The sequence below is a fragment of the Nitrosomonas mobilis genome, assembly GCF_900103035.1.
Taxonomy (GTDB): Bacteria; Pseudomonadota; Gammaproteobacteria; order Burkholderiales; family Nitrosomonadaceae; genus Nitrosomonas; species Nitrosomonas mobilis.
Genome location: NZ_FMWO01000037.1, coordinates 1 through 40,735, shown reverse-complemented (window position 1 = coordinate 40,735; position 40,735 = coordinate 1). Strand labels below are relative to the sequence as shown.

Here is a 40,735-nt window from a genome sequence, read left to right as displayed (position 1 = left end):
CTGCTGCACCGCTTGTATTTCGTCTGCAAAAAGCCAAAGCTGATTCCAAGTAAGGCCGATGCCGGGAGGCAACGGCTCAACATCAATGGTGTCACCGATTGCAACGACCTCAGCGCCATTGTCCGCTATGACGACACCATTAATGCCCAATCGACCATCAAGCTGTTTCAACAGATTGAACTACAAAACCCAGGAGCCCCGCGGATTCCTATCCTCTGTGACAACGCCCGTTATGATTGGAACGCTGGGGCGAGCACAACTCTCACCAATCGCTGGACTCCAGACTGCTCCCGGACGAGAAAATCAGTTTTAACGTTTACTTTTAATGCGGACATAGCCTAATATAAGGCATAAGGCATAAGGCATTCTAATTTGCTATTGACAGGAAAATGTGGGTTAAACTGAAAATGGCTTGTTATCAAATCTACCACCCGTGTCGCAGGGATTTTGCAGGATGGCAGAGAAGTGAATTTTTATCGCCCAAAGATCTACCAAGCGCTATTTTGATTTTTTTAAAAAAAGTGGAGAGTGAGTAGTTACGATTTAATTTGCCGCATAAATGAAAAAGGAGTAAAGAATCATGGATGAATTTTTTTTTCAGATTATTTTTCGGCTTGTAAATCGCTTTCCCTGGATTGGTAGGATTGCCTCACGCATAACGTGGTTACGGCGCTTCATCAGTGACAATTTTATCAATTGGCAAGCCTATGCCACGAACCCTCGTCCTAGGCCGTTCTCCATGGCCGCACCTTATACAACGTGGCAATCATTAACGGACAGAGCATTCACCGGACGACACCTGCCGGAAGCGGAAGGGGATCAGCATCTTCCGAGTCTGGAGAGTGTTGTAAATCTGTGGCGCAGAAAAGAAAACAAAGAAATTCCGTCAGTCGATACCAGCATCCTGTTTTCTTTCTTTGCCCAATGGTTTACTGATAGTTTTCTGCGGACAGATTTTCGCGATCGCCGAAAAAATACGTCAAATCACGAAATTGATCTTTGCCAGATCTATGGTTTGCGTGAAGAAATCACCCGTTTGCTGCGGCTGAAAAAGGATGGGAAGCTGAAGTACCAGGTTATCGATGGGGAAATTTTTCCTCCTTACCTTTTTAACGTGGAAGAAACAACTACAGGCAATTGGGTATTTGCTGACAAGGAATTTGAGAACCTGCATCCTCGCTTTATTCTGGAATATGTTTTTAACAATATCCCGGAAGAACGGTTAAAACGTTTGTTTGCCACCGGATTGGAGCACGGCAATTCGTCGATAGGCTATACCATCATGAATACCATCATGCTGCGCGAACACAATCGAATTTGTGATTTGCTAAAAGAAGCCTATCCAATGTGGGATGATGAACGCCTGTTTCAGACGGCTAGAAACATCATGATTGTGCTGCTGATTAAAATTGTGTTGCGCGATTACGTCTCGCACTTTACCCAATTTAATTTTACCCTTGATCCTACACCGGGTATGGCGGAAAGGCAGCGCTGGTACCGCACCAACTGGATCTCCCTGGAATTTAATCTCCTCTATCGATGGCATTCATTGGTGCCAGAGAACTACATGGTCGATAATAAACCATATAAGCTCGATGAGTTTCGTAACAATATCCCTTTGGTCACTCAATATGGTATTGGACCCTTGATATCTGCTGCTTCAATGCAAAGAGCCGGTCGTATTGGTTTGTACAACACCCCTCAGTTCTTTTTTGATCCATTGCCTATTGGTGCGGATAACCGCAGTATCATGGAGCGCAGCGTGGAGATGGGACGTCAGGCCAAACTGCGCTCATTCAATGACTATCGCGAGGCATTCAGCATGCCACGTTTGAGGAGTTTTGAAGAATTAACTGAGGATCTCGAACTACAGCGAGAACTGAAGGAACTTTATAACGACCGGATCGATGATCTGGAGTGGCAGGTCGGTATATTTGCGGAAGATCATGACGAAGGGTTTAGTCTTGGGCGCCTGATGGTGCGGATGGTGGGTTACGATGCATTTACCCATGCCCTGACCAACCCACTTATGTCGACTCAGGTACACACCGAAATGACATTTTCGAAAGTTGGGCAATCGATAATCGAGGAAACAAGCGTGCTTGCGGACATTGTTAAACGCAACGTCAAGGACAGCGATACGGTCGTTGCAAGTTTCAGAACGTCTACTGCGTCTGACTAAAATGGGAAAGTGATAGCGAGAGAATCCTCTAAACCAGACGAATTTTATCTTTAGTAAAGGAGCGTCGCATGATGAATAAGCTGCCGCAACAAGAGGGAAATGGACGCGCAGCAGAGAATCGGAAAAATTATCTGCTGAAAGGGCAAGCACAATATCAATATGCCTATGAGTATGCCAATACGATTGCTGTCGTGCGCAAATTGCCGTGTCGGGAGGTGCCAGGGCTCGGGTACTGGCTGCGCGGCGGCATCAATCTGTTACGGTTGACTCCAAGCTTGCCGAGTCTGACGGTTACCTTTTTGCGCTACTTGCTCGGCAAACCATTGGAAAGTTATCAAGATTATGTTTTTTATCCATTTAGCCCACCCAACACCGATCTAGTTAATAACTTCCAGCAAGATTTTACATTTGGCTTGCAGCGTGTCATGGGAGTGAATCCTGTCGTATTGCGTGCCGTGACCCATCAGCATCCGCTACCAGAAAAGCTGCCAGAATCTGAAATCCAGCGTAGTTTTGCAGAGCATGTTAATGAAATTGATTATGCGACTGCGATTACGCAAAAGCGTGTATACGTCCTGGATTATGCGGATCTGGAGATATTGCAGCGCAATCCCGGACAAATCGACGGTGGCCGTAAACAGTATGTCACGACTCCGATCGTGGTGTTGTTTCTGCAAGCAGATGGCATGTTGCGGCCAATTGCCATCCAGCTTTACCAAGATGCCGGGCCTGGCAATCCTGTTTATACCCCGAAGGATGGTAATCTGTGGCTGGCAGCCAAAACATTTGCGCAGGTTGCGGATGGTAACCACCACATACTGGTTACCCATGCTACCCGCATTCATTATGTGATGGAGGCCATCATAATGGCCTCACGCCGGCAGCTTTATAAATCTCATCCGCTGTGTGTGTTATTAAACCCGCATCTTCAACATACACTCAACGTCAATCATCAGCATACTTTCCTGAGAGATCAAAAAGGGCGTCCTGGCCGGTACGGTGAATTGTTTGCCGGAGACTATGATGCGACGACTCAGTGCATGGCTAATGGTATGACGAGTTTTGATTTTAGGGCATCGGCTTTTCCTAACGATATTGCCAGCCGGGAAGTCGATAACCCTGATCTTTTTTATCCGTATCGCGACGATGGCATGTTGTTATGGAATGCAATTCAAAGCTTTGTTACGGAATATATTGATGTCTATTACCAATCTGATGATGATGTGGCTGAAGACTACGAGATTCAGGCCTGGGCACATGATATCAGCGCGCAGGATTGCGGCAGAATTCCTGGATTCCTCACCAGGTTTGCGTCCAGGCAAGAACTGGCAGAGACCATTGGGCATATCATTTTTCTATGCACGGCATTCCATTCGTGCATTCATTTCAACCAGTACAAATATCCGGGTTTTGTTCCCAATATGCCGCATTCAGCCTATGCCTCCCCTCCGACGGGGAAAGATACGGAAATGGATGCAGCCGGGTTGTTGAAGTTTCAACCCGCATTCCGGGCAGCGTATTCGCAAACCTGGACTTATTTCCTGACAAATTTTACTGTCAACCGTATCGGCCAATATCCATTGCAGCAGTTTGACCCGGCAGCACGTGATGTCATAAAACGCTTCAGAGAGCGGCTCAGAGAAATAGAAGAACAAATTGATCAGAGAAACAGCAGTCGGTCCATTTCCTATGATCGGATGAACCCACGGCTAATCCCTAATGGGGTAACGGTTTAATCAACGAGGCAGTGTTTGTAAGGCATGGTTATGATACTCAAATCAAATTTTAAATATCTGTGTGTTGTTCTGCTATTTGGGGTAATGAGTGGGTGTGCGGCCACCAACACAAAGAATATGACAGGTGTAGAAAGTGTTTGCGTGGCAAATCAAGAGCAGAAGGCTGAAGCACGTGAACTGCCACCAGAGGCCTATAAAAATGTTGATGATCTTTTAACAGTGGATTGTTTGCTGCCTGGCCAGCTCATTCAACTCGGCATGTATCAACAGTGGATGTCTCCGCCAAGACCGGCAAGGATTACTGCTTGGGAGTGTAAGGTGCAAGGCGGACAGTATGCACTGGCCAGTGATAAAGATGGACGGGAAACCGCTTTGAAAGTTTGGGAGGGATGTGCAGACCAGGGAGACAAGGTTGCCCAGAATTATATGGGGGAAATTTATGGCAGAAGCTGGGGAGAAATCAGGCCGGATTATGAGCGTGCTGCCGAGTGGTATCGCAAATCCGCTGAACAGGGTTACAGCCGGGCATTAAATAACCTTGGATTTCTTTATGAAAATGGGTTGGGCATTCCTCAAAACAAGCAATCTGCTCTGGATTTATACCGCCAGGCCATGGGAGAGATTAAGCCCATCAAGTTGGATCTAGACACAAAAAATAAGATTAATGAGGTGGAATCCAAACTTAACCAGGCGCTTCAAACAACAAAAAACCTGGAGAAGCAATTAAGCGAAAGTAGAGAGATTATTCAGAAAAAACAAAATGAAATAAACCATCTCAAGCAGCAAGGCGGCAGTACAGCAACAGGTCAACAGGCACAAGTAAAAAAATTGCAAGATGAGTTGACTCATAGTCGTCTTCGGGAAAATGCTGTTCAACAACAATTATCTGACGCACAACAGAAACTCACTACATTCCAAAATCAGTTAACCAGGACCGAAACACAGGCAGCATTTGGAAAGGCGCTGGATGTGGGTAAGTATTATGCCCTGATTATCGGCATTAATGATTACCGATCTCCTCTTGATGATTTAAAAACGCCTGTCAAAGATGCCAGACGGGTTGAAGAGGTATTGAAGAGAAAATACGGGTTTGAAACGATTCTGCTGACCGATGATGGGCTCGTTCAACCAACCAGAAACGAGATCTTCAGTGCTTTGTTCAAACTCAAGACAAAGATAGGAAGTAATGACAATCTTCTTATTTATTTTGCAGGCCATGGCGAGTTTTATGCCAGAAGCGGTTATTGGTTAGCTCAGGATGCGGATGCGGAGATCCGTGCAAATTGGTTATCCACCGACGATATCACTACAGAAATAGGGTTTCAAAAAAGCGGGAGAGGGGGGTTAAAAGCCCGGCATGTGCTGGTTGTGGCAGACTCCTGTTATGGTGCTGCGATGGCTATGTCATGGCTTGAGCCATCGCAGGAACAAATTATTGTATCGTTGCCACAAGGGCCGGTTACTCGGTCTGCCCATTCCGTATATACCGTATCAAGTCAAATTGAACCTGCCTTGTCACCGCGTCAACCCGGTGGGGAATCTGCTGAAAGCAGGGTTGGTATCATCAAGCAGCTGTACGAGTTACCTTCGCGTATACAGCTGACTTCTGGCGGACTTCAGCCGGTAATAGACCAGGAGTTCAGAAACGGGCTCTCGGTTTTTGCAGATGCATTCACAGAGGCGCTGGAAGTAAACGAAGGAATTATGAGCGCCGAAGATATTTATCGTGAAATCAAACAACCCGTCTTTGACCGAGTGCGCCAGGTGAGTGCAATGGAAATAAAGCAGAGTCCTGTTTATCGGCGGATCCCCAATGCGGGAGACAATAATGGTGAATTCTTTTTCGTTCCCCGTAAAAACTAAGTCAGGCTGTCCATAAAAATGGAAGTTAAGGGTGAAGATCTGTGGGCAGCAATCAACAGGGGAACTCAGAATCTTGCTTCCCATTGGGCCTCCTATACTGTTTTATTTAGTTTCTTTTTGTATGTGATTGGTTATCTGGCACTGCGGTTTCATCTGACTGCGCTGGGTGTGGGCACCGATTTATCAGTAATTGATGAACGCTATTTGTTTACCGGCAATAAATTTCTCATCTATTTGGTCTCATTAGTACCAAGTTTGCTACTGCTGATCCTGGTGTCATTTTTATCAGTAGTAGCGCCGATTTATCTGCTTTATCGACTACTGCCTAGAGGCTTCCGGGTAAAGTTGGGTAATTTTTATCAGCGCCAATGGCAAAACTTCCAGTCATGGTGGCTTGCATCCAACCGACTGGCGTGGTTAGGCATTCTTTTTACTCTTTTAATAATTCAACTGGTAATGCGGCAAAGTATTCTCCTCAGTAATCTGCTGCTGGCTGGAGATCTTCCTGCCGAACCTTTATGGCTTCGCTATTTATTGCTTGCCAAGACTGATGGGCCCATGACACTGTATTTTATTAGCTTGCTGGGTGGAGTGCTGGCTTCTGCCAGTATATTTTTTTATACCTTGAGAAATAGCTCAAATCAAATGATTCGTTCTGGGATAACCAGATTGTTGCTCGGCTTTCTGCTAGGTGTGCAATTGCTGTTGCTGCCGGTAAATTATGGAATTCTTGTGCTTGATAAATCAATGCCTCGGGTAAATGGACTGGATACTCTGGGCGTACTTAAACCAGATGATCAGGCCTGGCTGGTCTGGGAAGGAAATGAAGGCAAAACCTTTTTACTCAGGAAACAGCAAGGAGGTAATTACAAAAGGAGCTTAATGACGCTACCTAAAAATGATACTCAGAGAATGGAGATTACCGGATACGATCACATCTTCAAATTTTTATTCAGCAGCACTTCACCAAAAGAGGAGGGATAAAGAAATGATCATGAATATGTCATTGCCCCAAAAAATAATTGTATTATGCATAGTAGTATTATTACCTTCGCATAGTGTGATGGCAGGTAGTTTCTCCGACATACTACGAGTGATGGGTATTTCTGTTGCTCCAAGTGGGGTTAGAGGTACGGCAACTATTTTGCAAGGAAATCTTTGGCTGAGCAAAATTGATGGAACGGGAGCTTACAGACCAAAGCCAATTACCCGTGACGGGACTTATCACTCCCCTTTATGGATTCCTGGCAGCAGCCAGATTCTTGCAATAAAAGGAAATAAACTAGTGCAACTGGATACAGAAGGAAACGAGGAAAAAGTACTTTATCCCCTAGCTGGCTCCATAACCCTTCATGGTTTCGACAAGCGTGATGCCAAATCAGTCCTGATTCTTCAGAATTCAGTGCCAGCCGTACTGTCACTGGCCAATGGAAAAACAACGTTTTTACCCTATGATAAGGAAAATGAAGAAGATCGCACTGCAGCGGCTCGGCTGAGCAGAGATTTCCGGAGTTACGGCCATGTTAAAGTATTTGTCGAAAGTCAGCCGATGTTCGATGCACTCGATAATGAAGAAGGGAACAATAAAATTCACATTATCGGGGAGCAAATACCGGAGACAGTGATTCCTTGTCCTGAGTATTGCATACAGCCTGCCCTCTCAGAGAACGGACGACAATTAGTTTTTGTCGGCCCATAAAAATGCCTTGAGGACATCAGATCACAATAGCTTATTCACTCAAAGGGGAGATTATCATGACCAAGGTTCGTCGATTAAAAAGAGGCTTATATACGGTTACTGCGCTAACGCTTGGTTTCGGGCCGTTTGTGACGGCCAGCGGAGAAACACCCGGACAAGCTCTTGCACTGGATAATTTGAGGGGTGTTTGTGGTCAAAACACAAGTGAAGATCCCTCATTAGCAATAGCTTGTTCTTTAGTAGGTGGGGTAAACGATATTACCGCGCAGAATCTGTCTCCACAAGCAGCGATTCAAGCCGAGTCAATCGCAATTACTTCTCCCTATCAGTTTATTCGCAGCACGAATGAAAGCATGCAGCGGCTGACAGGTCGCTCTGCTGAGAAACGTCAGCAACAATCTTCTTTTTTACTACAAAGCTCGGCGTCAGTAGCAGGCACGCCATCATTTGGCACTTCTGGTTTTATAGGGCCTGTAGGGGTTTCGCTTAGCGGTGGCGGGAGCTTTGGTGAACGTGATAACGCTCAAGGCCAGACTGGTTTTCAATTAAATACCCGGCAAACCAATTTGGTGATTGATTATTCGTTTAATCAAAAATTGATTGGCGGCTTCTCCTTTAATTATCTGGGGACAGATCGTAATTTGAGATTGGCGAGTGGGGACTTGAATTCCGATAGCTATCGGTTTGCACCCTTTGTGCTTTTCAGACCAACTACCAATAGCTACTTAACTCTGATGGGAGGGTATGCTTTGGTTAATTATCGTTCCACACGCAGCGTTTCGAGTCAAAATGGCATCACGTTTGATAACGCCACGGCCAACTATGATGCTAATCAGTTTTTTGCTAGCGTGGGTGGTGGGTATACCTTTACTTTAATGGATGGATGGAATCTGCGAGGATATGGTCGCGGGGACTTTAGTGATATTAGTATCCAGAGCTTTCAGGAAAAAGGTGGCGTTGCTCATAATGGGAACGACAGTTTATCTCTTGCTATGTCTGTGAATAAACAAACCATACGCTCGGTTACCAGTACATTAGGCGTTGAACTTAGTCATGCAATTAGCACCAGGACTTTTATTCCCGTCATTATCCCGAGACTGCGTGCAGAATGGGTACATGAATTTGAAAACAATGCCAGAACTATCACAGCCGGTTTCACTGGCCAGAACTATAGCCCCACTTCTGCATCAATGGCAGTTGCAAGCTCAGTGCGCAATTGGGCAAACCTGGGGGTTGGAGTGCAAATGCTGTTTGCCCGCTCGATTATCGGGTACATTAATTACGACAGATTAATTATCAAGCACGCGGAGAACAATATCATTTCTGGTGGGATTCGTATGAATTTCTAACAGTTTATATGAGGTTTCCTGGATTTCAGATGAGTCGCTTCTCGATAGCCATAGCACTGACAGGATTACTGCTTGTGAACGGATGTGATGCCCTGGAATCTGAAATTTCCTGTCTGACGGTACTCATACAGGGTGATATTCAGCGCGTTGCAAAGACAAGAGAGCAGCGGTTTCTCGGCAAGATCCCTGAGAGACGGGCGCATTGTCTGGGCGGAGATCATGCGATTGGTGTGCTCAGCCAGAGCCCCTGGCTGGATTGGCCAAATTTCTGGGCTGCAGGGGATAGCTCATCACTGTCTCCTTCGACGCTATTAGCCAGCACCTTTTTCGGGCCCAATGAACGTGGCATCAACAGTGCGCTCTATGAACTGGAGTTACAGCGCATCGAGCTCATCAAATTCAACCTTTTCGACAATAGTGGCACCTACCAGACTTATATCACAGGCCGTGATGGCAGAGCAGGTCCTGTGTTGCAAACCTGGCCGGAGATGCAGTTGCCGCCAGCCCATCCCAACTACAAGGATGTTAAAGGTGATCAAGAGCAAGTCTGCAGAGGTGCGCTGATTCGCTTTCGTACCGTCACTGGCATCTGCAACGATATTTACAATCCATTGATGGGTTCGACCCATCAGCTCTTTGCACGCAATGTTCAGTTTGATGTCACCTTTCCTGATCTGGATCTCAATGAGATGACCAGGAATCGCCATGGAGATCGGTTAGGCTTGTTGAAGCCTGATCCACAGGTCATCAGCCGAAAATTGTTTACGCGCACGCAGTCACAGCCTGATAAATGTCAAAGCGGCTACGGGTTGCCCGGCGGCTTGGAGGAAGCCGAATGTGATTACAAAAAGGCACCGTCCTTGAATGTGCTGGCAACTTTCTGGATTCAATTCATGACCCATGACTGGTTCTCTCATGTGGAAGAGACGTCTGATCAGCCAGCGTGGATGACAGTTGGTTGTACGGCCCAGCGGATTGATAATATCGAGCAGCCATTGACGAAGGAGGAGATCCAGCAACTGGGCTGCCGGCCAGATGACAGAATCAATGTTGCACCAGTTGCTGATGACGCACCACCCGCATCATTTATGCATGACGGTCGATCCTATCTCACCCGGGCGCCAAAGACCACACGCAATTACGTGACGGCCTGGTGGGATGCCTCGCAGCTTTATGGTTATGACGAACGCTCCAGTCAACGGGTGAAACGAGATCCCGAGGATGCCGCCAAATTGTTGCTGATCCCTGTAAGAGAAAGTGTGGACAAGAGCGATAAGCTTGGATATTTGCCGATCTTTGAAACAGATGATCCGATCAATCCGGAATGGTCGGGTCAGGAAGCAACCGCTTTCCCTGATAACTGGTCCATTGGATTGAGTTTTTTTCACAACGTCTTTGCTAGAGAACACAATGCCTTTGTTGAAGAATTCCGCAAGCAGGCAGCCAGGGCCCCCGATACTGACAGCGGCTTGAGAAATCCAGCCGAACCTGAGATCATTATTCGCCATCAAGATGTCACGCCGGACGAGTTATTCAATGTGACGCGGCTGGTTATTTCTGCCGAGATCGCCAAGATTCACACCGTCGAATGGACGACGCAACTGCTGTACAACGAGCCGTTGTATCGAGGAATGAACGCCAACTGGCATGGCCTTTTTCATAAACATGATGCGGTGTCTGAGGCACTGAGAGAAATTATTCGCCAGCTCGACGACACGGATAATACCAATAATAGTTTCCATGCAGCTTTCGCAGGTGGAGCAGGCATCTTTGGGTTAGGTAATCATCGCTATGAAGGAACGCCGTTCTATTCCCTGGTTGATCGCAACAGGAAGGATATCTGGACGCTCACCAACAACGACGACATCAACGGCGGGGTCAACCATTTTGGCTCTCCTTTCAGTTTTCCCGAAGAATTTGTCTCGGTATACCGATTGCATCCTTTGTTACCGGATCTGATCGAATACCGCGAATGGCATAGCAATCCGAATGTCACTCGGCAGAAAATACCCATTATCGACACCTTTCGCGGCAAAGCGACTGAGGCAATGCGACAAAAGGGCCTGGCAAACTGGGCGCTCAGCATGGGTCGTCAGCGAGCAGGTGAGTTGACGACCCAGAATCACCCCCGGTTTTTGCAAACCTTGAAGATGCCCCATCTGCAATCATCTACCCGGCAAATCGATATTGCTGCGCTTGATCTCATCCGCGACCGGGAGCGGGGTATTCCACGCTATAACGAATTTCGCCGGCAGTACGGACTGAAACAATTGACCAGCTTTGATGATTTCATTGATCCACGCTTGTCCGAGGATTCGTCCGTTCGTCGCGAACAGGAGCAGCTTGTGCATACGTTACGCGAGGTATACGGTCAGCATCGGTGCGATGAATCCAAACTAATCACAAACGCTCAACTGAATGAAAACAAATCACCCATTAACGATTGTCTGGGACATCCAGACGGCAGTCTTGTTGACAATATCGAAGATGTCGATGCGGTCGTCGGCTGGCTGGCAGAATTCAAACGGCCGCACGGCTTTTCCATTTCCGAAACCCAATTCGTTGTGTTCATTCTCAATGCTTCGCGCAGACTCTTCAGCGACCGGTTTTTTACCTCGAGCTTTCGCCCGGAATTTTATAGTACCCTGGGGGTGGCGTGGGTGATGCACAACGGACCCGGCCCGGAGGTAATGGAGGAAGAGATGCCCAATGGCCATCAGCAGGCGGTTTCTCCATTAAAGCGCGTCCTGTTGAGAACGTTGCCGGAACTGGCGGATGAGCTGCAGAGCGTGGTCAATATATTCGATCCCTGGGCGCGAGATCGCGGAGAATATTACAGTACTCAATGGCAACCTCGGCATGGTGCCGAGGAAGATAAAGCATTTGCTCAGTAAGCCGTCCTTCCAGGTGATACATAAAAAATTAAGAAGCGTTCACTCTTGCATCTTCAATAATGATTTCACTGGCTTTCTCGCTGATCATGTAAATGGCAGATACGATGAAAAAGCCGGGTATTTTGGGGAAGATTGAGGCATCAACGATGCGTAGATTAGTGGTTCCATGCACGCGGAATCGGCTGTCAACCACTGCCATTTTATCGCTCTGTGGCCCCATTTTGCAGGTGCAGGAAGCATGATGCCCCCAGGCCTGATCTTTGATAAATTGACGGATTTCATCGCGACTGCTGACATTTGCTCCTGGTAGGATCTCTTCGTCAACCAGATCTCCGCAATATTCGAGGATATTGCGGACAGTTTCTACACCCTCTACTACTGAATCCAAATCCTTCTCACCATCGCTGCCATCCGAATCTTTGGGGAAATAGTTGAAACTAATGTCAGGAACATCACGCGGATCGCTAGACCGCAAGGTGACATGGCCTTTGTTATTCGCGTGCGCTTTAAGAATGGCCCAGGTAAAGATATTTTCCTGGCAGGTATCGGAGCGATCATCATTTTTATGACACAGTGCATTGGGGTAACGGCTGTTATCTCTGGTAATGTCATGAGCATAGCCAGGGTAGTATCCGCTAAAATTTCCGAGTAATCCGAAAATTAACAGATCCGGATCATCATCCCACTGTTTGGAAGAAGAACGCTTGATGAGAGCGACCGTTGCACCGTTCGTGGTATACGGTCCTTTCTCCTGAAGCCATAGGGCGTATTGTGGATCGGGTTCTTCTCCAGGCTCAGGCGGGCGTAACTTCATTCCTTTGATCAAGGGAATATTTTCTTTAAGTCTCGTTACCACACCGACTTCATAGCGATCCTGCAAATTTTTCCCTACGCCTGGCAGCTCCACTTTTACCTCAATCTCATGTTTTTCCAACTCTTCCCGCAGACCAATCCCGGAGAGCATGAGCAGTTGGGGAGTATTGAAAGCGCCTGCAGCTATAATGACTTCGCGTTCCACACAAACTGTTTTTGTTTCGGAAACAACTGCCTCTTTGTGTCGAGGATCAGCGCGATATTGATGAGCACCCACACGATACTCCACACCATAAGCTTTGTTATGTTCGTCGAGCAAAATACGCTGAACCAATGAGTGGGTTCTTATTACCAGTTTGTCAGGGCATTGCTCACGCACCCGCTGGATGTACTCTCTAGATCCAACCCGCTTGCCGTGTTGAGTAGTCATCGGAATTTTGCATAAACCTTCAGGGATTCTGCGAATTAAGCGCCAGTCATTGGGATCGAAGCGAATAATAAATTTCAGAATTCCCAGGAAAAAACGTTTTAACGGATGCATCATGCGCCGGGATTCTGTCACCGCGGCGACCGTCAGTTTTGTTAGCACCTTGTCCCTCCATAGCATCCAAGGGTTGGCCTGGTTGGTGGGCAGCCAGCCTTCAAACCCATGGCGACTCCAAATTTTCCATCTTGAAACATATTCGCAGCGTTCCAAGCGCTGGAAGTACTTGTGCATATTTTTGCTATGCCAGCTTGGGTCATTCATTAGTTTTGCTATGTAATCCCAATCACTATTGTGGGGATACATCAAAACCATGGCATTATGTGCGGTACATCCACCTAGTGTGCCCGAGCGGGGATAAAGCACACCATCTTTTTCTTCGCTAAACTTGCAGTCCCGCTCTTGTTGAGTTTTATCGTCATAATGACGCACGAAATAGTCCCAACGAAGTGCTTCATTTTCCGAAGCACGTGCATGAAACGCCGGTACCTTGTAATCACACGGCTCATCATCTCCCCCAGCCTCCAACAACAACACCCGGAAACCTTCCAGAGCCAGGTTGCAGGCAAGCGGCCCTCCTCCTGCGCCGGAACCTATGACGACATAGTCAAATTTTTCACTATCGATATTGGCTATCTGGTTGCTTTCCAGAGAATTAGGCTTAATCACAAATTATTTCCAATAGAATTATTTCAAAATCCTTGGTAGATTTTTGGAAAGTAATATAAATAACTGTGTCATGGGAAGAAGATTAGTTGAAAACCCGGCAGGTTGAAGAACACAGTAAGTATCCCGCGCATCAGCTACGGGATACTTTATTTACCAAAAATTACATGGTCTTAAGAAATTCGATTAAAGCGCGCTTGTCGCTGTCATCGAGTGCTGCTCTACCTTCTTCTGCAGGTAAATAGTCTGTCCCAAAATAATGCCCGCGATTTACAACGAAATCCGGGCATTTATTCACTTCCAATAAAGGTTCAACTATGCCGCCCAGAATTTTACGTAGTTCTTCGTCTGTAATGCTTTCAGGGTCTTTCTGTGCTTTCCACAAATCAAAGATATCCCACCCAATGGTCTTTGTCAGGTCCCAAAAAAGAGAGAACCGCTTTCCCCAGTCCATCTCCATATTGATATTGGAAACCAAGTTCACCGGGATATCTTTAGGAAATGGACCAAGCTCCAGCCCATCGCCAATAGGAAGAATTCTTACATACCACGGTAGATAACCTTTCGGTACCTTTAACTCGCTCCTTTCTGTTGTTCGATCGATAAAACCAGGCACTTCTTTGCCCGATCGAGTCAGGTAGGTTTGTCCCTCGCAACTGTTTTGCGAGTCATAATTTTTTACATTTTCTTTCCCATCATAAGCGTATAAATCTTTTTGATTACAATAGCGCTTCTCAGGCCAGAGTAACTGCTCTATGCTGCTATCGAATGACTTCATACGACCCTCTACCGAACCTGACCAGTAAAACTTACCTAACGTATTATTCAGAAGAAATGGCGCTGTAGACCAAATACTGGTAAGCGATGGTGGCCGAATATAACCGCGCCCTCCGGCTGGCATGTCGTAATCAATTTTTTCTCGGGTAACCGGATGATGGATGATGGCCTTTCCTACTGAAGGCAAGTTTTTATAAGAAGTGGACGAAAAATTATCCCAAATATCTCCCTTGATTGCGTTAGTGGCGATAGAAGCGCAAATGTTGGTTTCCAGCAGCGTCACCGGAATTCGTAATTCATTGGAAAGAAAATTGTTATTGAGAAAGTCTTCCTCTAATACAATATTAGTCATTTCTTCTTTGAATTCAGAGGAGTTGGTCCAACCCCAATATTGACTCCAACAACTCAAGTAATCAGGACCGACGCAACCATTGTTTGGGAAAAACTCGGCTGCTTTCTCCGGAAGCTTACTCGAATGACAAGCTGCACAGTTTTTAGCAAATACCTCCTTGCCGCGTTTCAGCACTTCTTCATCATCCGTTAAATGATGCTCGCCGCCAGGCGCATTTTTCAGAAAGTCCGGCGGCGTTGCGGCTAAAAAGAACAAAGTAGCGTCCAGAGTTTGCTGTTCCGTTGCTCGCCAATAGCTGGAATTTTGTTCTGCTGCTTTGATTGGAAAAGGCGTAAATGGCGTCCCTCCTATCAAGGGATTGATATGCTGCAGCCATTCCTCACTGAACAAACCTATATTAATGAAGACACGATTTAATGCACCCAATCCACCCACCGAATCCGCACCATCTTTGAGTACTCGCGGTGTTAGTACTTTATCAGGTCTTTTGAAAAATGCTCTAAGTGGACTATCAGCAGGGACCGCTTCAAAATAATTGAACTGTTTATTATCTCTTTCACCACCGGTTATTTCTTCCTCGCCCCAACGTAAGGCATTCATCATACGTGCAGGAAGATTATAAACAGCATTCATGGTACGTGGATTATTGATATAGTCAGTGGAAATGAGAGAGGTATCCAATGCCCCTGGCCGATTAGTATGAAGATGCTGGTAGGCGAAACTGGTTCTATCAGCCTCATAAGCGAACACCCGGTCAAACCAGAAATACTGTGCTCCTGGATTGGAGTTGAGGTTAGCCCACTCTGGATTTTCTGGGTCTTTGGGTGGATTGGTTGGGTTGGGCCCTACGTGACAGAATCCGCAAGACATTCCTACCCGATAAGGCTTGACTAATTTTGGATCATTGTAGTACTCCGGATCAGCGTAGTATTTTTCTGGGTCCCAGCGTTTTTTTGCTGCCTCATCGAAATCAGGATTTGGAAATAGGCGTAGACCTACAATACCTGTTGCATAGCCATAATAGGATCCTACTGGTACGGTTTTGCCACGTGCACCAATCTGGACACCAGGATATTTCTCTTCGTTCTCGAAAGGATCAGATGCACAATTCGAGGCACGTATATCCAAATATAAACCGAAGCGATCCGGACGGCCGACCAGTTTACCTTGCGTATCGGTATTTTTCTTAAAGCACGGTTCGTTAACCAGACCAAACCATTCCCAGCGATGGTCACGGCTGTGTTTTGGATTTTTCTCTTGGAGTTTAGGATGGTTTGACAATATTTTCAGTAAATCAAAACTCCCTATGCTTTTAACATTCAAATAATCCCAAAACTTGTCGTTACCGCCAGTCCAAACAATCCAGTTGTTTCGACCCCTAATCACAGACTTTAGGGCCTTATCTGGCGTCTGCGAGATGCCGGGTACAAAGGGCTCCAGAGTGGCAACTACCTTGTCAGCATTTTGGCTGATTCCATAATCCATATCCTTAAAATAATCTTCATCTGCCCCAGGGAAGCTATCTTCGGTTCTATTTACGCATTGCGCTTCATCCATAACTGATCCCGACTTCGCTTCGCCACCTTTGATACATTCTGCTGCAATTTTTAGGGATCGATCGTCTGAACACCCTGTAAGGAATAAAACCAAACTGAATCCGATATACAAAAGTAAGGGGGTAAATTTTTTCATGGCGATCTCCAGAATTAATTATGGATCGGACGGATTAAAGTTTAAAGTTCGAAGTTACCACTTACGCAACAATATCCTTCATACCATAAGGGTATTACTCTATAAGTCAAATAGTCAATATATTTATTATGCATGGGCTCTTTTCTTGAAAATTAAATTCTTGCACATCGGGTAAACTCGGAATAGACTCATCCAGAGTAGGGTTTTACAAGTAGGTGAAAGTGGAGATTTCTTATAAAGGAAAAACAAGAAAGCTTGTATGCCAAATCACTATAGCGGGATAACTTAATAAGCTATTAATAATTATTAATTTATTCCCGATGCTCGTATACCTATATGGTATAAATTATTTTTGATAGTTACTAATTCAGTGTCGTCGCACAGCTTTTTTTTACTTGTTTTGATGAAATTAAGGAGTGCCTAAAATGAACAACACGGTAAGAACTTGGTTGGGTAAATCACGTGAAGAGCTGGATGAAATCTATCGCAATGCCGAACCAGGTGACATTCCAATCGGTGATACACGCGGTACAGCAATTCTGGCGGGGTCAATCTTCTCAAAAATCGTAGCTGCTTTTGCACGCCTCTTTGCCTGGCAAGGCAAAGTGTTTGATCTATTTTGCCCAGGCGGCCAGGCAGGTGTTCTTGTCAACAAAATTACACCGTTTGGTCTGACATTTATTGTCGCAAAAGTCTATCGCGACAAAAGCTGGCTTGATGGAAAAGATACCATCGTCATTGATTATTCTAAAACTTCCTTCATTGCCAAAGTGATCCGCGATGAGATTCGTGAGGTCGAGCCCGGTGTTTATCTTGGGAAAGTGTGGTGGGGTAAAACGCGTGTCCTGGATTTCGCCTTGACACGAAGCGATGTTAAATAAAAAGTCGTGTAACTGTTTACTTGAGATAGAAAACTATGACACCTCAATCTACCTTCATGATTGCTGCGACGGTGCGTGTTGGGCAGCTGAAAAACCTGCGCGCCTTGTTGGCCTCGATGAACAAAGTGCCGGGGCATGCTGACCCTGGTAATAGCTTGATTCCATTCAGCAGGTTTGATCGGTTGCATTTTGCGCGCTTTGTGATCATAGAAGCCAATACAACACACGAAATTAAAGAATTTGGCGTAAGACCAAGACCGTGGCGACCCACCCTTGCCTTTCTTGGTGACATTGATGGAGATACACATACTTTTTTAGCCGAAGTCGCAGACCATGCGGGTTCAGGCTTAAGAGAAATCTTCTCTCATTGTGAAGATTTTTCTGAGGAAAATCAGAATCTGCTGGAATGGATGAACGAACACAATATCACTCCCAAGGCTAATTATGTCAACTGGATCGGTCGAACTGTCAAACAAATACATGAAGAGGCGGCGTTACATCAAAGTTTGTCTGCCTATTTACAGAAAATTGTTGATGATGTTGGCCGGGAGAATATTCGCCCTTTACGGCAACAACTTCTGTCTCATGTTGAAATGGAAAAATATCAAGGTAGACTTACGCTATCCCCGCCAGAACCGACACTTACTGAGTGGAAAGTCCGCAATCTGCTGCATAAGACTGGAGTCCCGTTAACCCTACTTCTCTTATCCCCATTGCTATTGGTTATCGCGCCTTTCTTTGCATTACGTTTAAGAATGCTGGAGCGTTCTGACCCTGAACTCTTCATTCGGCCTGACTATAAACATATAGAAGAACTTTCAGCACAGGAAGATTGGGATGTCAGTAATCAATATAGTGTGTTTGGTGATGTAAAGCCTGGCCTGTTTCGCTTGTTGACCTTCAAGTTCATACTCCTGCTGACCGACTGGTTTGCGAGACATGTATACAATCGTGGATTTCTCGCTCGAATAAAAACCATCCATTTTGCTCGCTGGGTATTCATGGACAATAACCATAGAGTATTTTTTGCCAGTAATTACGATGGTAGTCATGAAAGCTATATGGACGATTTTATTAATAAGGTTGGTTGGGGACTGAACCTTACCTTCAGTAATGCAGTAGGTTATCCGACTACTCGATGGATTATTAAAGAAGGCGCACAGCGTGAGCATGCCTTCAAATATACGCAAAGGCGACATCAAATACCTACAGAGGTCTGGTATAAGGCTTATCCGGGACTGACAGCCACTGATTTAGCCCGTAACAGTCGTATCCGGCAAGGTGTGGAAATTCGCCAATCCAATGATACGGAAATCCGTGAATGGCTCAGTCTGATCTAGCCGGGAGTATAAAAATGAAAAAATCAAGCGATTTTGAATTTGATGATCTGCAAGGGTTGCTACGCTTTGGATATGGAAAATTAACCGATACCTGTTTCATGCTGCTGAATATTGCCAATGTCGATGTGGCTAAGCGATGGCTGGATAAGGCGCCAGTCAGCAGAGCCATCAAAACAAATCCGTCACCTGATACAGCGCTACAGATTGCTTTTTCTGTGCAAGGTTTGCGCGCATTGGGAGTAAATGAATCAATCATTGATGATTTCTCCGATGAGTTTATTTATGGCATGACCAGAAATGAAAATTGTTCTCGCCGGCTGGGTGATATCGGGCGCAATGCACCAAGGTATTGGAAATGGGGGAGTGATGTGGCAGAGGTGCCGCACGTCCTGTTGCTGCTTTATGCCAAAAAGGGATGTCTCGAAGCCTGGCGAGCAACAGTGGAAGGCGAGTATTTTTCACAGGCATTTCAATTATTGAAACATTTACCCACCTCGGACATGGGGCAGATTGAGCCTTTTGGGTTTGAGGATGGTATCAGTCAGCCCGAAATTGACTGGGCAGATCGGCACAGCACGGATTCGCATGCAAATGATCGTTATACCAATTTACTGGCTGCTGGAGAGATGGTGCTTGGCTACCGTAATGAATATGGGCAATATACTGCACGACCGCTCATTGATCCCAAAAAAGACAGGTATGCAATGGGTCTGCCTAATGCCGAAGATGATCTCACGCTGAAGGATTTTAGTCGTAATGGAACATATCTAGTGCTTCGGCAACTGGATCAGAATGTTTCCGGTTTCTGGCAGTTCCTTGACAAGGTATCGGATTCCGTGCCGGAAAAACGCGAACAACTTGCCGCGTCGATGGTGGGTAGGGAACAAAATGGTACACCTTTGATTGCAGAGCACATTCCGGGGGTTTCGCGCAAGGATCACGGCAACCATTTTACCTATGACCTGGATCCGAAAGGAAACCATTGTCCGGTTAGTGCCCATGTACGCAGGGCCAATCCCCGTACAGGCGATCTGCCACCGGGCGCAACGGGTTTCAGCGTAACCGCTTCTATAAGCCGGCTGATTAGAATCCTAGGGTTTGGGCAAAAGCCGGAGGAGGACCTTGTTGCTTCCTCTCGTTTTCACCGTTTGTTGCGGCGTGGTCGCGGTTATGGCCCTGTTCTTACACCGGAAGACGCTGTCAAACCGGATGCACCTGCTGCTGAACGCGGTCTGCAGTTTATCTGCCTGGTCGCCAACATAGGCCGACAATTTGAATTTGTCCAGAATGCCTGGATCGTGAATAGTAAATTTGATGGTTTGCAAGAGGAGCCGGATCCTTTGTTGGGAAATCGTGAACCGCTAATGAATGGCGATAGTACCGATCATTTTAATCGTCCCACTCCATCCGGACCGGTGCAAAAAACCTGTCACTTGCCACAATTTACAACTGTACTGGGAGGTGGATATTTCTTCATGCCCGGACTGCGTGCACTCAAGTACATTTCGGCTTTACCTGCTAACGGAAATGGTGGCTCATCATGATAATGACGATCAAGAACCGGGTACTCAAGGCGATTCACAATTTTTTGATTCAGCTGCTACGCATTGAGCGTCGATTGGAACCCTGGTTTCGACCGCAGTGGGACTATCTTTTTCGCGAACCAGGTTCGAGAATTATTCAGTTCTTCGTTAACCGGCGGCGGCACAAGAATGAAAATTTAAAGCTGGCGGAGGAGAGTTCTGATCCTGACGAAGAAGAAAGCCTAAATAAAATTATCGATCTGATGATGGATCAAATGCGCGGGCGCTTTAAACCGGGAGGCTATGAACGGGGGGGCAATACCAAAACACACGGTATTGTACGTGCCACGGTAACCATACGAGATGACCTGCCAGAGCATTGCCGCAAAGGCATTTTTGCTAATCCGCGCAGTTATCCGGCCTATATTCGCTATTCCGGACCTGGTCCGAATGTGCCGGCTGATATTAACGATGTCGGTTTTATGAGTATGGCGGTGAAGCTCATGGGTGTTCCAGGTGAAAAACTCATGAGTGAGGAGAAATTTACCCAGGATTTTATTACCACCAGCGGCGGCGCAACGTTTGTCACACCCAACACCCGGGAAAATGCCAAATTGCAATACTGGAGTCTGGTAGATATGACACTTTATTACTTCCTCAATCCGAAGGACTCCCATTTGCTTGACTTCTTCATGCAAAGTTTGTGGACTGCCACTCAGTATAACCCATTAGGACAGCGTTACTGGAGCTGCACGCCTTATCTGCTGGGTGAAGGACAAGCGATGATGTATTCATTCGTGCCAAAAACAAAAGATGTTGAAAGGCACATTCCCGGCTTGCCGTTTGGTACGCCCCCGTTCAATTATCTACGGGAGAATATGATCAAGACTTTGAATGAGAAAGATGTTGAGTTTGATCTTATGATTCAAATACAGACTGACCCTCATTTAATGCCAATTGAAGACGGCTCGGTACGCTGGCCAGAAAAACTTTCCCCGTTTATTCCCGCTGCCACAGTGCATATTCCAAAGCAAAAATTTGATTCGGATACGCAGTTTGAGTTTGCCAAACGACTGAAAATGAATCCTTGGCATTGCCTTCCTGAACATAGACCATTGGGCAATCTAAATCGGGCGCGTTTCAGAATGTATTATGAATTATCCAAATTTCGGCAGGAGATGAATCAGACCACACATCTTGAACCAACCGGGGATGAAATATTTGATTAGCATTATTTACCGCATCACTATCCGATTAAAGTATTCCGGAGAGTTAAAGGGAGGAAATGATGAAAAGCAATCAACGTTTAGGGCTTGCTCTGTCGGGGGGAGGATTTAGGGCGTCATTCTACCATTTAGGTGTTCTTGCGCGTATGGCGGAATTAGGTATGTTGAAGCATGTTGAATCTCTCTCAACCGTATCGGGTGGCTCAATAGTGGGTGCAGCTTATTACCTGTTACTGAAGAACTTGTTGGAATCCAAAACTGACCATGAAATTACCGATTCGGATTATGTTGAGTTGGTGCAAGAATTGGAAAAGCATTTCTTGAGCGCGGTACAAAAAAATTTGCGTATGCGCACTTTTGCAAACCCCCTCAAGAATATACGCATGATCATGCCAAATTATTCCCGATCAGACACCATAGGTGAGTTGTACGAATACCATATTTACCGGCCACTGATAAATGTGGGTAATCGTCGCATACGGATGAGTGATCTATTAATTCAGCCAAGGGGGGTAAAACAGTCTTTCCATCCATGTGATACCGTGAACGGTAACCCCGGACGTAAACACAAGGTACCAGTATTTATGATTAATGCTGCCAGTTTGAATTCTGGTCATAATTGGTACTTTACAGCCATGAGTATGGGAGAAATTCCTCCACGGAATTTAACTTTCCGTGATATCGATAAAAGGGATCGTTATCGGCGCATGCGCTATGACGAGATTACCTCGAGGAGCCCCTACTTTCTATTAGGTAATGCCGTGGCTGCATCAGCGGGTGTGCCTGGGATATTCCCACCCATGGCTATTTCCAATTTATACAAAGATCGTCGCGTGCAACTTGTTGACGGAGGTGTTTATGACAATCAGGGGATTGCAAGCTTATTAGATCTTGATTGCGTATGTAGTGATTTTATCGTCAGCGACGCATCCGGCCAAATTGATGCAATTGATAAACCTCGAACTGATCTGTTATCGGTACTTTTCTCGAGCAGCTCAATTTTGATGAGACGTGTGCGTGAGGAGATAGTCAATAATCTAATGCAGACTCAGGATAAACGCGTTGCTTATTTCCATTTAACGCATGGTTTACCCGCAAGAAAGATCGATTGGGCGCCTAGCGACAAAATAGAGATAGAGGCAGATTATTCGACTTCCCAGTTTAATGTTTCGGAGGAAGCACAGCGTGCATTGTCAAAAATCCGTACAGATTTAGACTCCTTTACTGATGTAGAGGCTGGCTGCCTGGAAGCGGACGGTTATCAGATGTCGAAATCGGAACTTCTAAAATTGAAACCCTATATATCATCTTCATCTCTACAAGGAAACTGGCAATTTAGTCAGTATCAACCGCTGCTAAAAGCAGGCGATCCTAAAACGGTCAACCAGTTGGAGCAGGGCCACTACCGATTTTTCAAGCCACTCATGTATGTAATTAAGAGAGCTACAGGTATTAAACAGTCATTGGGTTTACTGATAGTGAGCTTGCCAGTTATTCTGAGTCTTTTCCTCATTTTATTTCTTATTCATCACGTTCTGGAGAATATACTAGGTATCAACATTTGGAAGATCATTACTGATCAAGAAAGCTTCCAGCAATTCATGTTTGAGGCAGCACCCACCATTTATTTGTTTTTGGTGTTATTTATTCTATCGAAAACTGCTGATGTACTCCTCAAAGGAAGTGGTAAATGGATTAATATCTTCTACAATGTATTGAGGGCTCCAATGAAACTTATCACTGGTTTATTCGTTCGTATTATTTTTCCTGTGATATTTGCTATACCGATTAATATCTATCTCTATACCGTTGACAGATACTTTATTAAGCGCATGTCCTCTAAAAAATAGTACATAGAAATTGGAAGAAATCGTATATCAAGAATGATTGTTTGAATTTGGTCTGATGTTATCGAAGACGTTTCGTAATGGCACCAGGGTGGATTAGGTATTTTGAACTATTGTTGTCCACTCGGCATGCTTTTATGTTACTGGATCACTTTTCCCGAAAAGGAGATGTAGATCGTGAATATAAGACATATATACCTCAGAATGGAGGCAGTACCAAACTATAGTCCTGTTGCCCCAGACGATGCGGAACATCACAAGCACCGTCTTGATTGCATGAGAAACATGGAGCATACAGACGCGACTATTCAACAAGCAGAAGTAGATCGACGCTCACTGGATGCCTTAGCCTACCGTGAATACCTCGATGCCGCCCACGCAGCAGTAAAAAATACACCACTCATTGCTGCAGATATCAATGCAGTGGTGCTGATCGCGCCGATTGCGGTGACGCACCACACCGATGCCGGACAGCGTTATATTAAATTGCCCATCCACTCCCGTACTGCCACCACCGTGGAAACCGTAGCACCGGCACATGGAAATATCGCACCACCCGGATTCTACATGCTCTTTGTAGTGGATAATCAGGGAATTCCGTCAGAGGCAAAGTTTGTAGCGATTTCTTAGTTTTGTAGTTGACGTAGGAAGAAGATAGTACCAATGTGACGTAAACCACGACAGCCATAGATAAGGAGATATTCTTATGGAAAAAAGATAAGAATAAATTTTTACTGCAGAAATCGAGCAAGATACATGGCACGAAATTTAAATTAAGCGAGGTGATTATCATGAAACAACCTAATATGATCAAGCTCTTCTCCATTTTTTTCGGATTATGGTTCTGGTTCAATGCCTTCGGCATGCAGCAAATCGCTCAAGCAGAAACAGCAATAACGAAATACTCGAATACGATCAAAACTGAATATCAGTATGCCGCAAAAGTTGTATGTTCATTATTGCTACCGCACCAGGATGGCAGTTTGGCAAGAGGCACGTACCGTACAGCCGTCAATATTCATAACCCTACCAATAAAAAAATCACTATTGCAGCTAAGGTGGCGCTCGCAACACAGTTTGGTTCCGAGGCAGGTCCCTTTAGTGTTACGCCGTTCAAGGGAGCTACTTTGCAACCAGATGGTGCAGTTGAAATAAATTGCTTTGACATCGCGGGCTATTTTTGTCCGATTGATGGCGTTTGTGTGGATTTTGCGTTCCTGGAGGGATTTTTGGTTGTGAAAAGTCCCGTTCCGCTGGATGTTGTAGGCGTATATACCGCTAGACATACCGATGGAGATGTTGAATCGATCGATGTTGAAACAGTTAAACCACAACAGATTCACGATTCCGTTAAGCTGGGAGCAGCAGAACCAGCCAAGCAGGGAGAGGGAAAACGCATTGACTATCCGCCTAAAGGAAGTCCTGCTTACAGTGACCAGAAACCGAAACAAATGTGTGGTGGAATTGCCGGTTTTCTATGCCCTGAAGGTATGAAATGTGTCGATGATCCTGCAGATAATTGTGATCCTGCTAAAGGAGATGCCGATTGCGCGGGCATCTGCGTAAAATAACTGCAAGTAGGCATAAAAATTAACCCCAACAATAACGGAGACTGTCTCTGTGTTGCTGGATTGTCAAGGACAAGGCGCTATGAAACTATTTGCTGTAGTGCTGATGATGGCTGTTTCGATGTTCATTCAGAGAAGCCCCGCAGCAACGTCTCAGGCGACTTTTAATTTGAAAAACATGACTTGCTACATTACGTTAGCAGACACAAAAAATTGCACAGGAATACCGACGCTTCATTCTGGTGTACTGGCTATTTCGGAAGACGGCACTTTTAAGCTGGAGGCTCGGTACGAAGGATGCTTTATGGTTGAGAACGTAACAAAATCAGGAAAATATGAGGCCTCTCCTTTTGAAGAGATAATGAGTCTTGAACTCCTGACTACCAAGATAACAGGAATGAGAGATACGCCATTAGATTTTCCGAGAACACTGGGATTCGCAAATTTAAATTACGATAAGTTGGATGGATACTTTATAGACCTGTCAGCTGTGATTCGCGCGCGTGGGCGTCATACAGATAATATCAGCACTTCGAAACTGCAATGCGCAGGAGATCACTAACATAGCAAGAAAATGCTGCTCCTTTACCGGCTTGTTAAAAGTTGCAGCGGCTAAGCTGGTAAAGACTAAAGGTTAAGTAAAAGTTCTTTTTTATATGAAGGATAGATCAATTTTCATTATTTAAAAAAGGAGTTCATAACATGGCACACCATAAAGAAATTTTTGAAGGTCGCACTATCGAGATAAAAGACGGCGTCAACTTGTCGATTAATGGGAAGGAAATTGATTGCCATCATGATAGGGTAAAAAATAAGTTTTATTCGAAATATCTACCCTATACCCAATATGATTCGTTATTAGAGCTAGCAAGAGAAATCGCTAAGCACGCCGCCGAATTTTCCCATGCAAAAGACTAATTCAAGCAGACTAAGAGAAGGAGGAAGTTCTCATGGCTATCAGAAAAGATGCAAATACTCTGACTGCTGCTGAACGAGCAGAATTCGTTACCGCCATTCAAACTTTAAAAGCCGAAGGCATCTATGACCGATTTGTTCTCAGGCATGCAAACGCCAGTATGGGTGATATTCATCGATGTCCTGCCTTCCTGCCCTGGCACCGCCGTTTTATTTTTGATCTTGAACTGGAACTTCAGCGTGTTTCTGGCAACCCAAATTTCGGAATACCCTACTGGAACTGGCCATCGGGAGGAACGAATGCCTCCATGTGGAATGACGACTTGCTCGGGGGAAATGGGGACGCTGGTGGAGTCGTTCGCACTGGGCCATTCCGAGCTGGCCAATGGACTGTTATCAACTCCAGCGGATCGCCAGCTGGTCCGTTGATGCGCGAATTTGGACAGAACGGGCTGCCAACCTTACCCTCTCAAGCGGAAATCGATCAAGTTATGGCCATCACGCCATATGATGTACCTCCATGGAACACGAACAGTAATCCAAGCTTCCGTAACCAACTGGAAGGCTGGATTGGCCCCAACCTCCACAACCGTGGCCATGTCTGGGTCGGTGGCTCTATGCTGCCGATGACTTCGCCGAATGATCCGGTCTTCTTCATGCATCATTGTATGGTCGACAAGATCTGGCATGAGTGGCAATTACGCTTCCCTAATCAAGGCTATCTTCCAGCAAATGGTGGTCCTTTTGGACAAAACCTAACCGATCCTATGGGTAGTACCCCTTCAGGACAAATCGGGTCGCGTCCTATCGATGTCCTTGACAGTGCAGCCTTGGGTATTATTTATGACAGCGCAGCCCCTCAGCCTCAGCCTCAGCCTCAGCCTCAGCCACTTCTCATTGTGGTTGGAGCCAATCCAACGCAGGCTGATATCTCAACACCGGGAGAAGCTGACGTTTTTCGCTTCGACGTCCCGACCTTCGGTCCCCATACGATGTTCACCACCGGACCATCCGATACTTTCATGACGCTCTTTGGCCCCAATGATCGGAATGTCGAAGTGGCTTCAGATGATGATGCAGGTGAAAATTTTAATGCACAAATCACGCGGAATCTCTCTGCGGGTACTTACTATCTGCGTATTCGTCTTTATAGCCCGAATGCCACAGGAAATTATGCGGTTGGCGTACGCTCCGATGGAGCTGGCCCCAGCCCCATTCCCGAACTTATTGTAGATGGAGTGAGTATCAATGCAGCTATTTCTGCAGCGAATGAAAGCGATGTGTACCGATTCAATATAACGACTGAAAATACCTATACTATTGAAACAAGTGGAGCAACGGATACCTTTATGACCTTGCACGGGCCGAATAGCCAGATACCGGAAATTGACAGAAATGACGACGGAGGGTCTTCCTTAAATGCTCGAATCCGTCGCCAGATGTCGCCTGGTGAGTACTTCATTCGTGTAAGACACTTCTCGCCCTTAGGGACTGGGTCCTATTCCATTCGGGTAATCCGAGGGTGATATTGGGAGCGATAGAAAAATATAGGTGGGGCAGCGAGTTTCGTTTGATCTTGAGTCTGGATTGCCCGTCCAATGGCTTATCTTTACCTATAAACTATTTTCAGTAGTAAGGGGGTGATATAGAAAATTCGCCGAAATTGCACAACAAAGTATAACTTAAAGCCTTTAATCGGCACCCAAAAACATTAAACTGAAAATATTTATAGGCATTATTTTTATCAATGAAGCAACGATGAGATTGCCATACCGAGCGCGATAGACTCAACTTGTCAATCTATAAAACTGTAGCCACATCGTCGATGGAAAGAGGGAAAAATATGGCACTTGAATATGTTATCGTGACTTTTCCGACACAACGGCTGGTGTATATCGACAACGTGAGTAGCGGTCATACTAATGAGAAGCTGCGCGTGGATACCGGCACTCATGTATTCGATCTGGGCGAATACGCCAATTATGAGCCCAGATCGCAGGAAGTGCTGATCGCAGAAACAACAGTATCCGATCCAATCCAAATCATTTTTACCAAAAAGCTAGGCGCCTAATGGTCACGCAATATTACCAAGGTATGGCCATTCTCATTTGCACGCTGCTGCTGGCAGCATGCTCGTCCTTTCCTCCTAATCCTCCGCTTGCTAAATACGATCCGGCTGCCGGCTACCGATTCGATCAGCTGGAGCAAGGTACGAACAGCGACGAATTATTCGTTATCCTCAGTTTCTCAGGTGGCGGCATGCGGGCAGCGGCTTTGTCTTTCGGCGTAATGGAAGCTCTACGTGATACGCTGATTGACTGGGATCAACGCAAGGTCTCACTCCTGGATGAGGTAGACGTGATTTCCTCTATTTCTGGCGGCAGCTTTCCAGCGGCATACTATGCACTGTATGGCTCGCGGATCTTTGACGAATTTCCAGATAAATTCCTTTATCGCCCAATTCAGTCAGATCTGCTCATGCAGTTTTTTCGACCCTATAATCTAGTTAAACTCGCATCGCCGAGTTTCGGGCGCAGCGATCTGGCTGCCGAATTCTACAACCATAAAGTATTCAGTGGCGGCACTTATGCCGACGTGATCAAGCGTGGTCGGCGTCCTTTCGTCATTCTGAATGCGACTGATATGAGCAAAGGCACGCAGTTTTCCTTCGTTCAGGATCAGTTTGATTTGCTTTGTTCGAACTTAAGCGGAGTACCGCTGGCACGGGCCGTTGCTGCATCTTCAGCGTATCCAGGAGGGCTCACGCCACTTACTTTTCAGAACTACGCCGGATCATGCCAATACCGACAGCCGAAGTGGGTCGAGCTTGCTGCAAAAGACCACGCCTCACGCATCAACCCTCGCCGCACAGCGCGTGCCGAGGAGCGACTATCGTTGACGGCTGAAGGAGCCGAGCGGCGCGACTATATCCACCTAACCGATGGCGGTGTGGCTGACAATCTAGGCTTGCGCGGACCACTGATGGCTATCACCTCTACCAACTATTCATGGAGCGTGTTGCAGATGCTAAATGATAAAAAAGTAAACAAGCTGGTGGTCATCACAGTCAACGCCGCTACAGATCCCGCCACGAAGCGCGACAAAACGCCAAATATTCCTGGGCTTATCGATACGCTCACAACTGCAGCAACGGTTCCGCTGGATAATTATTCTTTCGACACACTGGAGCTTCTCACTGCTACCGTGAGAGAGTTCAACCAAGAGGCACAGCTCATCGAGAGCTGCGAAAAACTTGCGGCAACGAAGGGCGAGCAATGTGCGCTGGATATACAGATGCCGCATCGTGTCAAACTGTTCCCAGTGCGAATATCATTCGATTACATCAGCGATGCCGAGGAGCGCGCCTGGTTCAAGAACATTCCAACCAGCTTCGAATTGCCGCGCAAAACCACCGACCGGCTTCGGGCTATTGGTCGTAAGCTGCTCAGCGAGGATCCCTTCTTCAAGAAATTGATGCAAGAACTTCAAATTTGTTTGTCGAGCAGCAAGGATATTTGTTGATTCGTTACTATAGTACCCGCCAGAAAACCTCATTTTTTTACGAAGGGTCTACCCGCTTTTTAAGTAGCGCGAATGAAATGCTGTGCGGCGATTGGCGTAAAAAAGCTTCTGGCTGGACTTTTCGGCAACTATTACAAAAAACAGGCTTTTTGTCTGAAGTTTGATCTGTTTATCGCGACCTATGAAACCAGGTACCCAAAGGCTGCACTGACATTACAAAAGGATCGTGAAGAGCTGCTGGCATTTTATGATTACCAGCAGCTCATTGGCAAAGCCTGAGAACAGCAAATCCGATTGAATCGACCTTTGGTACGATACGTCATCGGACAAAACGATCAAAAGGATGCCCAACTCGTGAAGGCATGCTGCACATGATATTCAAACTATCGGAATGCGCAGAGAAAACTGGCGAGAGCAACGTGGATTTGAACATCTTGCCGAGTCACTATGGGAGTGAAATATCTTGAGGATTCTTCTGAACCGAACTGTCCGGCCTGCCATGCAGATCGCCCTTATCGTTGGGGGCGGCACCAAGCAGGGTTACAACGTTCTCGCTGTTGCGCGTGCAAGCACATATTCACGGCCATTCCGGGAACCTCTTTGGCTCGTCTACGGTATAGGAACAGTGGTTGAATTACAGCGCAACGTTGATTGAAGACTTGCCCGTGCGAGCGGACGTCAGGCGATGCGGAATAGACAAAAATACCAGTTTTCGCTGGCGTCATCGGTTTCTGACTTTGCCGGTAACTACTACAGCCAATCGCTGGACTCCGGCCGCTCTCGAACGAGAAAATCAGTTTCAACGTTTAATGCAGACACGGCTTAAAATTTTGCCATGAGGTAATGATCAGTTCAGCTTTAATAGCTGATAAACTAAACACTTTAATCTATACCTAGAATAGCATACCACTCCTTGCGAGGAATGCCTTGAAGGCGCCAGTGTGCTTACTTTGCCGTTTATCTATCTATTTGTCGACGCATGCTCAGTACTTTAACTTATCTTCTTGCCGCAACGCTTTATGGATTGGCTGGATGGTATTTTTGGCGCGCAACAAACAGGCAGGTACCTGAAACACAAATCCGTGGGGCAAATGTCAAATCAGCACAACTCATGTTGTTGGTACCGCTGGTGCTGCATGGTTCGATTCTTTATCAGTCGATCTTTGTGGATGGGTTGCTCAGTTTTGGCGTGGGGAATGCGATTTCAGCAATTGTCTGGTTTGCCGCACTTATCTATTGGCTGTCCGGATTTTTATCTGCGCTGCAAGGTTTGCAGAATCTGATAACGCCCATTTCGTTCATTGCCGCAGTGGCGGTTTTGATGCCACTTCTGTTTCCAATTGCACATCCTCTGACGCATACCAAGCTTGTGGTATTTAAGGCGCACTTGCTGGCAGCAATGCTCGCCTATGGTTTTTTCACAATTGCCGCACTGCATGCATTGCTGATGACTGCACTGGAACGTCATCTGCATCAATCTACAGGATCATCATTATTCAGCCGCCTGCCGCCGCTGCTGGTCATGGAGAAAATGCTGTTCCGGCTGGTCTGGGTCGGTTTCATTCTGCTGAGTCTGACATTATCCAGTGGTATTTTTTTCTCACAAGAAATATTCGGACAATCACTAACCTTCACGCATAAAACCCTGTTCGGCATCATTTCCTGGGTTATTTTCGCAGCACTGCTTGCAGGTAGACATTTTTACGGCTGGCGGGGTCGCACCGCCATTCGCTGGACACTGACCGGGTTCGTCATCCTACTGCTTGCCTATGTCGGTAGTAAATTTGTGTTGGAAGTTATTCTGAGTCGGTAACTCCTACCGGTGAAAAAATCTAAATCAGCAGCCGATCACGCGATATACCAAGCCAAGGTGCTGACCCCATTCGCAGTATTGGGCATCAAAACCGATGCGGAGTGGCTAACGGACATCAACTATCTGCCACTGGATACACCCGTGCTACCACCCGTCAACGAACTAGCTGCTGAAGTTTTTCGCCAGCTGCAAGCCTATCTTCAAAACCCGCGCATAACGTTTGATTTGCCCATGCACATCAGCGGCACACAACATCAACGAAGAGTCTGGCAGCAGATTCAGGCGATTCCATCTGGCGCAACCCGCAGCTATGCAGAATTTGCCAGCCTGCTGCACAGTAGCCCGCGTGCCGTTGGACAGGCATGTGGCGCGAATCGATTACCGATTGTAATTCCCTGTCATCGCGTCATTGCCAAGAACGGTAAATTAGGGGGATTCATGCATGCCAGTGAGGGCATGCCACTCATGATCAAGCAATGGCTGCTGTCGCATGAATACGAATGAGTATAGCTGAAGACAATGCCAGATTGCTCGATGAGTTTACCGATGCGCTATGGCTGGAAGATGGTCTGTCGCGCAATACTATCAACAGTTATCGTACAGATTTACTAAAATTGAGCAGGTGGCTGATTGAGAATCTCCATACAGATGGGGGGTTTTCCAGTGTCACACAGGCAGATCTGCTGGCTTTTTTGTCGAGCGGAATCGTGCAAGGTGCCAAGGCGAGCACCGCAAGCCGTGCGCTTTCCTGCATGCGGCGTTTCTACCGGTATTTGCTGCGGCAGGGCAAAATCAAGCTGAACCCGACCCTCAATATTGATAGTCCCAAGATTCCCCGTTATCTGCCCGAAACCCTGTCTGAAGCAGAAGTCGAAATGCTGCTCGCCGCTCCTGATATTCAGCTGCCTTTGGGGCTGCGTGACCGCGCCATGCTGGAACTGCTCTATGCCACCGGACTGCGCGTCTCTGAACTAGTCGATTTACAGATTTCGCAGGTACGGCAGGATATGGGAATCGTGCATATTCTGGGTAAGGGTAACAAGGAGCGCCTGGTACCGCTTGGTGAAGAAGCACTGCACTGGCTGATGCAGTATTTGCAGCAAGCGCGCCCGGATATACTCGGCGACAAACATAGCAGCAAGCTTTTTGTAACAATTCATGGTGCAGCTATGACCCGCCAGGCATTCTGGTATCTGATCAAACGCCATGCGTTACGAGCGGGTATCGACAAACCCCTCTCGCCACACACCCTGCGCCATGCATTCGCTACTCATTTACTCAACCATGGCGCGGATTTGCGGGTGGTACAGCTTTTGCTCGGCCACACTGACATCTCCACCACGCAGATTTATACGCATGTTGCAAGTGAACGACTCAAGCAGTTACATGCCAAGCACCATCCGCGCGGATAGCGGCGGTTTATTGGGGACGGAGGGTTTTCGGGCGGGCACTAACTAGCAGCCAGCCTCGCTTCAATCTCCGCAAATGTCTTGGCAACTTCTGTTGGGATAATGGTCGTACCCAACTGTTTCTCAATCTGAGTCAATGAAAAAATACCACAGATCGTCGGGGGTATGTCATTCACACCCTTTTCAATCACCAGCGCATGCTGTCTGCCGCTCTCGCGTAAGCTGGAGACAACATCACCCACCTTGGCACGTGCCACTTCTTCAATCGCGATCGCTTCCAGATTATTAAGAGGCGTCATAATATCGGATACCAGAATTTCATTATGCTTGACACGCCGCTCTTGGATAAAACGCAGTGGCTTCTCGCCAAGAATATCTGATGCAGTAATAAGTCCTATCAGCGTATGGTCCTGATTCACTACAAATAATGAACGCACGCCGTGTTGCATCATATAGGCATTGGCTAATTCCATAGCCACATTTGGCGCAGTGATGGCGGCATTAACCTGCCGAAAATTAGTCATTACATCCAGTGCCGGCGATTCCAGAACTACATGTTCAGGCGCAGGCGCTTGAAATATTCTAACAGTACCCGTTAGATTCTGTGCGGGCAGGGGGTGATAGTTACTCGTCATGTCATTCTCCACCGCTGGTTGATAGGTGTATAGGAAAAATAAACTACCTTTCCCATGCCCTCTGAATGTACTGAAAGCTGGCTCGGTTGTCAAACACGGTGATAATCGATCAAAAAATGACGCGGATTCAGCTTTGAAGTACAACGCCTAATGGTGGTTTGGCGTAGCACACTGCCTTCCCGAAGAAGACCTCAAACGGGATTCTGAATCCAAGCATTTTGCGTAGTCGATGGTTGATTTATCTACTGCCCGCTGTACTTGTTCCTGGGCAGCTTCGGCCAATTCCATTCCCTTGGGGAAATATTGTCGCAGTAGTCTATTGCTGTTCACATCCAAGCCACGTTCCCATGAGTGGTAGGGATGGGCGAAATCAACATCCGCATCGAGTTCCGCCGCGATGGTTTCATGCTCCGCAAACTCTTTCTCGTTGCCGAATGTCATGGTGTAGCACTTGCCTTTATGGGAGTACCAGTAGCCGCGTTACTGGCGCCGCCACATCCGATGCATGTTTGTCAGGCACCTGGGCTGCCAGAATGTAGCGCGACCTCCTCTCGGCTAATGTGACCAATGTGCCTCAGTGGTTCTTGCCGATCGCGGTGTCGCCTCCCCAGTCGCCTATGCGGTTCTTCTGATCCACAATCACCGGATGCTCGTCAATGCGTGCCCGGCTTTTGATCGTGCCCCGGCGTTCTTGACCACTCGCGTAACGTTTCCTGCATAGCTTTTGACAGCACAAGTGTCGCCATAGGTCGCCACCACGGCGCTTGTCTGCATAAATGTGCAGTAGATCAATTCATGGCTGATCCGCAGCCCGCTCTTCCAGAGCAAGCCGCTGAGACGCTCGTTCCGCAATTCCTGCGCCTGCCTGGGACGCCAGCCACGCAGCCCCTTGTCCCGCCCAAATTCACGGGAAATCGTCAACTTGTGCACGCCCACTTCATCCGCAATTTACGATTGGCTCAAACCTGCCTTCTTCAAGCCAGAAATTTGGTATCGTTGCTCAGTGGTGAGCTGCTTGTAGTGCTTCATCTGTGCTCCGTTTTTTTTGTAATGTTTGCCGAAAAAGTCCAGCCAGAAGTTTTTTTTACACCTATCGTTGTGTCGTATTTTATTTGCGCTGCTTAAAAAACAGACAGCGCTCTCATAAAAGATGAGGTTTTCTGGTGGGCACTAAATTGGCGCACAAGTCGGTGCAAAGCCGCACCGTGCATTTTTAGGGGCACCATCAAATCTAGTCTACCTGAAACAGCCGTTGAATTAATCATCTATCAGAATATGTCCAAATAATGCAAATATCCCGATCGCTATGCCGGTAAAAAACTGCGCGTGCACCAGATAGGAAAACTGTTTCAGTTCAGCAGGACTATAACGCCAGGTCAGAAACAGACCAAACAACCCCTGCCATACAACCAGAATCAGAGCAGCCGGGAAAAAGAGAATATGCGTATATCTGGAAAACCCTATCAGGGCTATATGGAGCAGAATAACCGAGATAGCAGCGATCCCGACAAAAACATGTGTGCGGTTTAAAACTACAAGCAACTGATTTAAAAATGAAGAATTCATTGGCGGTAAGCAGTCCGGTAGCAATCGTTTCGCCAGCTTTCCCTCTCCCAGCATAAGCTTTAAGAAAGTACAGAAATAAATAAAAATCAGGATAACCAGAGCAGCGTTACCGAAACCCTCACCAATTTCAGCCATGAAGGTTTCTTTTTCTTCTATCACCGGGTAAACCGAATAGGCATACATGAAATAAGCCAGGGAAGCCCAAAATATAATGGCTGTATAGATCAGGATACCTTTAATCGGTCTTAAGGATTGCCACATACAAATTCGTTTCCTGGCCCGAACGCTGTCCACATTTTTTAACAAACAACTCATTGCTGGTATACGCATTCTGCCCGACAATCACCCCTCTGCAGTAAACAGGCAAATCAGGAGCGGGGCGAGCATTCCCATCAGTCCATTCCTGATTTGCCGTTTTCTGCTACACGGTTGATTCAGCCCGACCGTTTTCTTCCCTCCCAGAAAGCAAAAATTCCCACTAGGAACAGCGCAAGCATGCCCGGTTCAGGCACGCTTTGTGACTGACCTTCACCAGCCAACTGAAAGGAAAGCTCCGCAGTTTCATCAGGAAACCAGCCCTGACTATCACCAAAAAAACTCCCCAATTGCCCGAAACCGCTACCCAATGATCCGACCGTCCAGAACCACTCTTCTGCCTCTTGTGAAATGGACAGAAAATGTGTGTCAGCTGTCAACGTGAGAGCTGAGTCGAGCGTCTGTTCAAAACGGAAAATATCCCGGTTTTCATTATCAATATCGAAGGTTGCGGTTTTGGCAATTGATCCAGCCAAATTTGTCCAACTTCCGAGGCTAGTACCAATTCTAACCAGAAAATCATCGGCGCCGGCATCTGATCCCCACCATACGATAGAAGTTAGATTTACGGCGCCCGGCAGAACAAATGACTCGGCATTCTCGTAACCACCGTTGACACTGGATAAAAAGCCATCACTATTCGCAAGATAGGGTTGGTTGACCAGTACCGCACTAGTGGCGAGCGGGTTGAAACCAAACAGCAGCATACTCAGCGCGACGGTGGAAAAAAAGTACTTTGGGGCATTGCGTAAATTGATCATGATTAATCCTTTTAAGTTGTACTGATTACACACTATTAAAATAGAAGACACCACACTTCAAACTAGAATTCACCTCCTCAGATCAGCCATGCAGACTGCTCTGAGGAGGTGACATTCAGCAAAATTACCCGATATCACCGACACCAACCAGCGAGATTTCAAATGTTGGCTCGATCCAGTCGATCAGATAATCGCTGCCATAGAGCTTGCCACTCGCATCCGCAAAAATATCGGTTGCAAATTCGCCGCTGGTAGAAGCAAGCCCGCCAAAGCTAAACTCGCCACCATCATATGCACCGGCGTTGAATTCCACTGCGGTAAATTTGGCTTCCGAAGCAACACTGACCAATTGTTTGCCATTTGATGTATCCGCTACAAATGTCGTTTCACCGACAACATCACCATCCGCATCAAAGAGGCGCAACCGGCCGGATTCACTGAATATGCTGCTCTCATCGTTACTAAACAGACGACTGAGGCTGACAGTGACTGCCGATGCCGCCTGCGTGAATTCAAAACGCAAGGTCTCGGTACCATCCAGTTCCTGTGCAATAGAACTGGTAGCCACACTGCGGCCGCTGACACCAAGATCGCCCGCATAAAGATCACCACCCGCCAGAAACTGCGTACTCAGAATGCCAGGTGTTACCGCTGACCAGGCTTCATTTGGATTGCCTGCATCCGCCTTATGCACAATCGTGTCAACAACCGGGTCAGACCAGGCATCGACCAATTGGGCGATCTTGGTAATCCGCATCGGTGCATCCCCGATACGAACGGTCTCCACAACCACATCATCATTCACCTGAACTCCCAGACTGCCTGCATTGGTATGTGTGCCATCTTCATCCACGAGGTCCACGCTGATGGTGTTGTTGCCCGGATCTGCATAGGCATGCGTCACCTGACCTGCATTGCTGAATGTATCACTGCTGCCATCGCCCCAGTTGACGATATAGCTCGTCACGGTGTCCTGCCCCGGATCGGTGACTGCACCCAGATCAAGCGTGTAGCTTGCACCCACGTTCACGCTGTCCGCTCCGTGCAGGGCAATTACCGGCGCTACGTTGTTGACGCCGAGCTGGAATTGCTGGGTATCGCTGTCACCCGCTACATCGGTAACGGTGACGCTCACGTTGTGGCTGGCATCTCCATCGGCGAGCAGGCGACTGATGTCGAAGCTGCTGACGCCCGCCTCAACGCTGCCGGTTTCGGCCGCCGAGCCATCACCCCAGTCAACACTGTAGGTCCAGCCATCGTTACCGCTGTCCTCGCCATCACTGAACGTGATGCTGCGGCTGAAGACGCTGCCTTCATCAAGGGTGGCATTGCCCCCCGCATTGACGCTGACATCGGCAGGCGGAATACCGACCGCTATCGTCAGACTGCCTGCATTGGTATGTGTGCCATCTTCATCCACGAGGTCCACGCTGATGGTGTTGTTGCCCGGATCTGCATAGGCATGCGTCACCTGACCTGCATTGCTGAATGTATCACTGCTGCCATCGCCCCAGTTGACGATATAGCTCGTCACGGTGTCCTGCCCCGGATCGGTGACTGCACCCAGATCAAGCGTGTAGCTTGCACCCACGTTCACGCTGTCCGCTCCGTGCAGGGCAATTACCGGCGCTACGTTGTTGACGCCGAGCTGGAATTGCTGGGTGTCGCTGTCACCCGCTACATCGGTAACGGTGACGCTCACGTTGTGGCTGGCATCTCCATCGGCGAGCAGGCGACTGATGTCGAAGCTGCTGACGCCCGCCTCAACGCTGCCGGTTTCGGCCGCCGAGCCATCACCCCAGTCAACACTGTAGGTCCAGCCATCGTTACCGCTGTCCTCGCCATCACTGAACGTGATGCTGCGGCTGAAGACGCTGCCTTCATCTATATTCGCACTATTTCCGACGTTCACCTTGACCCGCCCCGGAGCACCTGGAGCATTACCATCAATAATAGTGATCGTTCCAGTTGCACCAGCTGTTCCATTGGCAATCGCGGCAGTTGGTGTAACCGTTAACGTGAAGGTTTCACTTGGTTCATCAATGGCATCGCCAATGACAGGAATCATCACGGCAGCAAGTGTCTGCCCGGGCAGGAAGGTCACCGTTCCTGTTTGTGACGTGTAATCCTGTCCTCCAATCGCAGCCCCATCCGCCGTTTGATACTGGAAAGTCAGTGTTTGATCGGACGGACGAGACAGATGAATGGCACTGCAACTTCGCGCGCCACGCCATTTGCCCCTTCAACGATTTGCGCATTGCCGATAAACAGTCCAAGATTGTTATCTGCGCCATCGTCATCAAGAATAAAACCGATCGCCTGCAGCGTATTCACTCCGTCCGGAAACACCGCATTTTTGGAGTTGAACAACTCCAGCACCACGCTTTCATCCACTTCGTCAGTGCTATCACCTGCAACGGTAATATTGATCGTGGCGCTGCTTTGCCCAGCACGAATGTAGACAGTGCTCGCTTCTTCCGTATAGTCAATTCCTCCCGTTGCCGTACCCATTCCATCAAGCGTCCGATAGGGAATCTCCACTGTCGTGGTCGCCGGTTCCGACAGCGTCACGACAAATTCCATCTGCCGGCTGCTGCTCGCACCCTCTATCGTTCTGCCACCGGAAAGGCTGATTTCCGGCAGCGAACTACTGGTGTCATCATCCAGAATGACGGCAGTGCCAACCGCACCCGTCACACCGTTGGCAATCGCGGCAGTTGGCGTGAACACCAGATTGAAAAATTCGTTCGCCTCCGCAACCGTATCGCCGATTACCGGCACAGAGACAGCTTTGACCGTTTCACCCGGCAAAAATGTTACCGTACCCGCCTGCGCCTGGTAATCCTGCCCGGCTACGGCCGAGCCATCTGCAGTGGTGTAGTTCAGCGTAACCGAGTCAGTCGAAGGACGTGACAACTGCACTTCGAATACCGCCTGCTTGCCGCCACTGTTGCCTTCCACCACCTGCACCTGGCTGACAAACAGCGCCAGATTGCTGGCACTGCCGTCATCGTCCAGAATCACGCCTGTGGTGCGCAGGGATGGCGCGCCATCCGGAAACACCGCATTTTCGGGGTTGAACAATTCCAGCACCACGCTTTCATCCACTTCGTCGGTGCTATCACCCAAAACCGCAATATTGATCGTGGCGCTGCTTTGCCCGGCATAAATGTAGACAGTGCTCGCTTCTTCCGTATAGTCAATTCCTCCCGTTGCCGTACCCATTCCATCAAGCGTCCGATAGGGAATCCCCACTGTCGTGGTCGCCGGTTCCGACAGTGTCACGACAAACTCCATCTGCCGAGTGCCGCTCGCACCCTCTATCACTGACAATACTGATGCGATCCGGTCAATTGAGATCACCGGTGCAAGGGTATGCTGGTAGGCAGCCACTTCCTTTTCATGAAAAGGAAGTGGCGCATCAAAGGCGTGTGTATAGTGATCCAGATGCCAATTTTGGTATGCGCCGAGATTACCTATGGGCAAAGTTGACGAGGCTACTTTGGCTCCCGTCAGACACCCCAGTAACTGTAAAAAATCCCGACCGATTTCACCCGCAGCCAGCTGACAAGCGTAAATGGAGATTCCGGCATCTTCAGTTAAATCACTGCGCCAATCAGCCAGCTCCTGGCCATGCTGTTCAAGTGCAATGACATCGATTGACTGGCCGGCAAAAATAATTCTTCCTGGCTCGGCATGAGCAACAATCACCATTTCATCGACCGGCGCGTGCAAGGCAATTGCAGTGGATAGCTGAGTAATCGGATCGGAATCATTGCAAAGCGGTATGACTGTATAACCGGATTCAAGGCCAAACAGCAGGCTCTCCACATCAGCAACACCTGAATCGACAAATAATAATTTTTCCTGATTAGCAACGAACGTCAGCCATTCGAATAGAGTGCAAGGGCTGCGGAGTGGTCGAAGCAAATCGTTCGTGCAGTGAGCAAAGATCAAAACACCGGTTGAATCGGTAACTGAAAGCGGCAAGATAGCGAGCGACATACTTGCGGAAGTTGAAAGCATGGTAACAACCCGACAAGCTGGTCTTGAGATTGTCGAGGATAGTGTTGATCCACCGAAACTCGGGAGTCTCCTTTGGTTTGCGTCCGGCGATAACTGTAAAATGGTGGCTACAGCCAATTTTGGTGACGGCACCAAAGCAGGCCAAGGCATCCGAGAATACCGTGCTGCCGGGTGCCAGACAATCCTTTGCCCAGGCTGAAATTGCCTTTAGCGTAAATCCCGAGACTGGGGTAAGCCTCACGCGCAAAGGGTGATCATCTTCAGTCAGAGACACAGTGGCAACAATGGGCACCTTATTCTCTGAACCTCTACCCGCTTTTCCTCCCGCACGCTCTCCACCAAGATAAGCATCATCGACCTGGATTCTGCCATCAAGGACATAGCGCTCCTCACGATTAGCCATCGCCTGCATCAGTTTGTGATGTATCAACCATGCCGTAGGATAGCTCACTCCCAGCTGGCGCTTGAGCGCCAGGGATGACAAACCGGTCTTGGCCTGACTAACCAGATAAATTGCCAAGAACCAGACGGTCAACGGTAGTTTAGTGCCCTGAAAAACTGTCCCGGCAATCAATGAGGTCTGATGTCGGCAGGCTCTGCATTGAAAAACCTTGCGTATACCATCACGTATGACATAGTAAGCAGTACCGTTACAGCGTGGGCAGTGAAACCCATCCGACCAACGGGCAACTTCCAGCGCTTGCTCGCACTGCACCTCCGTACCAAAGCCCTTGAGAAATTCCAGCATCGACAGTCCAGATTGAAATTGAATTCGATTCATCGCCATGATCGATCACTCCTTGTATCATTTAACAGCCATGACTTTTATGTCGCAACAAACTCGTCAGACAAATCTTGCTGACGTTCGTTGCTAATCAGGT

The 40,735-nt window shown here is 47.3% G+C and carries 30 protein-coding genes and 3 pseudogenes; 24 read left to right on the top strand and 9 right to left on the bottom strand.

The genetic code is table 11. The features are described from left to right. Window positions 1-580: 580 nt before the first annotated feature. The 7 genes from NSMM_RS03825 (at window position 581) to NSMM_RS03795 (ending at window position 11,723) form a co-directional block, all read left to right on the top strand. The gene (locus NSMM_RS03825; protein ID WP_090284784.1) at window positions 581-2,182 is read left to right on the top strand and encodes a peroxidase family protein; all 1,602 of its coding nucleotides are present in this window, start codon (window positions 581-583) and stop codon (window positions 2,180-2,182) included. Between the two features lie 68 nt (window positions 2,183-2,250). Continuing rightward, window positions 2,251-3,918 carry a lipoxygenase family protein gene (locus NSMM_RS03820; RefSeq protein WP_090284781.1) on the top strand — a complete coding sequence of 556 codons (1,668 nt, stop codon included), beginning with the start codon at window positions 2,251-2,253 and terminating at the stop codon, window positions 3,916-3,918. Window positions 3,919-3,948: 30 nt separating this feature from the next. Next, a complete protein-coding gene (locus tag NSMM_RS03815; protein WP_176753848.1) occupies window positions 3,949-5,781 on the top strand; it encodes a caspase family protein in 1,833 nt (610 codons plus the stop codon). An 18-nt stretch (window positions 5,782-5,799) separates the two neighbouring features. Next, entirely contained in the window at window positions 5,800-6,765 is a 966-nt protein-coding gene (locus tag NSMM_RS03810) for a hypothetical protein (protein WP_090284777.1), read from the top strand. A 4-nt stretch (window positions 6,766-6,769) separates the two neighbouring features. After that, window positions 6,770-7,480, top strand: a complete 711-nt coding sequence (locus NSMM_RS03805; RefSeq protein WP_143001849.1) for a hypothetical protein — start codon at window positions 6,770-6,772, stop codon at window positions 7,478-7,480. 56 nt (window positions 7,481-7,536) lie between these two features. Then, a complete protein-coding gene (locus NSMM_RS03800) occupies window positions 7,537-8,829 on the top strand; it encodes an autotransporter outer membrane beta-barrel domain-containing protein (RefSeq protein WP_090284773.1) in 1,293 nt (430 codons plus the stop codon). Window positions 8,830-8,903: 74 nt separating this feature from the next. Beyond that, window positions 8,904-11,723, top strand: coding sequence for a peroxidase family protein (locus NSMM_RS03795; RefSeq protein ID WP_245654666.1), 2,820 nt, complete (start codon window positions 8,904-8,906; stop codon window positions 11,721-11,723). Between the two features lie 28 nt (window positions 11,724-11,751). Here NSMM_RS03795 and NSMM_RS03790 read toward each other — a convergent pair whose 3' ends face one another. After that, the gene (locus NSMM_RS03790; RefSeq protein ID WP_218120998.1) at window positions 11,752-13,689 is read right to left on the bottom strand and encodes a GMC family oxidoreductase; all 1,938 of its coding nucleotides are present in this window, start codon (window positions 13,687-13,689) and stop codon (window positions 11,752-11,754) included. A 160-nt stretch (window positions 13,690-13,849) separates the two neighbouring features. Continuing rightward, the gene (locus NSMM_RS03785) at window positions 13,850-16,507 is read right to left on the bottom strand and encodes a c-type cytochrome (protein ID WP_090284769.1); all 2,658 of its coding nucleotides are present in this window, start codon (window positions 16,505-16,507) and stop codon (window positions 13,850-13,852) included. A 425-nt stretch (window positions 16,508-16,932) separates the two neighbouring features. Between NSMM_RS03785 and NSMM_RS03780 the strand changes: the two genes are divergently transcribed. From NSMM_RS03780 to xerD, 17 genes and pseudogenes are all read left to right on the top strand, one after another. Next, a complete protein-coding gene (locus NSMM_RS03780; protein WP_090284768.1) occupies window positions 16,933-17,388 on the top strand; it encodes a hypothetical protein in 456 nt (151 codons plus the stop codon). 35 nt (window positions 17,389-17,423) lie between these two features. Further along, entirely contained in the window at window positions 17,424-18,728 is a 1,305-nt protein-coding gene (locus NSMM_RS03775) for a hypothetical protein (protein ID WP_090284766.1), read from the top strand. Between the two features lie 14 nt (window positions 18,729-18,742). Beyond that, window positions 18,743-20,272 carry a Dyp-type peroxidase gene (locus NSMM_RS03770; RefSeq protein ID WP_090284764.1) on the top strand — a complete coding sequence of 510 codons (1,530 nt, stop codon included), beginning with the start codon at window positions 18,743-18,745 and terminating at the stop codon, window positions 20,270-20,272. Beyond that, a complete protein-coding gene (locus NSMM_RS03765) occupies window positions 20,269-21,480 on the top strand; it encodes a catalase family protein (protein ID WP_090284762.1) in 1,212 nt (403 codons plus the stop codon). Before NSMM_RS03770 ends, NSMM_RS03765 begins: the two co-directional genes overlap by 4 nt. A 59-nt stretch (window positions 21,481-21,539) precedes the next feature. Further along, window positions 21,540-23,327, top strand: a complete 1,788-nt coding sequence (locus NSMM_RS03760; RefSeq protein WP_176753847.1) for a patatin-like phospholipase family protein — start codon at window positions 21,540-21,542, stop codon at window positions 23,325-23,327. Between the two features lie 282 nt (window positions 23,328-23,609). Further along, window positions 23,610-23,954: a galactose oxidase early set domain-containing protein gene (locus NSMM_RS03755; protein ID WP_218120997.1), complete on the top strand. Its 345-nt coding sequence runs from the start codon at window positions 23,610-23,612 to the stop codon at window positions 23,952-23,954. Between the two features lie 161 nt (window positions 23,955-24,115). After that, window positions 24,116-24,895 carry a Kazal-type serine protease inhibitor domain protein gene (locus NSMM_RS03750; RefSeq protein ID WP_090284754.1) on the top strand — a complete coding sequence of 260 codons (780 nt, stop codon included), beginning with the start codon at window positions 24,116-24,118 and terminating at the stop codon, window positions 24,893-24,895. Between the two features lie 79 nt (window positions 24,896-24,974). After that, entirely contained in the window at window positions 24,975-25,454 is a 480-nt protein-coding gene (locus NSMM_RS03745; RefSeq protein WP_143001847.1) for a hypothetical protein, read from the top strand. 140 nt (window positions 25,455-25,594) lie between these two features. After that, window positions 25,595-25,810: a hypothetical protein gene (locus NSMM_RS03740; protein ID WP_090284750.1), complete on the top strand. Its 216-nt coding sequence runs from the start codon at window positions 25,595-25,597 to the stop codon at window positions 25,808-25,810. Window positions 25,811-25,842: 32 nt separating this feature from the next. Continuing rightward, complete coding sequence (locus NSMM_RS03735; RefSeq protein WP_090284748.1) at window positions 25,843-27,333, top strand: tyrosinase family protein; 1,491 nt, start codon at window positions 25,843-25,845, stop codon at window positions 27,331-27,333. 317 nt (window positions 27,334-27,650) lie between these two features. Then, window positions 27,651-27,878, top strand: a complete 228-nt coding sequence (locus tag NSMM_RS03730; RefSeq protein ID WP_090284747.1) for a PEGA domain-containing protein — start codon at window positions 27,651-27,653, stop codon at window positions 27,876-27,878. A 23-nt stretch (window positions 27,879-27,901) separates the two neighbouring features. Further along, on the top strand, window positions 27,902-29,329 hold the full coding sequence (locus NSMM_RS03725; protein ID WP_176753846.1) for a patatin-like phospholipase family protein: 1,428 nt from the start codon (window positions 27,902-27,904) through the stop codon (window positions 29,327-29,329). A 159-nt stretch (window positions 29,330-29,488) separates the two neighbouring features. Further along, a pseudogene (locus tag NSMM_RS03720) lies at window positions 29,489-29,771 on the top strand (transposase); the annotation flags it as partial. 14 nt (window positions 29,772-29,785) lie between these two features. Then, a pseudogene (locus NSMM_RS16385) lies at window positions 29,786-30,090 on the top strand (transposase); the annotation flags it as partial. Window positions 30,091-30,308: 218 nt separating this feature from the next. Continuing rightward, window positions 30,309-31,142: a cytochrome C assembly family protein gene (locus tag NSMM_RS03710; protein ID WP_090284741.1), complete on the top strand. Its 834-nt coding sequence runs from the start codon at window positions 30,309-30,311 to the stop codon at window positions 31,140-31,142. A 9-nt stretch (window positions 31,143-31,151) separates the two neighbouring features. Further along, window positions 31,152-31,646, top strand: a complete 495-nt coding sequence (locus tag NSMM_RS15535; RefSeq protein WP_176753845.1) for a methylated-DNA--[protein]-cysteine S-methyltransferase — start codon at window positions 31,152-31,154, stop codon at window positions 31,644-31,646. Then, the gene (gene xerD / locus NSMM_RS03700) at window positions 31,643-32,554 is read left to right on the top strand and encodes a site-specific tyrosine recombinase XerD (RefSeq protein WP_090284739.1); all 912 of its coding nucleotides are present in this window, start codon (window positions 31,643-31,645) and stop codon (window positions 32,552-32,554) included. Before NSMM_RS15535 ends, xerD begins: the two co-directional genes overlap by 4 nt. Before the next feature lie 38 nt (window positions 32,555-32,592). Here xerD and NSMM_RS03695 read toward each other — a convergent pair whose 3' ends face one another. From NSMM_RS03695 to NSMM_RS03665, 7 genes and pseudogenes are all read right to left on the bottom strand, one after another. Next, window positions 32,593-33,186 (bottom strand): CBS domain-containing protein, encoded by a 594-nt coding sequence (locus tag NSMM_RS03695; protein WP_090284737.1) that lies wholly within the window; start codon window positions 33,184-33,186, stop codon window positions 32,593-32,595. Window positions 33,187-33,313: 127 nt separating this feature from the next. Next, window positions 33,314-34,215, bottom strand: a pseudogene (locus tag NSMM_RS16960) (IS30 family transposase). Between the two features lie 228 nt (window positions 34,216-34,443). After that, on the bottom strand, window positions 34,444-35,013 hold the full coding sequence (locus NSMM_RS03685; protein WP_090284735.1) for a hypothetical protein: 570 nt from the start codon (window positions 35,011-35,013) through the stop codon (window positions 34,444-34,446). A gap of 173 nt (window positions 35,014-35,186) precedes the next feature. Further along, window positions 35,187-35,828, bottom strand: coding sequence for a hypothetical protein (locus tag NSMM_RS03680; RefSeq protein WP_090284733.1), 642 nt, complete (start codon window positions 35,826-35,828; stop codon window positions 35,187-35,189). A 124-nt stretch (window positions 35,829-35,952) separates the two neighbouring features. Beyond that, a complete protein-coding gene (locus tag NSMM_RS03675; protein ID WP_245654667.1) occupies window positions 35,953-37,968 on the bottom strand; it encodes a PKD domain-containing protein in 2,016 nt (671 codons plus the stop codon). A gap of 32 nt (window positions 37,969-38,000) precedes the next feature. Then, entirely contained in the window at window positions 38,001-39,758 is a 1,758-nt protein-coding gene (locus NSMM_RS03670) for a Calx-beta domain-containing protein (RefSeq protein WP_176753844.1), read from the bottom strand. Beyond that, a complete protein-coding gene (locus NSMM_RS03665) occupies window positions 39,700-40,641 on the bottom strand; it encodes an IS1595 family transposase (protein ID WP_090284727.1) in 942 nt (313 codons plus the stop codon). The genes NSMM_RS03670 and NSMM_RS03665 overlap by 59 nt, the downstream gene beginning before the upstream one ends. Between the last annotated feature and the right edge of the window lie 94 nt (window positions 40,642-40,735).

What these genes read in the sequence shown, in the direction of transcription:
- NSMM_RS03825 (WP_090284784.1), top strand. Translation starts at nt 581, where the DNA reads ATGGATGAATTTTTTTTTCAGATTATTTTTCGGCTTGTAAATCGCTTT.
- NSMM_RS03820 (WP_090284781.1), top strand. Translation starts at nt 2,251, where the DNA reads ATGATGAATAAGCTGCCGCAACAAGAGGGAAATGGACGCGCAGCAGAG.
- NSMM_RS03815 (WP_176753848.1), top strand. Translation starts at nt 3,949, where the DNA reads ATGATACTCAAATCAAATTTTAAATATCTGTGTGTTGTTCTGCTATTT.
- NSMM_RS03810 (WP_090284777.1), top strand. Translation starts at nt 5,800, where the DNA reads ATGGAAGTTAAGGGTGAAGATCTGTGGGCAGCAATCAACAGGGGAACT.
- NSMM_RS03805 (WP_143001849.1), top strand. Translation starts at nt 6,770, where the DNA reads ATGATCATGAATATGTCATTGCCCCAAAAAATAATTGTATTATGCATA.
- NSMM_RS03800 (WP_090284773.1), top strand. Translation starts at nt 7,537, where the DNA reads ATGACCAAGGTTCGTCGATTAAAAAGAGGCTTATATACGGTTACTGCG.
- NSMM_RS03785 (WP_090284769.1), bottom strand. Translation starts at nt 16,507, where the DNA reads ATGAAAAAATTTACCCCCTTACTTTTGTATATCGGATTCAGTTTGGTT.
- NSMM_RS03780 (WP_090284768.1), top strand. Translation starts at nt 16,933, where the DNA reads ATGAACAACACGGTAAGAACTTGGTTGGGTAAATCACGTGAAGAGCTG.
- NSMM_RS03775 (WP_090284766.1), top strand. Translation starts at nt 17,424, where the DNA reads ATGACACCTCAATCTACCTTCATGATTGCTGCGACGGTGCGTGTTGGG.
- NSMM_RS03770 (WP_090284764.1), top strand. Translation starts at nt 18,743, where the DNA reads ATGAAAAAATCAAGCGATTTTGAATTTGATGATCTGCAAGGGTTGCTA.
- NSMM_RS03765 (WP_090284762.1), top strand. Translation starts at nt 20,269, where the DNA reads ATGATAATGACGATCAAGAACCGGGTACTCAAGGCGATTCACAATTTT.
- NSMM_RS03760 (WP_176753847.1), top strand. Translation starts at nt 21,540, where the DNA reads ATGAAAAGCAATCAACGTTTAGGGCTTGCTCTGTCGGGGGGAGGATTT.
- NSMM_RS03755 (WP_218120997.1), top strand. Translation starts at nt 23,610, where the DNA reads ATGGAGCATACAGACGCGACTATTCAACAAGCAGAAGTAGATCGACGC.
- NSMM_RS03750 (WP_090284754.1), top strand. Translation starts at nt 24,116, where the DNA reads ATGAAACAACCTAATATGATCAAGCTCTTCTCCATTTTTTTCGGATTA.
- NSMM_RS03745 (WP_143001847.1), top strand. Translation starts at nt 24,975, where the DNA reads ATGAAACTATTTGCTGTAGTGCTGATGATGGCTGTTTCGATGTTCATT.
- NSMM_RS03740 (WP_090284750.1), top strand. Translation starts at nt 25,595, where the DNA reads ATGGCACACCATAAAGAAATTTTTGAAGGTCGCACTATCGAGATAAAA.
- NSMM_RS03735 (WP_090284748.1), top strand. Translation starts at nt 25,843, where the DNA reads ATGGCTATCAGAAAAGATGCAAATACTCTGACTGCTGCTGAACGAGCA.
- NSMM_RS03730 (WP_090284747.1), top strand. Translation starts at nt 27,651, where the DNA reads ATGGCACTTGAATATGTTATCGTGACTTTTCCGACACAACGGCTGGTG.
- NSMM_RS03725 (WP_176753846.1), top strand. Translation starts at nt 27,902, where the DNA reads ATGGCCATTCTCATTTGCACGCTGCTGCTGGCAGCATGCTCGTCCTTT.
- NSMM_RS03710 (WP_090284741.1), top strand. Translation starts at nt 30,309, where the DNA reads ATGCTCAGTACTTTAACTTATCTTCTTGCCGCAACGCTTTATGGATTG.
- xerD (WP_090284739.1), top strand. Translation starts at nt 31,643, where the DNA reads ATGAGTATAGCTGAAGACAATGCCAGATTGCTCGATGAGTTTACCGAT.
- NSMM_RS03695 (WP_090284737.1), bottom strand. Translation starts at nt 33,186, where the DNA reads ATGACGAGTAACTATCACCCCCTGCCCGCACAGAATCTAACGGGTACT.
- NSMM_RS03685 (WP_090284735.1), bottom strand. Translation starts at nt 35,013, where the DNA reads ATGTGGCAATCCTTAAGACCGATTAAAGGTATCCTGATCTATACAGCC.
- NSMM_RS03680 (WP_090284733.1), bottom strand. Translation starts at nt 35,828, where the DNA reads ATGATCAATTTACGCAATGCCCCAAAGTACTTTTTTTCCACCGTCGCG.
- NSMM_RS03665 (WP_090284727.1), bottom strand. Translation starts at nt 40,641, where the DNA reads ATGGCGATGAATCGAATTCAATTTCAATCTGGACTGTCGATGCTGGAA.